This window comes from Enterobacter sp. SENG-6, from assembly GCF_001605945.1.
Classification (GTDB): domain Bacteria; phylum Pseudomonadota; class Gammaproteobacteria; order Enterobacterales; family Enterobacteriaceae; genus Enterobacter; species Enterobacter cloacae.
This window is the reverse complement of the sequence record NZ_LOMM01000025.1, coordinates 1-53,738: the sequence shown is the minus strand read 5'-3', so window position 1 is coordinate 53,738 and position 53,738 is coordinate 1. Positions and strand designations below refer to the sequence as shown.

Sequence of the window (53,738 nt, the reverse complement as noted above, 5' to 3'; positions counted from 1 at the left end):
CACTTTGAAACCGGTCTGGCGGCGTTTTTGTTGTTCTGTATGACCCTGAGATCCCGAAAAAGTTTATGCCGCCAGCAGTTCTTTCGCATTCGCGAGCGTATTGCGGGTGACTTCGCTGCCTCCCAGCAGACGAGCCAGCTCCTGCAGGCGCGAGCGTTTATCCAGCGGTTTCATGTGCGTTTCGGTCATTTCACCGTCCGTTTCTTTGCTGACGATAAAGTGATGATGACCACAGCCCGCCACCTGCGGCAGGTGGGTGACGCACATCACTTGGGTCGATTCACCGAGCTGGCGCAGCAGTTTACCCACTACCGCCGCCGTCGGGCCGCTGATCCCCACATCCACTTCATCGAAAATCAGGGCCGGGGTTTCCATTTTACGGGCGGTGATAACCTGGATCGCCAGAGCAATACGGGAGAGCTCACCGCCAGATGCCACTTTGGAAATAGGCTGTAACGGCTGGCCTGGGTTGGTGGTGACACGGAATTCGATGCGATCCGCGCCTTCCGCCGTCAGGGAGTTCTCTTCGAAGCGGACATCAATCGTGAATATGCCGTGTGGCATCGCCAGCGTATGCATGCTGTCGGTGATGTGCTGGCTGAGTTCCTGAGCATAATGCTGACGAACTTCATGCAGCTTTTTCGCCGTGGTCAGCGCCTGCTGATGGTGCTGGTTTACCGCCAGAGTCAGGGTTTCCAGTGAATCAGCCTGATCGTCAAGTTGCTGCTGTTCATCAAGGAGAGACTGATAGAACGCAGGCAACTCTTCCGGCGTGACGTGGTGCTTGCGCGCCAAAGAAATCTGACGGGAAATGCGCTGTTCCAGTTCAAACAGGCGATTGGGGTCGAGATCCAGGCGTTCACAGTAGTGGCGCAGTTCATCACCGGCTTCAGAGATTTGAATCGCCGCCTCTTCCAGCATATCCAGCACGCCGGACAGTTTGCTGTCCATGCCCGCCAGCTCGGTAACAAGCTGACGCACGTTATACAGCTGGCTTTGCAGATTAACGTCTTCGCCATCTGCCAGTAAGGTGAGGGCGTTCTGGCTGGTAGAGAGCAGATGGCCACTGTTGGCCAGACGCTTGTACTCTTCGTCAATAAGTTCGAACTCACCCGCCTGCGGGTTAAACTCGTTCAGTTCTTTGAGCTGATACTCCAGCAGCTCGGCGCGTGCGGCACGCTCCTGGCTTTGCTGCTGATGCTGAGCCAGCTCGCGGCAACTCTGGTGCCACTGGCGATAGTGTTCTGCCATCAACTGAGTAAGTGCATACTCACCTGCATAGCCATCGAGTAGCGATTTTTGCTGCTCCGGCTTAACCAGTTGCTGATGCGCGTGCTGACCATGGATTTGAATTAGCAACTGGCCCAGCTCGCGAAGCTGAGAAAGCGGTACCGCCGTGCCGTTGATAAAACCGCGTGAACGACCGTCGCTGCTGATAACGCGACGAAGTAAACACTCACGTCCATCTTCAAGCTGGTTTTCTTCGAGCCAGCGCAGGGCTGCAGGGGTGTCTTTCAGGGAGAAGCGAGCGCAGAGGTCAGCACGGTTGGCGCCCATGCGCACCATGTCACCCTCAGCACGCCCGCCAAGGCACAAGCCGAGGGCATCAATGGCAATGGATTTACCCGCACCGGTTTCCCCAGTGATCGCCGTCATGCCGCTGTGGAAATCGATCTCAAGCTCACGAACAATGGCAAAGTTGCTGATGGTCAGTTGTGCCAGCATAATTGTTTTCCTGTATGAAAAACCATAACTGTGTTTTCATACAGTATAAACTGGTTTTTTATACAGTAAAGTACTGGATGCAAAATCAGAACAATTTTTTTGACCAGCCAAGCTTCGAGCTTAATGTGTTGAAATAGCTGTAATCTTTCGGGTGAATAAGGTTCAGGTGATAATCACACCGACGAATCAGTACATCTTCACCTTCCTGAATAGGCAGTGCGATCTGGCTGTCGCAGCTGATCTCCAGGTCATTACGGCGGTGCGAGAAACGCAGGCGAATGGTGCTGCTGCCGTTAATCACCAGCGGGCGGGCAGAAAGGGTGTGCGGGAACATCGGCACCAGCGTAATGGCATCCAGCGAAGGCGTCAGGATTGGTCCTCCCGCGGAAAGCGAATAGGCGGTCGAGCCCGTCGGCGTGGAGATAATCAGCCCGTCAGAGCGCTGGGAGAACGCGAAGATTTCATCGATATACACTTCGAACTCAATCATATGCGCCACTTTGCCGGGGTGAAGTACCACCTCGTTAATGGCGGTGCTGATGCGTTTCTGGCAGTCCTGCTGACACACCTGCGCTTCCAGTAAAAAACGTTTTTCGCTGATGTAATGTCCTTCCAGCACATCGGCCAGCTGCTGCTGCGCGTTGTCCGGGTCGAGGTCGGTCAGAAAACCGAGATTGCCACGGTTGATGCCGATGACTTTTATGTCGTAGCGCGCCAGCGTGCGAGCCGCGCCGAGCATGTTGCCGTCGCCGCCGACCACCACGGCAAGATCCGCCTGCTGTCCAATCTCTGCCAGCGTGCCGGTTTTGACGCTCTTAAGCTGCAGCTCCTGAGCGATCTGCTGCTCAACCATCACTTCATAGCCTTTGCTACACAGCCAGCGATACAACATTTCATGTGTCGTCAATGCCGTAGGGTGACGCGGGTGCCCGACGATCCCAATACACCTGAAATGATTATTCATTTTCTGGAGGTCCTTGTGCCTGATGAATGATGACAATCTCTCTTGTTCCCTTGAATCCAGGAAACTGATCCCCATAATAAGCGAAGTTAGCGAGATGAATGCAGAAAAACGCGGAGAAATTCATGAGTAGTAAAGAACAGAAAACGCCTGAGGGGCAAGCCCCTGAAGAAATTATCACGGAACAGCACGATGAAGTTGAGGCTGTAGAGCCAGACGCATCTGCTGAGCAGGTGGACCCGCGCGATGAAAAAATTGCGAATCTGGAAGCCCAACTGGTAGAAGCACAGAATCGCGAACGCGACAGTGTTCTGCGCATCAAGGCGGAAATGGAAAACCTGCGTCGTCGTACCGAACAGGACGTTGAAAAGGCGCATAAGTTTGCGCTGGAGAAATTCGTCAACGAACTGCTGCCGGTAATCGACAGCCTCGATCGCGCGCTGGAAGTAGCTGATAAAGCGAATCCGGACAATGCGGCAATGATCGAAGGTATCGAACTGACGCTGAAATCCATGCTGGACGTGGTGCGTAAGTTTGGCGTGGAAGTGATTGCCGATACCGACGTCCCGCTGGATCCTAACGTGCACCAGGCAATTGCGATGGTGGAATCAGAAGACGTTGAAGCCGGTAAAGTGCTGGGCGTGATGCAGAAAGGGTATACCCTGAACGGCCGTACCATCCGTGCTGCGATGGTAACCGTGGCGAAAGCGAAAGCGTAATTTGCCGTCCCGTAGTGCCGGGCGGCGGCTTCGCCTTGCCCGGCCTACAACTTTATTCCGCGATACTTTCGCGCAGTGGTTTAACAGGCAGGACCTTCACCTGCTTAATCATATTGTCCTGCACGTCCAGAATATCAATATCATACTGTTCAATGCGCACCCGCGTGCCCGCCGCCGGGATCTCTTCCAGCGCTTCCAGAATCATCCCGTTCATGGTGCGAGCCTCATCTTCCGGCAGATGCCAGTTAAAGGCTTTATTGAGTTCGCGGATGTTCGCGCTGCCGTCAATCAGCACCGAACCGTCGTTTTGCGGCGTGACCTCTTCCGCAAGAGAAGGGGACATGGAGGTGGTAAAGTCTCCGACAATCTCTTCCAGAATATCTTCGACCGTCACCAGCCCCTGAATATCGCCATACTCATCGACCACCAGGCCGACTTTCTTCTTGTTACGCTGGAATTTTACCAGCTGCGTGCTGAGTGGCGTTCCTTCCGGCACGTAGTAAATCTCGTCGGCGGCGCGCAGCATCACCTCTTTAGTGAACTCTTTTTTCTCGGTCATCAGGCGATAGGCTTCCCGCACGCGCAGCATACTGATGGCGTCGTCCAGGGAGTCGCGATAAAGCACAATGCGTCCATGCGGGGAGTGGGTCAGCTGGCGGACGATGGCCTTCCAGTCGTCGTTAATATCAATCCCGACGATTTCGTTACGCGGCACCATAATGTCGTTAACGCTGACCTTTTCCAGATCCAGCACCGACAGGAGCATGTCCTGATTGCGGCGTGAAATCTGCGAGCGGGATTCGTTCACGATGGTGCGCAGCTCGTCTTTGCTGAGTGCGCTGCTGATGGCGACGTCGGCTTTGATACCGACCATGCGCATCAGGATACGGGTGACCATATTCAACAGCCAGACCAGCGGCATCATCAGGATCAGCAGCGGTGCCAGCAGGAAGCTGCTCGGGTAAGCCACTTTTTCCGGGTAAAGCGCAGCGATGGTTTTGGGCAGCACTTCCGCAAACACCAGCACCACAAACGTCAGTACGCCGGTAGCAATCGCGACCCCGGCGTTGCCGTACAGGCGCATCCCGACAATGGTGCCCAGCGCAGAGGCGAGGATATTGACGAGGTTGTTACCGATAAGCACCAGGCTTATCAGGCGATCCGGTTTACGGAGCAGCTTTTCAACGCGACGTGCGGCACGGTTACCCTGTTTAGCACGATGACGTAACCGGTAGCGGTTTAAGGTCATCATGCCGGTTTCCGAGCCAGAGAAATAGGCGGAGATGACCACCATGACGATCAGCGTAACGATCAGCGTGGTGGTAGAGATGTGTTCCAGGGGGAACTCCTTTGTTACTTAGCCAGCAAATTGCTGTATGAAGCGACTTCCGAAATAGGCAAGGGTGAGTATGCCCGCACCCGCGACATTGAACCAGACCACGCGACGACCGCGCCAGCCCTCATGATAATGGCCCCATAACAGCACAATATAGACAAACCACGCGATGATGGAGAGCACCGCTTTGTCAATATTCTCCACGCTGAACAGGTTTTTCATATAAAACAGGCCAGTGCAGAGCGTTAAGGTCAATAATACTACGCCGACCTGGGTGATGTGGAACATCTTACGCTCAATGACCATCAGCGGCGGCATCTCATGGTTAAACGCCAGTTTTTTGTTTTTCAACTGGTAGTCAATCCAGGCGAGCTGCATGGCATAGAGCGCGGCAATGATCAGCGTTGCGTAAGAGAACAGCGACAGGCCGATATGCACCAGCATGCCCGGCGTGGCTTCCAGATGCGTAATGAACTCATTGGGCATAAAGGTGGCTAAGGCCAGATTGATCAGCGCGAAGGCATAAACAATGGGCAGCAACAGCCAGCCGCGATTCTTAGAGGCGACAATGGTCATCACCGTACAGATCATCAGGCTGACCAGCGAACCGACGTTCAGCACGCTCAGGTTTTGCACGCTGCCGTCACCGGGAATGATGCGCGATTCCAGCGCAAAAGCGTGACTAATCAGTGCGATCACCGCCGACAGAATAGCCATGCGCCGCCAGCCGCTGTTTTTTTGCAGCAGTCCGGGAATGATCAGCGCAAGGCTGACAGAGTAGGCAACAAGGGCGATCAGTGCGAAAACAGGCATATAGGCATCGACAGTTGTCTTAATAAGAAAGAGAAGCAGTATAACGTTACGTGACGCCTGCTCCAACCGTTGCATAACAACAAAGGCGCCTTCATGTTATACTCCGGCAAAATTCTGTGTATGTGTCGCTCATGGCGGCCCAACGTTTCTACTCAGGCGAGAGACAATGTTTGATAATTTAACCGATCGTTTGTCGCGCACGCTGCGCAACATCAGCGGCCGCGGACGCCTTACCGAAGACAACATCAAGGAAACGCTGCGCGAAGTGCGCATGGCGCTGCTGGAAGCAGACGTCGCGTTGCCGGTTGTTCGTGATTTTATCAACCGCGTTAAAGAGAAGGCGGTTGGTCATGAAGTTAACAAGAGCCTGACCCCGGGTCAGGAGTTCGTCAAAATCGTTCGTAACGAACTGGTTTCGGCGATGGGCGAAGAGAACCAGGTCCTGAACCTGGCGGCTCAGCCTCCGGCCGTCGTGTTGATGGCGGGTCTGCAGGGTGCGGGTAAAACCACCAGCGTCGGTAAGCTGGGTAAATTCCTGCGCGAGAAGCACAAGAAAAAAGTGCTGGTGGTTTCTGCGGACGTTTATCGCCCGGCGGCGATCAAACAGCTGGAGACCCTGGCGCAGCAGGTTGGGGTCGATTTCTTCCCGTCTGACGTGGCCCAGAAGCCAGTCGACATCGTGAACGCAGCGCTGAAAGAGGCGAAGCTGAAGTTCTACGACGTGCTGCTGGTGGATACCGCCGGTCGTCTGCACGTCGACGAAGCGATGATGGACGAAATCAAACAGGTGCATGCTTCTATCAACCCGGTAGAGACCCTGTTTGTGGTTGACGCCATGACCGGCCAGGATGCGGCGAACACCGCGAAAGCGTTCAACGAAGCGCTGCCGTTAACCGGCGTGGTGCTGACCAAAGTGGACGGTGACGCCCGCGGTGGTGCGGCGCTTTCTATTCGTCATATCACCGGTAAGCCGATCAAATTCCTCGGTGTGGGCGAAAAAACCGAAGCGCTGGAGCCGTTCCACCCGGACCGTATAGCCTCCCGTATCCTCGGCATGGGCGACGTGCTGTCGCTGATTGAAGATATCGAGAGCAAAGTTGACCGTGCGCAGGCCGAGAAGCTGGCCAGCAAGCTGAAAAAAGGCGACGGTTTCGATCTGACCGACTTCCTTGAGCAGCTGCGTCAGATGAAAAACATGGGCGGCATGGCAAGCCTGATGGGCAAACTGCCGGGCATGGGCCAGATCCCAGACAACGTAAAAGCGCAGATGGATGACAAGGTGCTGGTGCGTATGGAGGCGATCATCAACTCAATGACCCTCAAAGAGCGTGCTAACCCGGATATCATCAAAGGTTCCCGTAAGCGCCGTATCGCAGCCGGTTGCGGCATGCAGGTGCAGGACGTTAACCGCCTTCTGAAACAGTTCGACGACATGCAGCGCATGATGAAGAAAATGAAGAAAGGCGGCATGGCGAAAATGATGCGTGGCATGAAAGGCATGATGCCACCCGGTTTTCCTGGGCGATAATCGCTTTTGAGATTGCTTTTTGCCCGAAAATGAGTAAAATTTTCGGGCTTTTAATATGACACCCGGGCTCCGTTCCTCGATGGGGCCCGGTTGTTTTATTCACACAAGAGGATGTTATGGTAACTATTCGTTTAGCACGTCACGGCGCTAAAAAGCGTCCGTTCTACCAGGTTGTTGTGACTGACAGCCGTAATGCACGCAACGGTCGCTTCATCGAGCGCGTTGGTTTCTTCAACCCACTGGCCGCTGGCGCAGAAGAAGAAACTCGTCTGGATCTGGATCGTATCGCTCACTGGGTTGGCCAGGGCGCGACTGTTTCCGATCGCGTTGCTACGCTGATCAAAGCAGCAAACAAAGCAGCTTAATCTGTCACGGTGGTCATGATGAGCAATAAAGCACCTGTTGAACCGATTGTATTGGGCAAAATGGGTTCTTGCTACGGTATCCGTGGTTGGCTCAGAGTGTTTTCCTCCACTGAAGACGCTGATAGCATTTTTAATTACCAGCCCTGGTTTATCCAGAAAGGCGGTAAGTGGGAAGAGGTCGAGCTGGAAAGCTGGCGTCACCACAATCAGGACATCATCATCAAGCTGAAAGGCGTTGACGATCGTGATGCCGCGAATGCACTGACTAATTGTGAAATTGTCGTGGATTCGTCGCAGTTGCCGGAGCTCGAAGAAGGCGACTATTACTGGAAAGACCTTATGGGTTGCCAGGTAGTCACTACTGAAGGCTACAGCCTGGGGAAAGTCATCGACATGATGGAAACCGGGTCCAATGACGTTCTCGTCATTAAGGCAAACCTGAAAGATGCATTTGGCATCAAGGAGCGGTTGGTTCCGTTCCTCGATGGACAGGTTATCAAGAAAGTCGATCTCGCTACTCAAACGATTGAAGTAGATTGGGATCCTGGTTTTTAAATTCTCCGGATAAACGGTAAAAGACGGCGCTATGTGGATTGGCATAATTAGCCTGTTTCCTGAAATGTTCCGCGCGATTACCGATTACGGGGTAACTGGCCGGGCAGTAAAGAATGGCCTGCTGAGCATCCAGAGCTGGAGTCCTCGTGACTTCACGCATGACCGGCACCGTACCGTGGACGATCGTCCTTACGGCGGCGGACCGGGGATGTTAATGATGGTGCAACCCTTACGGGACGCCATTCACACAGCAAAAGCCGCGGCAGGTGAAGGCGCAAAGGTGATTTATCTGTCACCTCAGGGACGCAAGCTTGATCAAGCGGGCGTCAGCGAACTGGCGACGAATCAAAAACTGATTCTGGTCTGTGGTCGCTACGAAGGGATAGATGAGCGCGTAATTCAAACCGAGATTGACGAAGAATGGTCTATCGGCGATTACGTTCTCAGCGGTGGTGAGTTACCCGCAATGACGCTGATTGACTCCGTCGCCCGGTTCATTCCGGGAGTACTGGGCCATGAAGCTTCGGCAACGGAAGATTCCTTTGCCGATGGGTTGCTGGACTGTCCACACTATACCCGTCCTGAAGTGTTAGAAGGAATGGAAGTCCCGGCAGTGTTACTGTCTGGAAACCATGCTGAGATACGTCGCTGGCGTTTGAAGCAGTCGCTGGGCCGAACCTGGCTTAGAAGACCTGAACTTCTGGAAAACCTGGCTCTGACTGAAGAGCAAGCAAAGTTGCTGGCCGAGTTCAAAACTGAACACGCGCAACAGCAGCATGAACATGATGGGAATGCGTAATACGCTCCCGAATATCAGTTTACCCAGGATAAGAGATTAAATTATGAGCAACATTATTAAGCAACTTGAACAAGAGCAGATGAAGCAGGACGTACCTTCCTTCCGTCCAGGTGACACCGTGGAAGTGAAAGTATGGGTTGTTGAAGGTTCCAAAAAACGTCTGCAGGCATTCGAGGGCGTGGTTATCGCTATTCGTAACCGCGGTCTGCACTCTGCATTCACTGTTCGTAAAATTTCCAACGGCGAAGGCGTTGAGCGTGTCTTCCAGACTCACTCTCCGGTAGTTGACAGCATTGCTGTTAAACGTCGTGGTGCTGTACGTAAAGCTAAACTGTACTACCTGCGTGAGCGTACTGGTAAGTCTGCTCGTATTAAAGAGCGTCTGAACTAATAACGCGCTTTCGCAACATCCGAAAGCTTGTAGAAAACAAGGGGTTAGCGTAATGCTAGCCCCTTTTTTATTGGCGATGGCGGCAAATTGGCGGCAGAGATTAACGCCTTGGCGATAGAAATAAAAAAACCTGCCGGAGCAGGTTCAAAGCCACAGACTACCCTGATTGTATTTTGAGGGGTGGGGAGGGGCTGGCACTACTTCACCTGGCTTAACTATGTACCTTGCCAGTGTTTCGTGTGTTACAAAAGTACAGCCACAGTTTATGTTTTGGCACTGGTGATAACGCTCTTTTGTTTCAGTGCTTAGGTAACGGCTTGACCTTGCATGTGAAGCGTCCTGACATAATGGACAGTGCATCATAATTATATCCCCCCCTCTCATGATCTAGTCGGGATGATAAACCTCAGATTTGCATTTGCAAGATAAAATTTGCATTGTTTAATCGTTGACTTGCTCATACTCAACATCCGAAATCTTAACCTCAAGCTCTAAATCCGTGGTGTAGCCGTTCCCGTTGAGGTTATGCACCACACGGCTGATTATCCACGCCTGATCGTCTATGACGCGCTTAAACCCTTTCACGGCAATTGGCGTTTCAGGAAATAAATCTGCCCGGCCAATAGCCAGCGAGATTGAAAACTCCGCGACACCTCGCTGCAGCTTGTCCCACTTCGCCTGAGCGGCGCGCATCGCCTGCGCCTTTGTCGCGTAAATGGTTGTAAGCTCCAGCACGTTATCAGCCTCACCGGCCATATACTCACCCTCGCGCGCTTCCTGCTCTTTTTGGGCTTTGGCCTTTGCCGGGGCTTTGGTCGCTTTCGGGTGCTGCAGCGCGCGGAGGTGTTTCTCTTTGGGTTTTCTCTTGAGCTTCACCTTTTGCTTTTGCGGCTTCGGGTCTTTGGTGTGCAGCCATTTCGCCGTAACGCCGGTATAGGCTTCCCGGTCAGCAATGGCAAACTGATGACGATCGCCGTCGCCGCGCTCAAGCGTCATCTGCGGAATGGGCTTCCCGCTGGCCGTCTTGCCGCTTCCGGCTTTCAGAAATAGCAGTTTCCCCGCTTTGACCGAAACCGCGGCACCGTTCCGGTCAGCCAGGCGGGACAGAAACACCGCGTCGGATTCCTGCGACTGGTCAATGTGAGGCACCGAGACTGCTTTCAGCATGTCGGCGACGCTGGCCGTCAGCTTATTGCGTGCCGCAATCGTCTCCACAATTTGCCCGAGCGTGGTTTCATGCCATGACTGTTCCCGGCGCGAGTTCAGAGTCCCGCGAAAATCGGCGCTGCGTCCCCGGATGGTCAGCGTATCAGGCGCGCCCCTGTGCTCGATTTCGTCGACCGTGAACATCCCTTTTTTTATCAGCGCTGCACCCTGCCAGCCTAACCACAGGGTCAAGGTTGCTCCGCGCGGCGGCATTGCTATCTGGCCGTCGGTGTCATCGAGCACGATATCGAGCTGGTCGGCCTCGAATCCGCGATTGTCGGTCATGGTCAGGCTGATAAGGCGGTCACTAAAATCCTGCGTAATATCGTCGTTATCCAGCTTAAGCATAAACGCCGGGGCTATTTTCGCCCCGGCCTGAATATTCATGCCCGTAATCATCCTGCCAGTCCTCCCAGCCAGTTACCGGCAGACGTGACCAGATTGTCGGCCTGCGTTTTCAGGTCGCCATAAATGGCCGCCAGCGATTTATCAACCCGCTTAAGCGAGAGACTAAACTCGATTTTTCTGGCCGCGCCGTCGCTGAATAGTTCAGTGTGCGTATGCGTCACTTTGTCGATGACATACATGCCGTGGATCATGCCCGTTCCGTCAATCAGCGGCCATGCTCTGCCCTCATCGGCCATCAGCTCGACAGCCGTCAGCGACAGGCGGCCGCCGGTGATTTCGGGATAGAGCACGCCCGACAGCGTGCGCGTGGTTTCTCCTTCCCCGAGATACTGGTAAGCCGGTGGCTTGCCGATACGGTCGTTTGACGCCCAGCGGTAATCCTTCGAATACTGCATGGACTGATAGGGCAGCGTGCGGCGCTCAAACACAAACAAACCTAAAACCATTAACATGCTTTATCCCCCTCAGTCATGACGCATACTTGAGCGCTGACGCGCACGGTTTTCCCGGTCGAGTTTATCGACAGCCTCGCGGAGCTGGCGGTCAAGGTCGCTGCCCGGCGCGATACCTCCATTCAGGTGAATGTTATATTCAGGCTTGCTCTGGTCGACGTAAGTCTTTCCGGTGGGCACCGTTACCGGCTGATATGCCTGATAACCACCATATGCAGAGGTTGCCGGAATATAAGACCCTTTTTGCGAGCCGGTGGCAGCATTGGCTTTTGCGGCCTTCTGGTCGAGGTCGGTTGATTCTTTATTGATAACCCCGAGCTTTTCCAGCAGCCAGTTAACGCCGGTACGTAATGCGTTAAAACTTTTCAGCGGTAACATCAGCGCATCGGCCATAGCCTTACCGAACATCACACCCGCATTTTTGCAGCTGTCGAGCGTCTCCTGCGTCGACTTCACCGGTGCGATCAGGTCTTTAAACCACTGCCAGACTCCACGCAATTTCTCCATGAAAGAATCAAACACCGGCGCGAGCGGTGCGAAAATTTCCGCCACCGGCGCAAAGGCCGCTTTAAGTCCCTCCACCACGCCGGAAAAGAATGCGCTTATTGGTTCCCAGTATTTACGAATCAGGAGCGCCCCAGCCACAAATGCCGCAACAACGGCCACAACCGGCCAGGTGATAGCACCGAGGACAGAGACAATTGCCGTACCCATTGCAGCCAGATTTGTACCGAGAAAACCGGCAGCGGCGATGATCGCGTTGATGCCCATTACCACAGGCCAAGTTATCAGCCCAATCCCGCCCAGCACGCCAATCAGCGCCAGCCCGCCCCCGGCCACCACGCCGATAGTTGTCGCGAGTGACTTATTTTGCTTAATCCAGCCATCAAGCTTTAAGACATATTGCGTGGCCGTCTGCGTCAGCTTACGCAGCGAATCATTCTGCTGGTCAAACAGGTCTGTACCCACTGCCTCATAGGCAGACTGAAATTCTTTAAAGTCGCCGCCGAGATTGTCCTGCATGATTTTGACCAGCTCCTCGGTTTTACCGTCCGAGGCTTTAAACGCTGCGGTGAGTTTGTCGAGTTTGCCGGTTGAGGCGGCGGTCATCAGCACCGCCGCCGCCGAGCTGGCTTCCTCACCAAAGATGGTTTTCATATATTCGCCGCGCTGGCTTGTTCCGAGATTGTTTTTCTCAAAACTGCGCTGCATTTCTTTCAGAATGGCGAATATCGGGCGCGTGTTGCCCTTGCTGTCAGACGTTTTAACACCGAGCTCTTTGATAGCCTCGTATGCCTTACCGGTCGGAGCCTGCAGGCGACTCAGGACGGCACGGCTGCCCGTCCCCGCCATCGAGCCGGTGATTTTGGCATCATGGAGCGCGCCGACCATTGCGGCGGTCTGCTCAATACTGACCCCGGCATTTTTTGCTACCGGCGCAGCATACGTCAGGGCGTCGCTCAACCCGTCAAAGTCAGCGGCCGTTTTGTTCATCGTCATCGACAGCACGTCGCCGATGTGTGCTATCTGGTCGTTAGACATCTGAAACGCGGATTTCATCCCCGTCAGCAGCGCGGCGTTTTCTTCCATTGAGCGCCGGTTAGACAGCGCCATATTCAGCGTGACCGGCGTCGCCGCCTGAATGGCTGCAGCGTCCCCGCCGCTTTTCGCAATGATAATCTGCGCGCTCGCCGCATCGTCTGCAGACGCGGCAGTATTGTCCCCGAGCTGGCGCGCCTGTTTACGCAGTGCCTCCATTTCTGGCGACTGTTTATCGACCCCGAGCACGGCCTGCAGCTCAGAGTTTTTCTGTGCAAACGAATAGCCAGGCATCAGTAGTTTTACCCCGGCCATTGTTCCCGCCGTGGCGATACCTACACCGGCAGCACCTGCAGCGGCCATATTGCCAGCCAGCTCCTTACCTGATTTATATCGCTCTTTTACCTGGCTTAATTTCGCCTGCTGTGCACTGACCCGCGCCAGTGCCTCGCGCTGCCGGTTGAGCTGTGCGGTCGTCTCACTGATGCTGGTTTTGAGACGGCGCTCATCCGCCGACAGGGTACGAGTATTTATCCCGGCCTGTGCGAGTTCGGTGCGCTGACGCTGTACCGACTGCCTGAGGCTGTTGTATTTGAGCTGCAGGTCAGCGGCGGATTTCTTCGCCGCTTCCATCGCTCGCGCCTGTGCTGTTGTAGGGTTCTGCGTGTTTTTAAATTGCACGGCCAGCGCAGCGGCTTCCTGTTTCGCCTTGTTAAGCGACTGGCCGGTCACGGCAAGCTGTGCGCTCGCTTTCCTGAATCCGTCAATTCTGGACGCCTGCGCATTCAGATCGCGCAGGCTGTTCTGTGAAGTGCGGATATCGCCAGCAAGGGTCTTGCTGGCTGTCTGGATAGCTTTGAGCGGTCGGCTTGCCCGGTCTACTGCGTTAAGCAGTACCTCAATCCTGACGTTATTGCTCATGGTGGTGTCCGCTTCGCTGCAGCGCCTTTTCGCGCCATGTGATGAGCTCGGTCACGCTCAGGGAATTCAGCTCTGATGGCGGCCAGTGAAAAATCACCGCGATATCCGCCATCAGGTCATCGACCGACAGGTTATCGGGGAACGTCAGCGAGCCGAAGATGGCGACAAAAAACCGACCACCTTACCGGCGAACAAAATCAGGTCTGACGCTTCCAGACGCATGACCTCATGCTCGGTAAGAGTCGGGTACGTCATACGCGGCAGCACCTTAATCAGCGCATCGACGTCAGAGTTAGCCAGCGAGGCCAGACTAACGCCGCGCAGAGTACCGGCGTTGGGTTTAGTCACGGTCACCTGTTCGATTTTCTGCTCACCGCGCATGATTGGATTATCGAGGATCACAATGTTCGGATTTTCGTTTTCGGTGGTGGCGGTTTCGTTGATGTTTTCCATGATGTTGCTCTCTTTGAATGTGAGTAAGTGACCGGCCAGCCTGGCTGACCGGTTAACGGGTTACAGGCCAATCGCCCGGCGGTGCTCAGCGAGACGGTCGACGCCGTCGACTTTCATCACCATGTTGACGACGTCAATCTCGATGACCTCCTTGCCGTCAATCGTGAGCTGGTAATACGAGCACTCGGTCGCGATTTTGGTCGTGCCGCTTTCGCCCTGTTTGTTCTCGCCGCCGTCGTACTCCTTGTGACGGCCACGCATGACCACCTCAACGGCAGAGATTGCGCCGGTGTCATCGCGCTGGTATGAACCGGTGAAGCGCAGCGGCACGCTGTCGGCACCCGGTGACGCGTACTGCGCCCACAGCTCAACGTCAGGCAGGCCGCCCAGCGTCCACTCAAGCGACAGCGCGTCGTCGTCGAGGCCGAGGTCAATCGACACCGAGCCCGGCATCCCGCCGCCACGATACTTCTCAAGCTTGCGGGTCAGCTTTGGCAGGGTGACGGATTCAACGACGCCCATGTAGCTGAGGCCGTCGTTAAACATATTCAGGTATTTAAGTTTGCGCGGTAACGCCATGTTCTGAGCTCCTTAGCTGTTGACCGACTCTGACAGGTCTGCCAGATAGGTATCGGTGATGCGCTGGCGCAGGGTCAGGTTTTCCAGCGGCGGGACGGGGGTGTAGTCGTAATCGATATACAGCTTCCCGGCTTTCAGGGTTTCCACGGTGTTTGACTCCGGGTCGTACCAGCAGGAGCCGTCAACGATATAGCCGTTGTTTTTCAGCTCGCGGAATTTGGCATTGATACCGGCGACGATGTCGCGAATGAGCGTTGCGGAAACGGGCTTATCCATCGCCCACGCGTGCGCCTCCGCCATCGTGTCGGCCAGCACCTGCGCCGTGCGGGTGTAGTTTTCAAACACGAATAAAGGATCGTCCGAGCAGGTGCGGTTGCCCCAAAACTTAAAGCCGTCGTTGCGGATGAGCGTTGTCACCCCGGCCTGATTCAGCAGGTTGGCGTCGGTGGCCTGCTCCTGCAAATCCCATGATACCGAGGCACTGACGCCGGTGACGCCATTCACGCCGACGTTGGACAGCGTTTTGTGCCAGCCGGTTTCCTGGTCGATTCTGGCGCGCAGGCCGAGCGCGCGGGCGGTCGCCCATGCAATATCGGTTTCGTTCGCCGTGGTGTCCCATGCCAAAAAATCAGGGTGAATGACCATGAGCTCGCGCTGGCTGAAATTCTCGCGGTATTTGATGGCGTCGGAAATAGTCTTGCAGCCCCACGCGCTCACGTAGCCGAACGCGCGCAGGCTCTGGCAGGTTGACGCAAGCGCGGTCGCCACTTCCTGAGAATCCAGCCCCGGCACGCCGAGAATACGAGGCTTAACGCCGGTGACGGTTTTCGCCGTTAACAGCGCTTTCAGGCCGGTATATTTGCCGTTTTCGTCGGTCGTGCCGATGATGTTGGAAATGGTTTCTTTTTGTGCCGCTTCCGGGTCTTCAGGGTCGTCGATACCTTCGGGAACACGTACAACCACAATCACCGGCTTGCACTGGTCGGCGATGGCCTGCAGGGATTTTGCCAGTGTGCCTTTTTTACCAGCTTTACCAATAGCCGTTTGCACGCTGGTAATCAGAACCGGCTCGTTTAGAGGGAATGTCTTTGCGTCAGCATCGCTGGCCGTGCAGACCATGCCGATGATGGCCGTCGAGACGGTGGAAATGGTGCGCGTGCCATCGTTAATCTCGATGACCTCGACGCCGTGATGATAGTCGCCCATCTGTTTAACTCCGTGGTTAAGGGGTGCGACTATTTTCTGTTGTGTGTTCTGCGGGTGCGATGAAATGGCGTTGGAGGAGGGATAAAACAACAAACAAAAGCCCTCCGGGTGGAGGGCTCTGGTCAATCAGGCAAAAAATGCGGCGTAATGATTTAAAAGGTTGTCGCAGGCAATGGCGGCCATACCGGTGTATTAATATCTACCCGACTCAGAAGGACACGGTACTTCTTCCACTCCAGCAAGTTCGCGGTTTCTTCGTCTGTAGCCATATTCAGATCAACCGCATCCTGCAGCGTGGCGATGACGTTATTTGCCTGAGTCATTAGCTCAAGTTTTTTGCGCTGTGCCTCTGCCTCATAATCCACCGGCGCGGCAGTAATTTCGCCATCAACAAAAAGAAACGCGCCACCCAATGCTTTCTCACCCGCAGCGGTAAATTCATCCGGTACATTCTCCGGCGAGATTTCAACGACAATCTGATTAATCGGGAAAATCGCGCTTGCATCATAAGAGAAATGGATAATTTCTTTCGTTTCCGGATTAAAAGAGACTTTCAACGTTTCTTGTGAAAGCGTCTTGAGCCACTGATACCAGTCATTGCCATTATCATCTTTCAGAAAAACAATATTCATCCCCGGTGATTTGGCAATGTAATATAATTCGAGTTCATCGGGGGGGAGCTTAGCCACTTTCGCAGCAGTATATTTACCCCACTTTTCTAACGGGTCATATTTCTTAAATACACCTGATTGCATTGTCATTAAATCACCTGCGCTGTATACCAGTTGCCGTTGATGTTGTACTGAACATAACGATACTGGACGGCTGTATAGTTTGTCTTCTGCATTACCGCAGTTACGAAAGCTCCATTCGGGGCATAGGCATAATTACCATCGTTGTTACCGTTATCGGCCGTTCCTGCTGAAGCCAGCCGGATCCCTCCTTGCAAGAAATTGGCTGCAACCCATGCCGACTGAGCATAAGGGCTTAAATCAATACTTACCGCCCCTTGCATACCATTTACACTGGTGACCGGATAAGGAGGCTCATTGTTAGGAGAGTAAGTCCGCACGCCGGGAGTGTCGTATAACCCCCGTCCTGCCTGGATTAACCCAACACTACTGATATTCCTCCCTGAGTGAATATCATCCTTGGCCTCAAGATAATTTGGGGCAACAACATTACCGTTCGACTGAATATTAACTGACGGCCCCTCACCAGCCCGCAAGTGGAGTACTTTATCGTCAGAAGCGTAAACAAGCCCCATTTCAGCGCCTGAAGCATTGAAAAACCAAAGATGTTTATTGCCAGAGCCCCGAATGATTATTGCGCTTTGACTTAATTCAATTGCACCGTTACGAGCTCTTACATCACCAGGCAAGGTAACATTCTGGTTGTCTGCATCAAATTGCACTGCACGGAAATAACGCCAGCCTATGGTTGAACCATCATCCTCCCGAATGGCAAAAATCATTGTTGAATTTGTATAACTTACAAATTGGATTAACGGCCTGTTAACTCTCCCTCCCTGAGCTGGGCTAGTGGCACACACAACATTTATATAATAAAAATCTTGCGTCAAAAAAGGGGGGGTATTCGTACAGCCACGTGAATCAACGAATAATGATTCCCCAACTACAAACGGATAAGTCGCAAAATCAATCGCCCCGTGATTACATTCGGATTTAAAATTACCTTTATACCCTACCGGAATTAATTCTCCGGCAGCATCATCAGCGACGTTTCTGTACGCGGCTTTTCCCAGGCTGTCTTTCAGCGTTTTAACATTATCGTTAACCGCCTTTACGGCCTTTGGCGTGGCTGCGAGCGTCTCAGACGCGCTGTCGGTGGCGCTACTGAGCTGGACGATACCCTTTTGCGCCGTGGTCGCGTCCTGAGCCGTGTATTTACCGTTAGCAAGGTCATACGCCGTCTTAACCGCTTTCGGCGTCGCGGCGAGCGTCTCAGACGTGCTGTCGGTTGCGCTACTGAGCTGAACAATACCCTTTTGCGCCGTGGTCGCGTCCTGAGCCGTGTATTTACCGTTGGCAAGGTCATACGCCGCCTTAACCGCTTTCGGCGTTGCTGCGAGCGTCTCAGACGTGCTGTCGGTCGCACTGCTGAGCTGAGTAAACCCTTTTTCCTTAAGTGTGGCGTCAGGATGACGGCGGGACTGCTCATGCTCAGCGAGTTTATCGTCGACATAGTCCTGCGTTGCCATCACCGTTGAGGTGTCAATCGTCAGCTCGACTGACTCGATGTCGCTTACCATGATGACCATACGCACGGTCTGCGCGCGGCCTGACCCCTCGGCCAGCTCTGGCTTGTAGCTTTCCGCCATGTTGCCGACGGCAATCAGCGTGCCGGTGTCGTCATAGAGCCCCATTTCGCGCATCCAGAAACCGCCGGTTTCAGGCGGAATGAGCAGCTCCGCGATCACATAGTTTTGATTCTTGTTGTCCTGGCTGATTTTGTTCAGCGTATGGCGCCAGACTTCATTGACGAGCTTTGTCTGGCTGGCATCAGGCACTGGCAATGTGCCGCCACCGTCACCGATGGCCATCGCCGTAAAATTCACTTTTTTCCCGTTCGGGACGGTCGCTGCAGCAAGCTTAATCGCACCGGCTTTGGTGATGACCGTTTTATATTTTACTGTCATGGTGTTCTCACTTATCCGGGTAAACCGTGATGATGTCGCCGTCATACGTCAGCGCGCCGGTGTAGATATAGCCCGGCACATCCTGAATAATGTTGAGGCCGATAAGATGGCGGCTGGCTGGCTTTGCATCCGCAATGAGCCGCTCCATCTCGTAATACATTTCCTCGGTGATGCCGGTCTCTAACACACCGATATCGAGGCGAAACGTGCCGGGAGGGTCATTCGTTTCCCACCACTCGGACACGTTAATCAGGTAGCCGAGGGGCTCCACCACGCGACGCACCGCCCCAATCGTCCCTTTGTGCGCATGGATAAACCACGCCGCGCGGATCACATCCCGCTTTGTGGCCTCCGGCCAGTTCTCATCCCAGCGGTCAACGGAAAACGCCCACGCCAGCCACGGCAGCAGATTTGCCGGACAGTCGTCAGGACTCCAGAGTCGACGCAGCGGAACGGGGGTATTTTCAATCTCAGCGCAGGCGCGCGCCGCCGCCACCTCGAGCGGTGACGAGCCCACCGGCAGCAGGCGGGTATTACTCATCGTTACCCCCTATGGTGACGCTGTAGTCGCTGCACCATGACGCCTGCGTGTCATCAAGCACGATGTCGGCCACCGGTTCGGCCAGCTCGACGCGCTGCACGCCCTCGACGTGGAGCGCGGCATAAATGGCCGATTTGCGGATGTCGCGCCCGAGGCGGTGCTGCGCGGTGATGTACGCCTGCAGCTTTGTTTTTGCCGCACTGAGCACCGGCTCACTTTCGGGGCCGGGGTAAAGGTAAAGCGATGCGGTGATTTTATAGTCGACAATGTTCGCCGACTGCACGGTCACGCGGTCAGCGACCGGCCTGACGTCTTCATCGTTCAGCGCGGTGCGCACGATGGCGAGCAGCTCGTCAGACGCCACGCCGTTATTTTCGCGTGACAGCACCGTGACCGTGACACACGCAGGCGCGGGACTGATGACCGAAATATCGGCGACCCGCCCGTCAGCGCTGCGGCCGTGAAACTGATAGGAGCCGGTAGAGCCTGCGGTACTCAGCCCCTCGAATGCCTGCTGAATGCGCAGACGGTAGTCGGTGTCCGACTCCATCACGGCAGGCGTCGGCGGTAACGTCGTGTCATCTGCAGGGGTGATGACAAGGCGCTCAACGTTGTAATTTCCGCCTATCTGGTCGAGGTCTGCACCGGTGGCGTAGGCCAGCATGACCGCGCGCGCGGCCTCGTTGACGCGCTGTCGCCAGATAACTTCCCGGTAGGCGTTTTCCTGCAGCAGCTTTACCAGCGGCTCGGACTCAAGCGACAGCGTGCGCGCGATGGCGTCCTGCTGGTCTTCCGGGTACAGCGAGACGAGCGTCGCCTTTCGCTCGCTCAGGATGGTTTCATAGTCCAGTTCCTCCACGACGTCAGGCGCGGCGAGCTGGTTAAGGTCAACAATTGCCATAGCGTTTAACTCAGTGGAATAGTGAGTGAAAAAGGCTGGCCGCCGGTGGAGCGCGTGCCGGTGATGTCGACATACAGCCCGCCGTCGGTTTCAGACCGTTCAAAGGTGATGGTCGAGAGATTTACGCGGGGCTCCCACTTCTGGATCGCGGAATAGCACGCGGCCATAATCTGCAGGCGCAGCGCCGGGGTTTGCGGCTGGTCAATCATCTGCGACAGAAGCGAGCCGTATTCACGGCGCATGACGCGCGAGCCAACCGGCGTGACCAGAATGTCGCGCACGCTTTGCCGGATATGCTCAACCTCAGAGATACTGAGGCCGGTCTGGCTGTTCATTCCCAGATAACGCACCGTCATTGCGTCCCCTTAGTCCAGCTTCCGCCGCTCTGTACGTTGCCATGCGCGTGGTTATCCACCTGCACGCCGTTTGATTTCAGTGTCCCGCCGGTGTGCTCGATGTTCCCGCGCAGGGTGCCGCCGTTCTTCACTTCGAGCGTACCGGTTGTCAGCTTGTTGGTGCACATCACCTCCGGCGTATCGAGCGTGATGTGGCTCGACGCTTTCACCAGCACCACCGGCACGGTGGCCGTAATGGACTCAGACGCGGTGACGTCTGCGGTTTTGATGCCTGACACAGTGAGCGCGCCGTTTTCGGGTTCGTACTCAATAACCGCCCCGTCAGGAAAGGAAACATGAAGCGCATCAGGGGAGGCAGACGGCGCGGGATGGTCATCAGAGAAAATGCCGGGCAGCACAAACGCCGTATCGAGCTCGCCGCCGATCGCCAGCAAAATCACCTGCTCGCCAACGGATGGAGCCCACCATACGCGCGAGCGACCGGCGCGGCAGGTTAGCCAGTTCAGCCAGGTAGTTTCCATTCCGCCGGTCTGGACACGACAAAGCCCCTCGTCGTGGTCGACGTCGGTCACGATGCCGGTGCGGATAAGGTTGCGGATCGCGCGTGCGATTTCCTGCAGAGAATTTAGATTATTCATAGGGAAAGGATGCCGCCGGGTGAGGCCAGCGGCAATGGAACGGTGTTTTGTGGTTGTTGTGACAACGCTCAGAGAGAGAGGTGTTTAATTATCAGCGTCTCGACGAGCTGTTTATCTTCACGGCTGAATCCGAGTAGCTGGCGCGCCGCGTACTGCACGTCACGGCTGTGCGGGTTAGGGCGGTCTTTTAGCCCGTACTGATGGACTTGCGCGATACGCTGCACTTTGCCGGTAAATTCAACCACCGCGCTGTTTTCGCGGCCAGTGGCTTTCATGTACCGGCTTGTGCGTAGCTTCTGGAACATCGCCCGCTTAATCCGCCCGGTCTTAGCCCTGAGCGGCTGACGCTTTCGCGCCTGATACGGCGAGCCATCCGGGGCTTTCTGCAGCTTGATGCGTTGCTGTTGCGACTTGCGCAGCTCCTTTGCTATCTCTCCGGCCAGCTTACGGCGTGCAGCCGGTGACAGGGCAGCAATCAGACCATTGAGCCGGTCGTCAAAAGGCTTAAATTCACTCATCCCATTTGCTCACCAGTTCGCCGTTAATGTAGAGCTCTTTAGGCCGGGTGACGGGCTCCGGCAGCGGCGGCTCAGGGGCATAGCTTACGTGCAGCGCGCCGTTTTCCTCTTTGATAATGGTTCGCTCGGTGAGCTGCAGGCTGATGCTGATATCGACGCTGTCCCCGTCGTTCAAATCCATCTGGAAACGGTAGCCCTTTTTGCGGCCGTCATCGAGCGTGCAGATATCCGGCTGGTTCTCCCTGAGCCATGCGGCCACCGGCACGAAAATCAGGTCAGGGTCGCCGACAAAGTCACACACGATCACATTCAGGGTGTAAATTTTCTCGTGCGACAGCGAGGCCGCGAGACGTGCATCGATATTCCCTTCATCGGCAAAGATGCGCATCATTTCGGGGTTTGTTTCAAGCTGCGGGACGGCTTTAATCAGCGCTTCGCGCAGGCTGCGTGCTTTCTTCATCGAGTTTATCCTGACAGTCTTTGACGGTTTCAACCTGCAGCGCGCAGGCGGCGAGCGCGTGCTCAAGCCTGCGAATATCGGCGCTCAGATCGCCATTAGTGGCCGGGTCGCTTTCCGGCATCGGGCAATAGCTCACCTTCGGGCAGGCGCTGTAAACAATGACCGGCGGAGGCGCAGGCGGCGCGGGTGTGCAGCCGACGCACAACATCAGGCAGCTCAGCGCTATACCAGCGGCGTAACGTTTCATTCTCATTTATCAGCCTCGTAATGGTTTGTTCACGCCGCACGGCCATCGCACCGGCGGCCAGCAGTTCGCCGCGTAGACTGACCTGCGCGGTTTCATTTCGCCTGGCAATTCCCTGCGAAACGGAAAGCTGATTTTTCAGCATTCCGATCGCGGTTTTTTGTTCGGTGGCGACCCTGTTCGCCCGTTCAAACGAGCGCGTCAGGTTGCCGTTTTCATGACGCAGCCAGAGCACTACCGCCATCAGCGCGGCCAGTAAAAACAACATCACTTTCATTGAATCCCCCTGAGGCAGTAAGCACGCTCGCGCGCGCGGCGGTTCTCCAGCCCTTTGTTAATTTCGCCATTCACGTAAACCCAGCGGGGGAGCTGGTCGCACACCTGCCACCATTGATGACGCTTGATATAGGCGACCATCGTCGACCGGCAGGCCGCGCCGGTTCCCACATTGAATGAGAAGCTGACCAGCGCGTCGTAAATGTGCTGCGGCATTTCCACCGGCACGCAGACTGCGAGACGCTTCTCGACGTTCATCACATCCGCGACAAGGTTCGCCGCCGCCTGACGTTCGGTGATTTCCCCTTTCGGCACGACGCCTGCAGTGTGGCCGATGCCTGACGTCCACACTCCCGCGCTGCACTGGTAAGGCGTCAGGCGACAACCTTCGAGGTCGGCAATCAGCGCCAGCCCCTCGGGCGAGGTGTTAAGCAGACGAAAGTCAGGCATCAGCGCTGCCAGCGCCAGCACGGCGGCCACACTGCACTTTTTAACGATTGATTTCACGAATAGCCCCTTTATCGAGTCCGAGAGACGTCAGATAGCGATAGGTTTTGCGCTTAAACCAGTAGTTCGTCAGCGCGGTAAAAATGGCGCATCCGCCGCCCACGTAAAGCGCCATCTTTTCGGGGGACATTGCCCCGACATACGCCAGCCCCACGGCCAGCCAGTAGGCGATAAACGTGGTGATTTTTTCCATACTCAGTCCCATAGATTCACCGTTTCGGTTCTGGCCGCGCTCTCGGTCTCGGGCAGCTCTACTGCCGTGCCGTGCGGCAGGATCACGCCGAGCTCAGACAGACCTGGATTTGCCTCTAAGACGGTTTCGACCACGCCCTCAGTGCGCCCGTAATACCGGGCGCAAATCGCGTCGAGGGTGTCGCCCTGCAGCGCATACGCTTTCATCAGATTTGCCCCACAATGCAGCGTGCTTTGTCCTGGATGCGCGCCACAGACCAGCGCATATCCCGCCACATTTCATCGATAGTGCTGTCGATGCTGTCGGCTTTTTTGTCCCCTTTGGCGGTCGCATCCACGCCGCGAAAACGTTCATAAAGCGTGGCCGTCGTCATCGAGCACACGGCGTTGAAGTAGTGGAAAACGCGCACGCTTTCGCCGTCGAGTTTGTCCGTCGGGACATCCGCCAGCGTGGCGTAACCTGCATCGAGCTGACTTTCGCGCCAGTCGCTCAGCTCCGCGTTAGTCTCCGCGATCGCGGTCTTAATCGCCCGGCGCAGGCGAACGGGGGAAACGGTCTGCTCTAAACGCATTTCTTCCCGCACGCGCTTCGGATCAACGTCAGGAAAAAACGGGGTGTTTTTGATTACCGGCTCGCTCACGCCCGGTGGCGGTATCACCACGCCCGGCACATCCTGCGGCTCTTTTTTTGGCTCAATAATCAGCGTCGTCATGACAACCTCGGGTAATGGGTGGGCGGTGGACGCCGGTCGCAGTCAGGGCAATTGATACCCGCATTGACCGGCGTGCCGCCCGGCTCGGGGAGCGCTCGGTTAACCTGCGGCTTTTGCCGCCTTTGGTGGACGCCCGCGCCGTGCCGCCGGTTTAGCGGCAGGTTTGCGCGTGCGCGGTTGAGTCTTTTGGGTTTTCGGTGCCGGTTCGGGTTTTGGCCTGAGCTGACGCTCTAACTGCTCAATGTCTTTTCGTACGCCGATAGTGCTTTCTAACTGGATCGCACGCTGCAGGTGCGCCAGCGCTTCGGGCAGTTGCTTTGCATCACGCAGCACGTAGCCGGTGATTTTGTGCAGCTTCGCGCGCACGATGTCGGGCATATCCGCGCGCTCGGTCAGCGCGAGGGTGTCGAGCAGGTTCGACAGTTCGACCGGCTGTTTAGCAGTAAGCAGGCGCTGCGCGGCCAGTGCCACCTCTTCGGCCAGAAGGTAAGGCGTCGGACGTCGACCGGTCGGCATGGTCAGGCCGTAGGTCATGGCATAACGGGCAATTTCCAGCGCCCCGGCGATATCGTCAGCATCGAGACGCCAGAGCATCACCGTCATGACGATGTCATCCTGCGCGCCTTTGCCGTTTTCGAGGACGCCAGCGACCCACGGCAGATAGAACGGCAGCAGCTCGCGCTTTTTGTCTGCCTTGCGCTCATTGGATCGGATTTGTTTCAGAGTGCGGTTGTCTGCGGCCAGCTTAACGAGCATCTGCTCATAGGCAGTTGCATTGCGCAGCGGGACGGCAGCCCGCTGCGCTGTTTCAGAGGCCGAGACCCGCATCATGTGACGCTCTGCGGGACTCGTCATGGCTTACTCTCCGCTTTCCGGTGCTGCAGGCGCGGAGGCGCTTTCCGGCGCTGCCGGTGGGGTAAAGTCACCGAGCTTGATGTTTTCAATCAGGCAACCGGCGGCGTAAGCCTCGACCACATAGTCAATATTCATTGACTCGTAGTTTTCTACGCGGTCTTTTTTCGGTTCTTCAATGATGGCGCGACGGTGCGCGTCATCCATGAAGTAAATCGACAGGTTGTCGAGACGCGTCACCATCAGCCCATCAGCCGGGAAGTAAGGCACGCGCACGGCTGGCAGGTTGCCGATTCGCTTCTGGCTGATGATGATGTCAGCGGCCAGCGATTCGGTGTTTGCCTGCTCCTGATTGACGATAGGGAAATACTTATCCGCCATCAGCTTACGCCCGGTGATGACGACGAGCTCAGGGTCATCCTGATAAATCTCGTCAATCAGGTTACTGGTGGCATCCATGACCAGCGCGTCGAGGTTCGCATAGTCGCCGTTTTTACCCACGCGGATCACGTCGGAAATGACTGTGCCGTCCTCGTCGGTGACTTTCGACATCACGCGCGCGGGCGCTTCATTGCGGTACTTCTGCAGCCAGCCGACGGCCACATCCTGCAGCAGCGGATTGTTTTTGCGGTTCGAGGTGTCCGCTCGGGTAGTACCGTTGAAACCGGCCATGATGAAATCCAGCGACTGGCGTTTGATGATGGCGTCACGGATACGGGTCTGGAAGTCCTGGAATCGCGCCCACAGGTCGAGCTGTTTGTAGCGGATATGAAAGTCAAAGTTAATCTGGGCGCACTCGTACTTATTCGACTCCAGCGCGGTAAAGTCAGCGGTCTTACGCTCATCATCACCGGTGGTGTCGGTAGTGCTCGCAATCGTACCGTTAACGCCGACGCCAACTTTTTCGCCTTTCAGCTCGTCGACCGGCACGATGTTGATTTTGGTCAGAAACGCGGATGACATCTGCAGGGTGGTCATCAGGGTTTGCGTGACCGACGGCTCGACGGTGAATTTCTTCGCCACGTCATCGGTGGAAACGCCGTTCAGCTCCGCGACGCGGGACAGGTAGGCATTAAATTTAAAGCGGGTATCTTTACGCATGGTTTTTCCTGTTCGGGTAATAGGTATCTGGCCGGGCAACGCGCCCGGCGGTTTCTCAGCAGTTGGTTAGCAGCTCGTCGCCCGTACCGCCTTTTGAAAGCTCGCGGCGCGGCTGGCGCTGGCTTTCGGTGTTATCGAGGGAGCTTTTCAGGGAGGTAAACGCCTGCGCGTTCTCATCGACTTTGCTGTTCACGTCCTGCTTAAGCTGCGCAAAAGCGGTCTCCAGCTCGGTGACGCGCTGGTCGGTAGCGTTGAAATTGGTTTGCACCTGCTCAGTGATGGTGGTCACAGCCTCATGCACATCCGCGAAACGCGCGTCATCGCTGACCTGCTTGCGGCTGAAAATGGCCTTAACCATATCGGTAAGGCTGTTAAACATGGTGTCGGGCAAGTCCTCGAATTCCAGCTCAGCCAGTGAGGCGACAGAAAAAACGTCGTCCGGGTGGTCTTTTTTACCGGCGAGCGGGTTCTGCGCGGCGCGGCTGCAGAATTCGAGGTATTCCGTGCCGAGGCTTGCCGGGTCATCGGTGACGGCTAGGCCAACGAGGTAGCACTTGCCGCTGTTGGCAAAGTTCGGGCGGATCTCCATGGAGGTGTAAACCTTCTGTCCGGCCTTCACCATGCTGACCAGCTCGTCGAGCGGGGCGATTTTGCCGTACAGCGCTTTTTTGCCATCGAGCGCAGAGCCATCGCTGATAATCTCCGCCTTAAGCTCGGTCACATCGCCATAGCGTTTAAACGGACTGTCAGGCATCAGCCCCCGGATATGTTCGAGGTTAATGCGGCAGCCGTAGACGCGCGGGTCGAACGTGTCGGCCATATCCTGAATATCATCGCCGCTGATGACACGGCCATCGCAGGTGTCACCCTCGACGCCGATGCGAAACCATTTAGAGACTTTCTTTGCCATTGTTCAGGTGTCCTGATGTTGGGTTTTCGGGTCGGGTTTAGTTTCCTGACTCTGACCCGTGTCAGCCACTGCTTACGATCTGATTAGATCTGACACAACAGGCACTTAGCGCGAATAATCCCCCATTTCCTTAGCCTTGCCACGTAACACCAGAAACGAGGCAAGCATGACCATTTCAACTGACCTTTCACTGCTCAATGACCCGCGACGACAGGCGCGCCTGTTGTACTGGCAGGGGTTCGCCGTGCCGCAAATCTGCGACATGCTGCAGCTCAAGCGCCCGACCGTGCAGAGCTGGAAACAGCGCGATGGATGGGAGGAAACCGCCCCGATTAACCGCGTGGAATCGACGTTAGAGGCGCGGCTTATTCAGCTCTATGCAAAGCCAGACCTGACCGCGCATGACTTCAAAGTCGCTGATTTTCTGTCGCGCCAGATGGAGCGGCTCGCGCGCATTAACCGCTACGGCCAGACCGGAAACGAGGTGGATTTAAACCCCAATATCGCCAGCCGCAACAAAGGGGATCGCAAAAAGCCGAAACGAAATTATTTCAGCGAGGAGGCTATAGAGAAGCTGGAAGAGATTTTCTTCGAACAGTCGTTTGAGTATCAGCTCCGCTGGCATAAAGCGGGCTTAGAGCACCGCATCCGCCACATCCTGAAATCCCGCCAGATTGGCGCGACGTTCTACTTTGCCCGCGAGTCACTCCTGCGCGCGCTCAAAACCGGGCAAAACCAGATATTTTTATCTGCCAGTAAAACGCAGGCTTACGTGTTCCGTAAGTACATTATCGCCTTTGCCCGTCTGGTTGACGTCGACCTGTCAGGCGACCCGATCGTCATCGGCAACAATGGCGCTGAGCTGATTTTTCTCGGGACAAATTCCAACACCGCGCAGAGCCACAACGGCGACCTGTATGTCGATGAAATTTTCTGGATCCCCAATTTTCAGAAGCTGCGCAAAGTCGCCTCCGGTATGGCGTCACAATCTCACCTGCGCACAACCTATTTTTCGACCCCGTCGACGCTGGCGCACGGCGCTTACCCGTTCTGGTCAGGCGAGCTGTTTAACCGTGGCCGCAGCAACCGCGACGAACGTGTCGACATCGACATCAGTCATCAGGCGCTTGCCGGTGGCATGTTATGCGGTGATGGACAGTGGCGGCAGATTGTCACCATTGAGGACGCGCTCGCCGGAGGCTGCACCCTGTTTAACCTCGACCAGCTTAAGCAGGAAAACAGCGCAGATGACTTTCGTAACCTGTTTATGTGCGAGTTCGTTGACGATAAGGCGTCGGTATTCCCGTTCGAGGAGCTGCAGCGCTGCATGGTCGATGCGATGGAAGAATGGGAGGACTTCGAGCCGTTCGCCGACCGTCCGTTTAACTGGCGACCGGTCTGGATTGGCTACGACCCGTCACACACCGGCGACAGCGCAGGCTGTGCGGTACTGGCTCCGCCGCTGGTTGCAGGTGGCAAGTTCCGCATCCTTGAGCGTCACCAGTGGAAAGGCATGGACTTTGCCGCGCAGGCCGAGGCCATCCGGGCGCTGACCGAGAAATACACCGTTGACTATATCGGCATCGATGCGACCGGCATCGGTCAGGGTGTTTACCAGCTCGTGCGCTCATTCTTCCCGGCGGCGCGCGCCATCCGCTACACGCCGGAAATGAAAACCGCAATGGTGCTGAAAGCGAAAGACACCATCAGGCGCGGGTGTCTGGAATATGACGCCGGTGCAACCGACATCACGCAGTCATTTATGGCTATCCGCAAAACAATGACCAGCAGCGGCCGCAGCGCCACCTATGAAGCCAGCCGCAGCGAGGAAGCCAGCCACGCGGATATCGCGTGGGCGACCATGCACGCCCTGTTAAACGAGCCGCTTTCCGCCGGTAGCGGTATGCAATCAAGCTCCATTCTGGATATTAACTAAGATGAAAAAACGCCAAAAGAAACAGCCAAAACAGACCAGCATGACCGCCAGCGCGCCGCAGAAAATGGAGGCGTTCACCTTTGGTGAGCCGTCGCCCGTGCTGGATCGCCGCGACATCCTCGACTATGTCGAGTGTATCAATAACGGGAAGTGGTACGAGCCGCCGGTCAACTTCTCCGGGCTGGCGAAAAGCCTGCGCGCCGCCGTACACCACAGCTCCCCGATTTACGTCAAGCGCAACATACTGACCAGCACTTTTATCCCGCACCCGTTGCTGTCGCGTCAGGACTTCAGCCGCCTTGTGCTTGATTATCTGGTGTTTGCAAACGGCTATCTCGAAAAGCGCATGAGCGTGACCGGCCAGCTCTTTAAACTTGAAACTTCCCCGGCCAAATACACCCGCCGTGGTGTCGAGGATGGCGTTTACTGGTACGTGTCGAGCTTTACCAATCCGCACCAGTTCGCCCCCGGTTCGGTGTTTCACCTGCTTGAGCCTGATATCAATCAGGAGCTCTACGGGATGCCGGAATACCTGAGCGCGCTCAATTCCGCCTGGCTGAATGAGTCCGCCACGCTGTTTCGCCGCAAGTATTACCAGAACGGCGCGCATGCGGGTTACATCATGTACGTGACCGACGCGGCGCAGAGTAGTACCGACGTCGAGGCGCTGCGCTCAGCCATGCGTGACTCAAAAGGGCTCGGTAATTTCAAAAACCTGTTTTTCTATGCTCCGAACGGGAAACCGGACGGCATTAAGATCGTGCCGCTGAGTGAAGTCGCCACGAAAGATGATTTTTTTAACATTAAGAAGGTGAGCGCCGCTGACCTGCTTGACGCGCATCGCGTGCCGTTTCAACTGATGGGCGGCAAGCCTGAAAATATCGGCTCGATGGGGGATATCGAGAAGGTGGCGCGGGTTTTTGTGCGTAACGAGCTGACGCCGCTGCAGGAGCGTTTTAAAGAGATAAACGATTGGTTAGGGATGGAGGTGATCCGCTTTAAAGATTACAACATCGATACCGAGTAACCCCGCCCAAAATGCCGCCTCCGGGCGGCACATCCTCAGAGCTCACCAGACGAGGCACACGCCACGCAACCCCGCCACCGCCTCACGATTCAACCTCACAGCTCAGCACGCCACCACGACGCGCACAGACGCGCAAAATAAATCCTGTCACCACGTCTGGCGCGCAGTGCTATCCCCGCCTCGCCTGCGCGCTTAACGGGTCGCTTTTAATGCAGGTGCATCAGGAGCCCCGAGCCGCGCCAGCGCTGGCGCTTGCTGGCAAACACTGGAATCGAAAACGAATGCAAACTCATGCACCTGATGCATGCGCCGCTAAAAAAGCGAATAATTCGGGTCAAATTCCTCGCTTTTTGCCTCTATTTTTTTCATTGAGACGAGAAAATCCATACCATCATTTAGCGACACCGGTCGCTCGTACTCAATCATAAAAACACCATCATAAGTGCGCCCCAGCCAGTACCCGCCGCCACACTCTTTAGGCCGCTGAAAGAAAACCCACCCTCCGGGACGGTAATACTCTAGGGTCTCACCCCGATAGACCACCTGAAAATCTAAGTCATGACCTGCCATAATCCCCTCCATAAAATAACTGCATGCACAAGCAGTATTTTCGGTAGGTTCCCGTGCAAAATGCTAACGACTCGCCGGGCTCGTTGTTCAACCCCGCCAGCACTGAAAGCGAGTTTCAGCACCGGCGGCGTTTGTTAATGCAGCCAGCTATCGTCCTCCCAGACCTGCTGCATGATTTCCATTACTCGTTTTTTATCTTCGTCCAGTTTCAAACCGCTTAACTCAACACCATTTGCTGAGCCCTTGCGAATGCGGATAGCAGTCTTAGGGTAAATAGGTTGAAGATTGCGGTACAGCTCAGCCTCAAGCGCGTCCAACGTCGCTTGGCTAATTTTCTGCTCTTTATCCAGCGTGATATTTATTCTCATAATCTATTCAGCCTTATAAAAAATATCATCTTCGGTTTCGTTATTTTCGCTGTTTGCAAGGTCTGCAATGAGAGTGAGCGCGAGCTTTAAATCTGTTGGTTTGCAGTTTGCAATCAGAGATATCTCGGCAATAAATTGCACACAAGCCCACTTTTGCTGCGTTCGGCTGAAATGTTCGCCAACCATGAAATCCCTCCCATAGGGTTACTGTATATTTATACAGTAGCACGTAATGGCAAAAGATTGGAAGAAAAAAAACGAAACGTAATAGCGCTGTATGTGCATGATAAGGATGGATATTAACTATCATTTCTCGCAGCCGCCCCGGCTAAAGCCGCAACGCGGCTTAGAATTCGCCTAGCTTGAGCCTGATGCGATGGCGCTGCGGAAAATACCTCTCCTTTGGCCGTTCCGCGCAACCATTTACCGTTAAAGCAACTCTTACCGCCTGCCATCAGATGCAGGGCTTCACCCCGGCTGATATTGATGCCGGTTGTCTGGTGTATCTCGTCGATAGTTTTCGCTACAGCTGCATTTTGCTCATCCGTTCCGTGAATGAATTTTCGTCGTGTTACTGACTTTTTCATCCTTAGTCGGTTGGTCAGCTCTCGCCTTTCACGTCTACTCAGGGGTTTTGTTAAATCCAGTATCGGTGGATCGCTTTCGCTTCCCGTACAGTTATTGACAGAACTCCGAGAGGGCGCAGGAGCGCCCTTAAAGTCAACGGCCAAATCAACGGCACGCTTCGGAACAATTTTCCACTGCGTGAGTCGGGTCAAAATCGGGGTGCCGGCACCGATAGCGGAATCGTACACGCCACGGATGCAGACTGTTTCCTCACCATACTGGTTAAACTCGGTGCGCGGCTCGTAAAGCGTTCTTACCTGCAAATCATCGCGACGAACAAACGGACCACCCTGCGCATTAACGTAGCCAGCCCAATCACCGGCGTCGGCGGCATCATGGACGGCTGCAAACTCAACGCTTAGACCGTGCGCGGTCTCTGTGTCAGCGAGACGACGTAACTCACGGTAGACCGTCACCGGCGCACCGCCGATAAACTGAAACTGACGGATGTGCCAGCGCGCCGCCCATGCTGAAACGGCTGGAGCTGTCTCTTTCAGCAGCTCACCGCTTTCGTCATCGGTTTCACCATCGAGAGCATAGCCGTCGATGTTTTTTGAAATGTATTTAGCAACATAGCCGGTAGCGCTACCCTTTTCCGGGTCGATGGCTTCGGCATGAAAGCGCGCCTTTTTGGCTTTGTCGCTTCTCAATTCGTGGTGGTCTTCATCCCACGCATAATCACGAATGATAAGGCGCACGCGCTCAACGTCTTCCGGCAGCATGAACATAAGCATGTGCCAGTGAGGCGTCCCGTCGTGATGAGGTTCAGCAACACGGATGCCGAAAATGCGGATTTCTTCTCGGTGCAGTTTGGCGCGAATGCGCGCCCAAAGCCCGGTGAGATAACTTTGTGTGTCCGACGGGCTGGCTCCGTTCCATTTGCTGTTACGGTAGCCTGCTTTAGTGGTGGCGTGATATTTAGACGGCGCGGTTAGGGTGTAAAACTCCCCGACATAACCGAGCTCATTGCAGATATTTTCAAACCCACGGATGCGGCTCATCAACTCGCAGCGGCGTATCGCAGGGTTAGCGACAGAACCGTCGTATTTTTCAATCAAGCTGATGCGGTTGCCGTCTTCGTCTTCGAGATCCAGCCCCTTGAGAAATTCACGCGTGCGGCGCTTTTGCTCGCGCCAGTCTGTCACGCAGTTTTTACTCGCGTAGGCGTGGCGTTTCTTGCTGACGTTGCCGACTGCAATTTGCAGATGTTCGCGCCATGACGCCGCAATACGTCGCAGACGGCCACGCCACCAAACCTCATTAAACATGCGCATTACTGCCGGTGCTATCTCATCCTGACCGACATACTTTTTTGTCACTCGCTCCCAATGCGGCGGGGTAACGTTAAATTGCAGTGAAATAAAACCGGCGCGCATATACCAGGTGTACAGCGTTTTGAGCTCGCTAACCCCGGCGTCATCAATGTCAGCCAGTTCAGAGCGAATGAAATTAGCGATATCAGCGGCTAGCAGGTCAATATCGGCACGCGACATATCAGGTAGGCGGTTATATCTGGCAACCATATTGACCATACGTGACGCCAGATATTGCATGATTTCAGTATCGAAATGACCACCGAAAACAGCGGCTGACACTTTACTGTCAATGCCCGCGCACAAGTATTTTTTTGCGACCAGTTCCAGACGCGGCAATGCTTTTTTGCAGAAGCTGATTAAAAAAGCATTGGCTCGTTGACTGCCCTGATTTTGCTCCAGCACCGCAGCGGTGCGATAAACATCAAAACGCACGCATTCTGGCTGCAGTGAAAGCACCTTTCTTGCATGCAGCAAAGCCGCGAACATACGATCGCGGCGATGCTGTTGGTCATAGGTAAGGTATGGGCTGGCTATTGCTGGCCGTGGAGCATTCCACGGGTAAGCGTAAGAAATCCCCACTATCACCCCTTCACGGAAACTGACTGGTCATATTCCCATACCCCATCAGGAGCTATTAAAGCTCCCTGAGATATGCCCGTTTTAGGGTCACGAAAAACAGCCAGTCCGACAGGGTGTAGAATCTCTTTGTTAATGCGAATGAGAAGACCGCGAGCACTTAATTCATTCCATGACACCCACTCGCAACCACCAATTTTCTCGACAGGCTTTAAAATTCCAATTGCTTCATTGCATAGTTCACCGATGCGTTCAATTTCATCAGCCATGGCTTTGACGGATTTAATTTCTGAGTTATGTAGTTGGTGATGAATCATCCCGGAAATAAGCTGATTAAATTTCGGGTAATAGCCGATAGTGTCGAGCCATTCCTCGCCAGCTTTTTTACCAGACTTAACTACTTTTTTTTCATTCAGGATGAATTGATACTGGTCGCTGGTAATAACCCATTTGTCGCCTACTTCAATACGAATCGCCATTTAAACGCCCCTGTAATGTTTGTGTTTGAGCTCAGCGATTTGCTGACAGGTCACGCAAAATGCCACGCCCGGAATCGCGATGCGGCGAGCTTCCGGGATTGGTGCGTCACATTCTTGGCAGAGGAAACAAGAGGGCGCAGCGATACGGCTGCGCGCGTTGCTTATAAGGCGCTCGCGTTCTGCTTGCTCGCGCTGTTGTACCAAATCCATTGCGTCGGCCATTAGTGCAGCTCCTGAGATTCATTTTCATAGCGGGTGGCTTCACGGCGCAGAAGTTCTGCCGCTTCAATCCCGTTCAAACCTTTGTTTGCGATATGTGTTGCCAGAGCCTCAAGACGGATAGAAACTGCGAGCGCGCGGTCTTTACGTTCTTCTTTTTTTGCATCTGTCAGCAGTACGGCCAGTGCATCGCTATCGGTGTGAAAGTTGCGGGTTTCGGTATTACGCATAATTGACTCTCCTGATTTCGGGCAATAAGAAGCCCGGCGGGTTTACGCCATTAAATTTCTGTTTTGATCAATTCGGCATGGTTAGCCGTTTTGGAAATAAGCTCACCACTGCACGAAAATGATTCATCGCTGTAATCAATGCCTTTTTCTCGTCAGTAGTCAGCTCACTTAATTCGAGCTCATGACGAGCCGCCGGTATTTTTGCCAGAAAGAAAATAGCGGCCAGCGCCCGAGTATTTTCTTCAAATTGTGGATCGCGTTTATCGCGCATATCATCGACAAAACGCTCAACCTCTTTCCAGCTATCACCCCAATATCTCGCACGTAATTCAGCTACGTGGTTGAGACCAGCCAGACGCGCACCAGCCTTTAGCGGAACATTCGCAGAAATAGCTTCGATAGCCATGATTCCCCCTGTTTTTGGGTGGACAGGTCAGCCAGTAAATCAGCCTGTGAGCGGCTCGGGTGCCAGCGCTTGCCGTCCTTACCTGCGATCCAGCCGTGGCCGAAGTGCATGCCGGGGCTTTGCTTAACGAGCAGAGACGCGAATGACGGTTCATTTTTCAGCATAAGCACCTCAAATCAGACCGAATGACGCGCCAATACCGCTCATGGTATCGACAACACTCGTCATTGCTGGATTGGTCTGCAAACGCGCATGCAGCGCCAGTGCCGACAAAGACAACATGCGAATACCAGAGTTAACGCTTTCAATCATGGTGTGCTTACGGGCAGAGGTCAGTCGCTCATCAGAGACCGCGCCGCTCGCCAGTTCTCCCAGCTCACGCATAGCACGCATGACGTAGGACTGCAGTTTGTCTTTCGCCAGTTCGTTGACCGGTACACATGGCAGGCAATGAATCTGAGCCAAAAAACCATCAACTAAGGCTGAGTCTTCGGTCAGGTCTGTCAGCAGCCATAACTCAGGTGGGGTGAGCTGGTGAGGCTGTTCCGGGTTGAGCTTGTTACGTAACGTCTGAACATTCATTCCCGCACGTTCGGCAAGCTTCGCCATGTTGTGACGTTGAGCGAAAGCACGACACGCATCGTCATAATGGGGATGTTTGGAAATCTGAAAATCAAACATGGTTAAGTTCCCTCTAACTTGCATAATCAAATTCAGTTAAGAGCGGTGCGCTGGTCGATGTAGCGACAATCGATCGCTTGTTGAGTCAGTTTGTCGCGCCATGCTTTTACGTTTACGAGGGTGCGGCTTCGTTTACCGGCTTCCTCTTTGTTGGAAAAGTCTTTGGTCGGAGCTTTAAGAAGAATGCCCTCATCAAGCCATTGCCAGACCAGACGCTCGCTAACGCCGCGAGTGGCGGCAAAGTCTTTCACTGTCATGGTGTCGGACATTGCAGAGCGAATCATTGTCTGCAGGGCTGGCAGCATTGCTGTAACGATGGCGTCAAACTGAGTCGGGTCTAACAGCACAGTTTGATTTTGTGAGTTTTGCGAGTCGTGCGTCGAGATTGATTTTGCATCTGACATATCGCATTATCTCCTGTTGATTGTAGTGAACTGCATTGATGTGCATCGTGGTTGATAAACGTCACTTTAGTTCGCGAAATTTAATTTTGCAATGGCAAAAATTAATTTTGGTGGCGAGACATGGCTAAATTTGGAGACGGGGCAGCACCAGCTATCGAAAGAATCCTTTCGGCTTATGGACTTAGCTCGCAGAAAGAGCTTGGCGAAAAACTTGGGATTTATGCCAACAACATAAGCAGTTGGCTTGCCAGAGATAGCGTGCCGGGCAATGTGTTTGTTGAATGTGCTATCGAAACGGGCGCAGATATTGGATGGTTAGTAACGGGTGAACTTGCAAAAGCAAACTCTCCACATACGACCCTCAAGGGTAAAGAGCTGTATGAAGAGGTCATGGCTTCAGGGGGTAAAGCTGTTCTAAGACGAATCCTTGATGCTTACGGTTTTTCTATGCAAAAAGAGCTTGGTGATTTACTCGGTATATCATCAGGAACGATTAGCACATGGGTACGCCGTGATTTTTTCCCCGGTGATGTAGTTGTTACTTGTGCTCTTGATACCGGTGTTTCGCTGGAATGGTTAGCAACCGGCAAAGGGCAAATGCGCGCTAACAAGGAAGCGGCCATATCAAATTACTCAATTAAAAAATCCCGCCTTGAATCTGGCGAACTTAAGGACGCTGGCGCATGGTATCCAGACCCCTCAATGATACCGTCTGACTCTGAGGAATTGATTTTTGTTGAAGGAGTAGGTTCCTCTTGGCTTGTCGACCGTTCGGCTTCGAACATAAGTAATGGGCGTTGGTTAATTGATATCGACGGCGCTCTTGATGTTTTTGATGTAATTCGTCTGCCCGGCGGGAAAGTCAGGTTGACTAATAAGTCTGCTGAATTTGAATGCAATATTTCAGATATTACTCCTGCCGGAGCTGTAGTGCTTACTTTGGAAAAACACGTTTAAGGGAACTCATGAAACGTAAACTATTTTTAGCTTTATTTCTGACCATTTCTTTTGGGGCTTCATCCGCCGAAAAATCAAAGGATTTAGATGGGACTAAGTTTGGTGAAGACTGGCCGCTAACTTTTGAAAAAGCTTCGGTTTCTTGTGTTAACGGTCGATATGCCTTTGTGTACGACAAAGCAACAGATGACCGCTACCCATTGAACGGCCTAGCGATTAGCGGCGTTAAGTCTGGAAAGCTTGAGGGGAGCGATATTGATGCTGTTTGGAAGGATAGCCCGTATTACAAAGGAGTGAAAATACCTTTGGATCCGGTAATGGATGCTGCAACAGCGCTTTGTGAATAATTAGCATTGCCTCGGTGAAATCATGACTGTAAGTAAGCAAAAAAATGGCAAATGGTTATGCGAACTCTACCCAAATGGACGAGAAGGGCGGCGTATACGTCGGCATTTCAATACAAAAGGTGAGGCCGAGGCATTCGAAACATTTACGAAGAATGAAAGTGAGGACAAGCCTTGGCTCGGCAAGAAAGAAGATCGCCGACGCTTAAGCGAGTTGATTCAACTCTGGCATAACCTGCACGGACAGGCTTTAGTCGCCAGTAAGTCGCGGTTAGCAAAGCTGCAAATTGTGTGTAACGGTTTGGACGACCCAATTGCATCCCGCTTTACCGCTAAAGATTGGGCTCATTACCGCGACCGTCGACTCCGTGGTGAAATAGACAACGGATATCATAAAGACCCGGCGAAATGGGTCGCCAAACCCATAACCGTGAATCGTGAGCAGCAATATCTTATAGCTGTGTTTAATGAGCTGCGGCGGTTAGGGGAGTGGAGTTTACCCAACCCACTGGAAGGGGTGCGCGTATTCAAAGAAGCCGAGAAAGAAATGTCCTGGCTAACTCTTTCTCAAATCCCTGAGCTGTTTCGAGCCTGCGAGCAATACGGCAAAGAGGATCTCACGATGATTGTCAAAGTCTGTCTTGCAACCGGCGCAAGATGGGGGGAGGCTGAGAGATTGACGCGGCCTCAACTCTCTCCCTGCAAACTGACTTTCACAAAAACCAAAGGTAAGAAAAATCGCACCGTTCCCATTCCTAAATGGTTGTATGACGAGCTAGCCGAACGTCAGGGCAGAATGTTCAAGCCCTGCTATCAGGAGTTTAAAAAGATGCTCAAGCTCACGAATATCGAGCTAACTGAAGGGCAAAAGACGCATGTCCTTAGGCATACATTTGGTGCGCATTTTATGATGAACGGCGGAAACATACTGGTACTGCAGAAAATCCTCGGACATTCCAACATTCGCGAAACAATGAGATACGCGCACTTTGCTCCTGACCATTTAGAGCAAGCCGTCTCTCTCAATCCTCTTTCTCTCTATGTTGGCGACAATATGGCGGCAGAGGTTGCATAACACTACAATTCGCTGCATTAAAAATTAACTTAACTAGTTGTTTTTTAAGGTAAGTGTATGTTTTTGAAGGGGTGTTATTAGGAGCGTCTGAACTAAGATTCGCTTAAGCGACATCCTGTTAGAAAGGGCTGGCCGAAAGGCTGGCCCTTTTTTTATCCCATCGCATCTCTCGTGTTAACCCTTTCGTCATAAATCATTTACAATGCTGGCCTCTTCCGTGGAGGGTAAGTGATTAACGTACTGCATCAGCATAACTGGAAACGCGCAGCGGCATTGACCGCGCTGTTTGCGATCCTGCTGATCGTGATCGCACCGCTGATCTCCGTCTCGCTGCAAAAAGATCCCATGAGTGCCATGCCGGGGATGCATCATGACATGAGCATGATGTCGATGGATGAGCACCACGGCGATATGCAGCACAGCATGCCGGTTGACCATGCGGAAGCCTGTGGCTACTGCGTGCTATTAGCCCACGTGCCGGGCATGATACTCGCGCTGATTGTGCTGCTCAGTATCGTGCTGCAAAGGCTGCGTGTCAGGACGCCGCGTCAGGCAGTCAGCCACTGGCACTTTTTCCCCTGGCTTTATCCTGATACCCGCGCGCCGCCGCGGCAGTCTGCTTTTAACCTTTAAAAAATATCGATAACTTTTTGCCTTAAAAAGGAAAAGTATGACTACCTGCACTCCGCGCGCGGCATGGGGAAACCTGCTGCGTCGACTCCATTTCTATGTCGGGCTGTTTGTCGGCCCGTTTATCTTCTTCGCCGCGCTGACCGGTACGCTGTACGTGGCGACACCGCAGCTGGAAAATATCCTGTACCGGCACGCGCTCCATACGGATTCCGTGGGGGAGCTCCAACCGCTGGCGGAACAGATCGCCGTGGCGGAAAAAAACATCGGCACCGATCTGCGTTTACATGCCGTTCGTCCTGGCCTGGCTGCGGGTGAAACCACCCGGGTGATGTTTGCCGACCCGTCGCTTGGCCCATCGGAGACCCGCGCTATTTTTATCGATCCCGTTACTCTTGCGGTGCGTGGCGATATGACCGTGTATGGCACCAGCGGGATTTTACCGCTACGCCAGACTATTGATTATCTGCATACGTCCCTGATGCTGGGTAACGTTGGTCGGCTCTACAGCGAGCTGGCCGCCTCGTGGATGTGGGTCGCTGCGCTGGGCGGGATTGCGCTGTGGTTTTATACCCGGCCAAAACGTCGGCTCAACAATCGTTTTCAGAACCGGCGTCGCCTGCATGTCACGCTGGGCTGGGTGCTGCTGGGGGGAATGTTGCTGTTTTCTGCGACCGGCCTGACGTGGTCCCAGTGGGCGGGCGGCAACGTGGATAAATTGCGCGCGCAGATGAACTGGCTCACGCCGCAGGTGAGCACCACGCTTTCGGGTGCGCCCGCCACGATGGATGAGCACGCTGAACACCATGGGCATCATGCCGGCATGATGATGCCCGACATGACGATGGATCTGACCCAGTTCGATGGCGTATTGCACGCTGCCCGCCAGGCCGGGATTGATGCGAATAAACTCGAAATCCGCCCGGCGAAAAGCGCTGACCAGGCGTGGACCGTGACGGAAATTGACCGCCGATGGCCGACCCAGGTGGATGCCGTTGCGGTGGATCCAAATTCTATGCAAATTCTGGACAGAACCCGCTTTGAGGATTTCCCGTTAATGGCAAAGCTGACTCGCTGGGGTGTGGATTTCCATATGGGGATCTTATTCGGGCTGGTTAACCAGTTACTGCTCGTCGCATTTGGCCTGGCGCTGTGTGTGCTGATTGTCTGGGGATACCGGATGTGGTGGATGCGTCGTCCGGCGCAATCGACGGCCGATCCGCTTCAGACGCTTTGTCAGTGCTGGCTGGCGCTCCCGGGATGGGGAAAAGCCGTCACGGTGGTGGTCAGCGTATTGCTGGGGCTGGCATTGCCGGTGATGGGCGTGAGCCTGGCGCTGTTTATGCTGATTGACTGGCTACGCTGGCGAGCGGCAACTGGCGTGTCGCTCGCACAATCATCCGTTAAATAAGGCTATGGCGTGCTGATGACCACCGCGACCCGACGGTTTTCAGCACGCCCTTGCGCCGTACTGTTGCTGGAAACCGGATATTTTTTTCCTAATCCCTGCGTGGTGAGGTTGCTGCGCGGGATATTGGCGCCTTTGGCCCAGACGTCAGCCACCGCATTGGCACGTTTTAACGACAGCGCTTCATTGTAGCTCTCTTCACCGTAATTATCGGTGTGGCCATCCATACGGGCGTGTTTCAGGCCGGTAGCCGCCAGGCGAGAGGCCATGGTGCGGATCTGCGCTTCACTTTCCGGGCGCAGTCTGGCGTCATTTTTATCAAACAGGATCGTATCTGACAGGCCCAAAGACCAGTCGCCATTCAGTTCGTTAAAACCGTATGACTTCATCGCCGCAATTTGCTCAGGGGTGAATTTACCTTCAGGCGGTGACTGACAACCCGTCAGTACCATCGAAGCGAGAAATAACGGCGCGAAGTATCGCTTTAACATATCGTATCCTTTCTAAGTTATTGCTTTTGTACGCTGGTTTTTATCCTGGTACATGTTGCGGTCGGCTTGCTCCAGTAATGCTTCCACAGAGGCACTTTCCCACGCCAGAGCAAAGCCAATGCTAAGTGACATCGTTGCTGTCTGCCCGTTATGCAGATCGAACGGGCGCATAAACTGCTGCGACAGCGCAGCACAAATCTGTTGAACCTCTGCGGCAGACTGTACGCCGTACAGCACCATCGCAAACTCGTCACCGCCAAGGCGGTATGACTGATGACGTTTATCGCCAAACTCAACCATCCGGCGCGCGACTTCAATCAGGACGCAATCGCCCGCAGCATGTCCCCAGGTATCGTTAATAAACTTGAAATTATCACCGTCGAGGAAGAGCAGGGCAGTGTTGGTTTTTGCGGAGGCGTCGTGCATTAATGCCGCGATGCTGCTACGAAACGCCGCCCGATTGGCGAGGCCGGTGAGAGGATCGTGCATGGCGGTACGCAGTAACTGAGCGTTTTTCGCCTGCAGCTTAAGCTGCCACTCTTCCATTTCATCCAGCAGACTGTTGAAATCTTCGCCAAACTGGTGGAATTCTTCGATGCGGCCATCCTTCACCCGCCGGGAAAAGTTGCGGTTGGTGCGTACGTCATGCACGACATCGGTGATGTTTTGCAGCGCCGTGACCATGCCATGATGCAGAGATTGTGTAATCGTAAGCGCGACGGCGGTGGCAAAAAGAATACAGCCGGTAAGAACGGCAAACGACAACCAGATGAAATGGCTGATGAGATTATCGCGTGCGGTCAGGCGAATTTCGCCGATCGCATTACCGTTATGCATGATGGGCTGTGCGACCGGGTCGGGGAACAGCCAGCGGCTAACCAATGCACCCAGCGTGTCGTTATTCTCTTCCGGGTTCCAGGACCAGTAAGCAAACCGCTTTTTATGCGCGTTAAGAACCTCAGCCACGGCAAACTGGCCCTGTTTACCCAGGGTGGCGAGCGTTTCGTTAGCCGCCAGCGAATCATTAAACACCAGTGAGGCTTCAAGGCTGTGGCTCATTGTTGCGCCGGTTAATTCGAGATTTTTTTGGGCGTATTGCTTTAATGTCACCACGGAAGCAAAACAGAGCAGGAGCCAAATTAACGTCATGGTGATGATGACGCTTATCATGCTGATTCGTCTCAACGTGCTTTTAAACGTTGGACGTGGCGTTGAAGTGATTTCTTTATCCATGCTGCTTATTCCGTGCCAGCATTAATACATCCGGATTGACGCGTACGCCACTGCGCGTCAATGCATCCAGATTAACGGAAAATCTGACCTGGTTATGATCGATTATCAGGCAGAATGCACTGCCAATAACACATTCCGGATTCTGCTCTGAGATTAATAGCAATGCTCTGCCCTGATATTGACTTATTAATTCAAGTTGTTTTGCAGGCGATTCAGCCCCGAAATAAATAGCATCACACGTCGCGGACAGGGCTTCCTGATCGTTACGTACAATGACGGGAGTATAAGGTAACTCGCTTTGCCCTTCTTCGCTGCTCAGTGCTTGCGTGTAGTGAGACGAGGCATAAACGCAGAGTTTAGGTTGCCCGGAAAGTGACGGCCATCGGGTATAGCTCACAATACCCGATACAATCGAACGTACCGATTTATCGGTTTCTGTGAACGTGGCTGCCGGTGCTGGGCCCACCATAAAGAACAGCATTAGCACCAGAGTGAGTCGGAACAAAGAGATCAAGAATGAATTTCTCACCAGAATCCGCCATACCGCTCTGGAAATAGATGTCCTTACGAGTTGTCGGCAGAATACCATTGTTTATCAAAGCCGTCATTATGTCAGAAATGTACTGAGTACGACCTAAGCTAAATCCTACAGTTGTATATATTCCGGCGTATAAAAAACGGCTTAATTAAGTCTGCTGGAACGCATACTTTCATCCATTCCTTGTTGCCATGATTCATGCAGTTTTGCTGCGTTTTCAACAGTATCACAACTGGCCGGGAAAGATTTACCTGCTATTCCCCAGGCGTGAATAAAACCTTCCTCACACACTTTTTTCTGTCCGTCGGCGTAGCCACGAAGATATTCACTACGATCAACCTGCGGGTCGTTAAAACTATCGGCCAGCGTCTGATTATCTTTAACCGGCAGACCATTCATGGCGTCTTCTTTACCCGCATCAAACCAGCTGGGACTAGTCCAGTCGGGCTGGAAGGTATAAGGGTTGATCTCACAGCCCGATAAAAACAGCGACAACAGCATCAGAGCGATTGAACGCATAGCCATTCTCCTTTTTTCTTCAGCATAGCCTGGCAAAAGAAAATGGTGGTGTAATTTTATGTTTACGATTTTGTCGGTTGATTTTTGCAGTAAAATGGACTTTGTAAAGTAAAGTGTACGTATTTTGGATTGAAATCTTTACTTGTTGTGGTATCGTTGTTTCACCTCTTCGAGGAAAACACCTATCGCAAACGAGCTTTACAGGATCGCCATCATGCAAAAAGACGCGCTGAACAACGTACATATTACTGACGAACAGGTTTTGATTACACCGGATCAACTGAAAGCGGAGTTCCCGCTGAGCGCCGCGCAGGAGGCTCAAATTGAGCACTCGCGCCAGACCATTTCTGACATTATCGCTGGCCGCGATCCGCGTCTGCTGGTGGTATGTGGTCCTTGTTCCATTCACGATCCTGAAACCGCCATTGAGTACGCTCGTCGATTTAAAGCATTAGCGGAGGAGGTCAGCGATAGCCTCTACCTGGTGATGCGCGTCTATTTTGAGAAGCCACGTACCACCGTTGGCTGGAAAGGGTTGATTAACGATCCGCACATGGATGGCTCGTTTGATGTGGAAGCCGGTCTGAAGATTGCGCGTCGCCTGCTGGTTGAGCTGGTCAGCATGGGGCTGCCACTGGCAACCGAAGCGCTGGATCCGAACAGCCCGCAGTACCTGGGCGATCTGTTTAGCTGGTCTGCGATTGGTGCGCGTACTACGGAATCACAAACCCACCGTGAAATGGCGTCTGGTCTGTCGATGCCGGTTGGTTTTAAAAACGGGACCGACGGTAGCCTTGCCACGGCGATCAACGCCATGCGCGCCGCGGCCATGCCGCATCGCTTTGTAGGTATTAACCAGGCGGGCCAGGTTTGTCTCCTGCAGACGCAGGGTAATCCGGACGGTCATGTGATCCTGCGTGGCGGTAAAGCGCCAAACTACAGCCCGGCAGATGTGGCACAGTGTGAAAAAGAGATGGAGCAGGCGGGACTGCGCCCGGCACTGATGGTAGATTGCAGTCATGGTAATTCGAACAAAGATTACCGTCGTCAGCCTGCGGTGGCGGAATCGGTGGTCGCACAAATCAAAGACGGCAACCGTTCTATTATCGGTCTGATGATTGAGAGCAATATTCATGAAGGCAATCAATCATCTGAACAACCGCGCAGCGCAATGAAGTACGGTGTGTCCGTGACGGATGCCTGCATCAGCTGGGAAACCACCGATGCGCTGCTGCGTGAGATCCACAAAGATATAAACGGCCAGCTGGCGACGCGTCTGGCTTAAGAGGTTAGGTATGGTTGCTGAATTGACCGCATTACGCGATCAAATTGATGAAGTGGATAAGGCGCTGCTGGATCTGTTAGCGCGCCGTATGGCGCTGGTTGCCGAGGTGGGTGAGGTCAAAAGCAAATATGGCCTGCCGATTTACGTTCCGGAGCGCGAGGCCTCCATGCTGGCTTCCCGTCGTAAAGAGGCCCAGGCGCTGGGCGTCTCGCCGGATTTGATTGAAGATGTCTTGCGTCGTGTGATGCGGGAGTCCTACTCCAGCGAAAACGATAAAGGCTTCAAAACCCTTTGCCCGTCCCTGCGCCCGGTCGTTATTGTGGGCGGGGCGGGCCAGATGGGGCGGCTGTTTGAAAAAATGCTGACCCTGTCTGGCTATCAGGTGCGTATCCTGGAAAAAGAGGACTGGGCAAAAGCACCGGAGCTGATGAAAGATGCCGGAATGGTCATCGTCAGCGTGCCGATTCACGTGACGGAGCAGATCATTGCGAAGCTTCCTCCGCTACCTGCAGATTGCATCCTGGTGGATTTAGCGTCCGTGAAAAATGGTCCGCTGCAGGCAATGCTGGCTGCGCACACGGGGCCGGTCCTGGGGCTACATCCTATGTTTGGCCCGGACAGCGGCAGCCTGGCGAAACAGGTGGTGGTCTACTGCGATGGTCGTCAGCCGGAAGCCTACCAGTGGTTCCTGGAACAGATTCAGGTTTGGGGCGCGCGGCTGCACCGCATCAGCGCGGTTGAACACGATCAGAACATGGCGTTCATCCAGGCGCTGCGCCACTTTGCGACCTTTGCCTATGGGCTGCATCTGGCGGAAGAGAATGTGCAGCTTGAGCAGTTATTGGCACTCTCTTCGCCTATCTATCGTCTGGAGCTGGCGATGGTGGGGCGTCTGTTTGCTCAGGATCCCCAGCTTTACGCCGACATTATTATGTCGTCTGAGAACAACCTGGCACTGATTAAGCGTTACTACCAGCGTTTTGGCGAAGCCATTACGCTGCTGGAGCACGGCGACAAGCAGGCGTTTATCGACAGCTTCCGTAAGGTCGAACACTGGTTTGGCGATTACGCGCAACGTTTCCAGAGCGAGAGCCGCACGCTGTTGCGTCAGGCAAATGACAGTCGCCAGTAATGCGATGATGTATATACTGAAAGCCAGCATTGCTGGCTTTTTTCATTTTGGGGAACTGTCATGGCCGAACCGCAGCTGCTGTTGAACTACACCGGGCATCTGCCCGAATGCCCGACGTGGAGTGCAGAGGAAAATGCGCTTTACTGGGCGGATATTCTTGAAGGTGAGATCCACCGTTATCATTTATCCACGGCGGAACATACCGTGCTCTCTTTCCACGAAGAGGTGGGGTGTTTCGCCCTGCGCGAACGCGGCGGCTTTATCGTCGCGATGCGAAGCGGCATCTGGCTTTCCGATAAACACGGTCTGCTGCAGCGCAAAGTCTGTGATAATCCGTCGAATCCGCAGCTTGCGCGTTTCAATGATGGGGGAACCGATCACCGGGGCCAGTTCTACGCCGGGACCTTCTGGGCACCGGGTGATTACAACGGGGCGCTGCTGATGCGCATTGATAACGATCTGACGCCAAAAGTTATCCAGTGCGACATTCATGGCCATAATGGTCTGGCATTCAGCCCCGACCAGCGGTGGATGTTTACTTCTGATACGCCAAACGGCGTTATCTACCGTACCCCACTGGATGAGCAGGGGGAACCCGGTAAAAGGGAGGTATTCCGCCGGTTCAACGACGGCGAAGGGATACCTGACGGTGCCGCGATGGACGTGGAAGGCTGTTACTGGAGTGCGCTGTTTGATGGCTGGCGCATCGCGCGCTTTTCACCTCAGGGAGAGCAACTGGAAGAGTACCGAATGCCGGTCCGTTGCCCAACGATGGTCTGCTTTGGCGGTGACGATATGAAAACGCTGTTTATCACGACCACACGGGAAAATATGGATGCGCAGGAGGTGGCGCAATATCCCCTCTCCGGCGCTATCTTCACCCTGCCGGTCAGTGTGGCAGGGATGAAGAAAAGCCGGTTTATCGAACGTTAGCTTGGGTCAACCGGTACCACGTTTTCGCTCGGATAACAGCCCAGCACCTTCATTGAACGGGTGATTTCGCTCAGTTCACGCAGGGCTTTCTGCATGGACGGTGATTCCAGGTTGGCCTGAATGTCGAGATAGAACATCTCTTCCCACGGATTGCCGTGAATCGGGCGCGATTCGAGTCGGGTCATGATCAGATTGTGGTTACGCAGTACCAGCAGCGCTTCAACCAGTGCGCCTGCCTGCTGCCCGGTTGCCATCAACAGGGTGGTTTTGGCGGGCACCTGACCAGAGACATTAATGGCTTTGCGTGCCAGCACGATGAAGCGGGTAATGTTTTGCGTCTGGTTTGCCAGGTTACGTTCCAGAACCTGGAGACCATACAGCGCACCGCCCGCCTCGCTGCCCAGCGCCGCGACGGTGGGGGAGTTTGCCTGGGCGACTTTTTCCATCGCTGCGGAGGTGCTTTCGGTGTACTCAATTTTCCAGTTCGGATAACGGTTGAGGAACTGACTGCACTGCTGGAACGGCTGCGGATGGCTGTAGACCGTCTCGATGGTGCTCAAATCGGTTGAGCCAGAGACCAGCACGCAGTGATCGATAGGGATTGTCAGCTCCCCAACCAGCGACAGGCTGGTGTGTTGCAGCAAATCGTACACGTCGTTGATGGCACCGGAACTGGTGTTCTCAATCGGCACGACGGCGTAATCCGCCTGGCCGGTTTCCACCTGATTGAAAATATCGGCGAACTTTGCGCAGCCGCTCTCAATGAACTCTTCAAAATGACGTGCAGCGTACTGGCGGGCAGCCAGATGGGAGTAGGAGCCCTTAGGGCCAAGAAACGCGATGCGGGCAGAGTGCGGGTTGGTTTTATTCAGATGCTGCTGCAACAGCGCTTGCTGGGTCAGAACAGAGTCTTCGATGATGAGCTGGAACAAACGGGTGATGTAATGTGCGTCAAGGTGATGGGCTTTGCCGAGTTGAATCAGACGTTCCAGCAGGTCGCGTTCGCGGTCGATATCACGTACCGGACGGTGGGAGTCCAGTTTGGCTTTACCCACTTCGATGGCGAGCGCGCGGCGTTCAGCCAGAAGTGCCAGTAATTTTTCATCCAGCGCGCTAATTTTTACTCGCAGATCCAGTAACGGGTTTTCCGGTGTCATAGTGTTGTCTGTCTCGTTTTATCGTTATCAATAAAAAAGGCCTCCCGGTGTGGGAGGCCTTGTTGTTCGTCTTCGCATTCTTTATCACACGACGAAACGCCTCCCGTTCAGGGGAAGGTAAAAAAGAATGCGAAGAAAAACGGCGTCAGTTTCATGAAATCATCCTGTTGTTGATAACGTTAAAGTACCCGTACTGTTTTCACCCTGTCAATAAAAAACGCGCCCGAAGGCGCGTTGGCGGTAAACTCAATTTAAAGGATTACTCTTCTTCAACTTCTTCCGCGAAGCTGGCGTCTTTCACCGAGGTCGTGGCGCGACGGGCTTCACCTTTGTGCTGCACTTTATTGAGCTGCCGTTCCAGCTTGTTGATCAAATCGTTAATAGCGGTGTACATATCCTCGTGTTTTGCGCTGGCGACCAGATGGCCGTTTGGAGTATTGATAGTTGCGTCAGCGATGAAACCCTGCGGCTCCTTAGACAGGATGATATGTGGATTAATCAAGTGTGTTTGCCATTTATCCAGTTTGGCGAGACGGTCTGCGACGTGCTGGCGAATTGCCGGGGTAATTTCCATTTGTTTGCTGGTAATGTTCATTGTCATAAATTTTACCTCTTGTCTTTCCGTCTTGGTGATTCCAGCATACCTGTCCTAATGTCAAAATGTGTGATTTATATCACGTTATTTTGTCGGTTTTTGTCAGGGAATCTTTTTTGTGAGGCAGGGCAGGAAGAGGTGAGATTTACCTTGTCGAAGGCAAAAATTGCGGTCATAGTTGATAGGATGTGTTGAAGCTAAACCGCTTCAGCTTTGTCTGAATTGAATAAAAAAACGGCAGCCCGCGGGCTGCCGTTTTGCTTTGACGTCACTATCAGGTGTTGCTGCTGTTCGCGGCGATGATTTTTGCTACCTTGTCTGCCTGTGCGGTCATCTGCATCTGGCGGTAAGCATTTTCCATCAGCTTCAGGCCGTCGCGGGTCGCCTGCGTATCCGGATAATCACGTAGCATTCCTTCTACACGGTTAACCACGGCAACCCATGCGCCACGACGGGTGTAGTATTCAGCAACCGAGTATTCGTATTTCGCCAGACGGTCTTTCAGGAACACCAGACGTTTGGTGGCGTCGGTCACGTACTGGCTGTTCGGATAGCCGCGCACCAGTTTGGAAAAGTCGTTGAACGCATCACGCGCATGCTGCGGGTCACGGTCGGAGCGATCCACACCGAAGAAGCCCTGCAGGGCACTGTCATCCAGCGCCATGTTGGTCAGACCACGCATGTACATTACATAGTCGATGTTAGGATGAGTCGGGTTCAGACGCATGAAACGATCGATGGTTGCCTGAGCCAGCGGCAGATCGGCATTTTTATAGTATGCGTAGATGAGATCTAATTGTACCTGCTGCGAATACGGACCAAATGGATAGCGATTATCCAACGCTTCCAGTTGCGTTATCGCCTGTTTCCAGTTACCGTCCTGCAACTTTTGTTGTGCAGTCGCATAGATTTCATTCGGCGGATTGTCAGGGACCTGTTCATTTGAACCGGAGCAGCCCACCAAAGCCAGGCTCAACGTGGCCGCTGCCACCAGATATTTCATGCGCGTCATGACGTTTTGACTTTCCTCAAATGTTTGTCCGGGAGAAACTCTGTTCCTGCTCCCGATTAAGACCAGCTACAATAGCACACTATATTAAACGGCAAAGCCGTAAAACCCAACGTTAAACGAAGAAGCAGTTTATGGCACAACGAGTAGAACTCACCGCAACAGTCTCCGAAAATCAGCTCGGTCAACGCTTAGATCAAGCTTTGGCCGAATTGTTCCCTGATTATTCGCGTTCACGCATAAAAGAATGGATTCTTGACCAGCGCGTGCTGGTAAACGGTAAAGTCTGGGACAAACCGAAAGAGAAAGTGTTAGGTGGGGAAGCTGTCGCCATCAATGCTGAAATCGAAGAGGAAATCCGCTTCGAGCCACAGGATATCCCACTGGACATCGTCTATGAAGATGATGACATTCTGGTGATTAACAAGCCGCGCGACCTGGTTGTTCATCCGGGAGCGGGGAATCCTGACGGTACGGTACTTAACGCACTTCTCCATTATTATCCGCCGATTGCTGATGTACCGCGTGCCGGTATCGTGCATCGTCTGGATAAAGACACCACCGGTCTGATGGTGGTGGCAAAGACCGTACCTGCCCAGACTCGCCTGGTGGAATCACTGCAGCTGCGTGAGATCACCCGCGAATATGAAGCCGTGGCTATTGGCCATATGACCGCTGGCGGTACGGTTGATGAGCCGATCAGCCGTCACCCTACCAAACGTACTCATATGTCGGTGCATCCGATGGGTAAACCGGCGGTGACGCACTATCGCATTATGGAACATTTCCGCATTCATACGCGTCTGCGTCTGCGTCTGGAGACCGGTCGTACCCACCAGATCCGCGTGCATATGGCGCACATCACCCATCCGCTGGTGGGGGATCAGGTTTACGGTGGTCGTCCGCGTCCGCCAAAAGGAGCATCGGACGAGTTCATTAGCGTACTGCGCAAGTTTGATCGTCAGGCGCTGCACGCCACCATGCTGCGCCTTTATCACCCTATTTCAGGGATTCAAATGGAATGGCATGCGCCGATCCCGCAGGATATGGTGGAGCTTATTGACGCCATGCGCGCGGATTTTGAAGAACACAAAGATCAAGTGGACTGGTTATGACCAAACTGATTGTTCCGGAGTGGCCACTGCCTGAAGGTGTGGCTGCCTGCAGTTCAACCCGCGTTGGCGGGGTAAGTCAGGGGGCGTGGGCGTCTTTGAACCTTGGCGCACACTGCGGCGACAACCTGGAACACGTTGAAGAAAACCGCTCGCGGCTGTTTGCTGCGGGTAATTTACCGTCTAAACCGGTGTGGCTTGAGCAGGTTCACGGTAAAGCCGTGCTGAAGTTGACGGGAGAACCCTACGCGTCTAAACGTGCCGATGCCTCCTACAGCGATACGCCGGGAACAGTATGCGCGGTGATGACAGCCGATTGCCTGCCGGTGCTGTTTTGTAACCGTGCGGGTACCGAGGTTGCGGCTGCTCATGCGGGCTGGCGTGGTCTGTGTGAAGGCGTGCTGGAAGAGACCGTCGCCTGCTTCAAAGACGATCCAGCAAATATCATTGCCTGGCTTGGCCCGGCAATTGGTCCTCAGGCATTCGAGGTGGGCCCAGAGGTTCGTGAAGCGTTTATGGCAAAAGATCCGCAAGCCGTTAACGCTTTCGAACCCGTGGGGGAAAAATATCTGGCCGATATTTATCAGCTTGCACGTCAGCGTCTGAATAATATCAAGGTGACGCAGATCTTCGGCGGTGACCGCTGTACGTTCACCGAAAAAGGTGATTTCTTCTCTTATCGCCGCGACAAGACGACGGGGCGTATGGCAAGTTTTATTTGGCTGATATAACCTAAAGAATCAAGACGATCCGGCACGTGCCGTTTTCTTTTCACATAATTCAGGTCATTAACCTTGAATAATTGAGGGATGACCTCATTTAATCTCCAGTAGCAAATTTGACCTGTTATGGGAGGAGTTATGCGTCTGGATCGTCTTACTAATAAATTCCAGCTTGCTCTCGCCGATGCCCAGTCCCTTGCACTGGGGCACGACAACCAATTCATCGAACCTCTTCATTTAATGAGCGCCTTGCTAAATCAGGAAGGGGGATCGGTACGTCCATTATTAACGTCTGCTGGCATTAATGCTGGCCAGTTACGCACTGCCATCGATCAGGCGCTGAGCCGTTTACCGCAGGTAGAAGGTACCGGCGGCGACGTTCAGCCGTCCCAGGATCTGGTGCGGGTGCTGAACCTTTGCGACAAGCTGGCGCAAAAACGTGGGGACAACTTTATTTCGTCGGAACTGTTTGTTCTGGCGGCGCTTGAATCACGCGGTACCCTGACCGACCTGCTGAAAACTGCCGGCGCAACCACGGCCAATGTGACTCAGGCGATTGAGAAAATGCGTGGGGGTGAAAGCGTGAACGATCAGGGAGCCGAAGACCAACGTCAGGCTTTGAAAAAATTTACGGTCGATCTGACCGAGCGTGCTGAGCAGGGTAAACTTGACCCGGTGATCGGCCGTGATGAAGAAATTCGCCGTACTATTCAGGTTCTGCAGCGCCGTACCAAAAACAACCCGGTGCTGATTGGTGAACCGGGTGTTGGTAAAACCGCCATCGTTGAAGGACTGGCGCAGCGTATTGTAAACGGTGAAGTACCGGAAGGGCTGAAAGGCCGCCGTGTACTGGCGCTGGATATGGGGGCGCTGGTGGCCGGGGCGAAGTATCGCGGTGAATTCGAAGAGCGTCTGAAAGGGGTGCTTAACGATCTGGCAAAACAGGAAGGCAATGTCATTCTGTTTATCGATGAGTTGCACACCATGGTCGGTGCCGGTAAAGCAGACGGCGCGATGGATGCCGGGAACATGCTGAAACCTGCACTGGCACGCGGTGAACTTCACTGTGTGGGTGCCACGACGCTGGACGAGTACCGTCAGTACATTGAAAAAGATGCTGCACTTGAACGTCGTTTCCAGAAGGTGTTTGTCGCGGAACCAAGCGTGGAAGATACCATCGCGATCCTGCGTGGTCTGAAAGAACGTTATGAGCTGCACCACCATGTGCAGATCACTGACCCGGCGATTGTTGCGGCAGCGACGCTTTCGCATCGTTATATCGCCGACCGTCAGTTACCGGATAAAGCGATCGACCTTATCGATGAGGCCGCATCCAGCATTCGTATGCAGATAGACTCGAAACCGGAAGAGTTGGACAGACTCGACCGTCGTATCATTCAGCTCAAACTGGAACAGCAGGCACTCAAGAAAGAGTCTGATGAAGCCAGTAAAAAACGCCTCGATATGCTCAATGAGGAACTGGACGATAAAGAGCGCCAATATTCTGAGTTAGAAGAAGAGTGGAAGGCAGAGAAAGCGTCACTCTCTGGCACTCAGACCATTAAGGCTGAACTTGAACAGGCAAAAATTGCCATTGAGCAGGCGCGTCGTGTGGGTGACCTGGCGCGAATGTCAGAGTTGCAGTACGGCAAAATCCCTGAGCTGGAGAAACAGCTTGAGATTGCGACGCAGTCTGAAGGCAAAACGATGCGTCTGTTACGTAACAAAGTAACGGATGCGGAAATTGCTGAGGTGCTGGCGCGCTGGACCGGTATTCCGGTAGCACGCATGATGGAAAGCGAACGCGATAAACTGCTGCGCATGGAGCAGGATCTGCATCAGCGCGTGATTGGCCAGGACGAGGCGGTTGAAGCGGTTTCCAACGCCATCCGTCGTAGCCGCGCCGGATTGTCTGATCCTAATCGTCCGATTGGTTCGTTCCTGTTCCTGGGGCCAACCGGTGTCGGTAAAACCGAGCTGTGTAAGGCGCTGGCTAACTTTATGTTCGACAGTGACGACGCGATGGTGCGTATCGACATGTCCGAGTTTATGGAGAAACACTCCGTTTCACGTCTGGTGGGTGCGCCTCCGGGATATGTCGGTTATGAAGAGGGCGGTTACCTGACAGAAGCGGTACGCCGTCGCCCTTATTCCGTCATCCTGCTGGACGAAGTGGAAAAAGCGCACCCGGATGTGTTCAATATTCTGCTGCAGGTCCTGGATGATGGTCGTCTGACCGACGGGCAGGGGAGAACGGTGGATTTCCGTAATACGGTCGTGATCATGACATCGAACCTGGGTTCCGATTTGATTCAGGAACGTTTCGGTGAACTGGATTACAGCCATATGAAGGATCTGGTTCTGGGTGTGGTTAGCCATAACTTCCGTCCGGAGTTCATCAACCGTATCGATGAAGTGGTGGTATTCCATCCTCTGGGTGAGAAACACATTGCGTCGATTGCACAGATCCAGCTGCAGCGTCTGTACAAACGTCTGGAAGAGCGTGGATATGAAATTCACATCTCTGACGATGCGCTGAAACTGCTGAGCGAAAATGGTTACGATCCGGTTTACGGGGCGCGTCCGTTGAAACGTGCTATCCAGCAGCAGATCGAAAACCCGCTGGCGCAGCAGATACTGTCAGGCGAACTGGTTCCGGGCAAAGTTATCCGTCTGGAAGCCAACGACGACCGAATTGTGGCAGTGCAGTAAGTCACAAAACGCAAAAACGAGCCGCTTGCGGCTCGTTTTTGTTTAAAAACCAGGCCAGAATTGAGGTCTGGGATGTGATTTGCCTGGAAAGTGAGCAGTCAGTAAATAATTTTCACTTTATCCTTGCAGCTTCAGAATTACTCCCTATAATGCGCCTCCACTGACACGGAACAACGGCACACACGCCGCCGGGTCAGCAGAGAAAAGCAAATTAAACGCTTGA

The 53,738-nt window shown here is 54.0% G+C and carries 67 protein-coding genes, 1 pseudogene and 1 other annotated feature; of the genes and pseudogenes, 19 read left to right on the top strand and 49 right to left on the bottom strand.

Going from position 1 to position 53,738, the window contains the following annotated elements; translation table 11 throughout:
- Window positions 1–63 precede the first annotated feature (63 nt).
- Both recN and nadK read right to left on the bottom strand, forming a co-directional pair.
- Window positions 64–1,725 carry a DNA repair protein RecN gene (recN, locus tag AX755_RS14045; protein WP_023622551.1) on the bottom strand — a complete coding sequence of 554 codons (1,662 nt, stop codon included), beginning with the start codon at window positions 1,723–1,725 and terminating at the stop codon, window positions 64–66.
- A gap of 85 nt (window positions 1,726–1,810) precedes the next feature.
- The gene (gene nadK / locus AX755_RS14040) at window positions 1,811–2,689 is read right to left on the bottom strand and encodes an NAD(+) kinase (protein ID WP_013098356.1); all 879 of its coding nucleotides are present in this window, start codon (window positions 2,687–2,689) and stop codon (window positions 1,811–1,813) included.
- Window positions 2,690–2,811: 122 nt separating this feature from the next.
- On the opposite strand from nadK, the gene grpE reads away from it, so the two are divergent.
- Window positions 2,812–3,405: a nucleotide exchange factor GrpE gene (grpE, locus tag AX755_RS14030; protein WP_013098354.1), complete on the top strand. Its 594-nt coding sequence runs from the start codon at window positions 2,812–2,814 to the stop codon at window positions 3,403–3,405.
- Between the two features lie 52 nt (window positions 3,406–3,457).
- On the opposite strand, the gene AX755_RS14025 is transcribed toward grpE, so the two are convergent.
- Complete coding sequence (locus AX755_RS14025; protein ID WP_028028086.1) at window positions 3,458–4,744, bottom strand: HlyC/CorC family transporter; 1,287 nt, start codon at window positions 4,742–4,744, stop codon at window positions 3,458–3,460.
- Window positions 4,745–4,762: 18 nt separating this feature from the next.
- The gene (locus tag AX755_RS14020) at window positions 4,763–5,554 is read right to left on the bottom strand and encodes a cytochrome C assembly family protein (protein ID WP_014832951.1); all 792 of its coding nucleotides are present in this window, start codon (window positions 5,552–5,554) and stop codon (window positions 4,763–4,765) included.
- Between the two features lie 166 nt (window positions 5,555–5,720).
- Here AX755_RS14020 and ffh point away from each other — a divergent pair, with 166 nt between their 5' ends.
- The 5 genes from ffh (at window position 5,721) to rplS (ending at window position 9,192) form a co-directional block, all read left to right on the top strand.
- Window positions 5,721–7,082 carry a signal recognition particle protein gene (ffh, locus tag AX755_RS14015; protein WP_013098351.1) on the top strand — a complete coding sequence of 454 codons (1,362 nt, stop codon included), beginning with the start codon at window positions 5,721–5,723 and terminating at the stop codon, window positions 7,080–7,082.
- Between the two features lie 116 nt (window positions 7,083–7,198).
- A complete protein-coding gene (rpsP, locus tag AX755_RS14010) occupies window positions 7,199–7,447 on the top strand; it encodes a 30S ribosomal protein S16 (RefSeq protein ID WP_003863133.1) in 249 nt (82 codons plus the stop codon).
- Window positions 7,448–7,462: 15 nt separating this feature from the next.
- On the top strand, window positions 7,463–8,002 hold the full coding sequence (gene rimM / locus AX755_RS14005; protein ID WP_013098350.1) for a ribosome maturation factor RimM: 540 nt from the start codon (window positions 7,463–7,465) through the stop codon (window positions 8,000–8,002).
- 31 nt (window positions 8,003–8,033) lie between these two features.
- On the top strand, window positions 8,034–8,801 hold the full coding sequence (trmD, locus tag AX755_RS14000; RefSeq protein WP_008502493.1) for a tRNA (guanosine(37)-N1)-methyltransferase TrmD: 768 nt from the start codon (window positions 8,034–8,036) through the stop codon (window positions 8,799–8,801).
- Window positions 8,802–8,844: 43 nt separating this feature from the next.
- Window positions 8,845–9,192 (top strand): 50S ribosomal protein L19, encoded by a 348-nt coding sequence (rplS, locus tag AX755_RS13995; protein WP_002914145.1) that lies wholly within the window; start codon window positions 8,845–8,847, stop codon window positions 9,190–9,192.
- Between the two features lie 144 nt (window positions 9,193–9,336).
- Here rplS and AX755_RS24625 read toward each other — a convergent pair whose 3' ends face one another.
- The 25 genes from AX755_RS24625 to AX755_RS13875 form a co-directional block, all read right to left on the bottom strand.
- Window positions 9,337–9,555, bottom strand: a complete 219-nt coding sequence (locus AX755_RS24625) for a DNA-binding transcriptional regulator (RefSeq protein ID WP_071847085.1) — start codon at window positions 9,553–9,555, stop codon at window positions 9,337–9,339.
- 78 nt (window positions 9,556–9,633) lie between these two features.
- Window positions 9,634–10,797 (bottom strand): phage late control D family protein, encoded by a 1,164-nt coding sequence (locus AX755_RS13990; protein ID WP_062856942.1) that lies wholly within the window; start codon window positions 10,795–10,797, stop codon window positions 9,634–9,636.
- The gene (locus tag AX755_RS13985; protein ID WP_062856941.1) at window positions 10,794–11,258 is read right to left on the bottom strand and encodes a phage tail protein; all 465 of its coding nucleotides are present in this window, start codon (window positions 11,256–11,258) and stop codon (window positions 10,794–10,796) included. The genes AX755_RS13990 and AX755_RS13985 overlap by 4 nt, the downstream gene beginning before the upstream one ends.
- A gap of 12 nt (window positions 11,259–11,270) precedes the next feature.
- Window positions 11,271–13,718 (bottom strand): phage tail tape measure protein, encoded by a 2,448-nt coding sequence (locus AX755_RS13980; RefSeq protein ID WP_062856940.1) that lies wholly within the window; start codon window positions 13,716–13,718, stop codon window positions 11,271–11,273.
- Entirely contained in the window at window positions 13,708–13,866 is a 159-nt protein-coding gene (locus AX755_RS13975; protein WP_240326290.1) for a GpE family phage tail protein, read from the bottom strand. Before AX755_RS13975 ends, AX755_RS13980 begins: the two co-directional genes overlap by 11 nt.
- Window positions 13,863–14,171, bottom strand: a complete 309-nt coding sequence (locus AX755_RS13970) for a phage tail assembly protein (RefSeq protein WP_062856939.1) — start codon at window positions 14,169–14,171, stop codon at window positions 13,863–13,865. The genes AX755_RS13975 and AX755_RS13970 overlap by 4 nt, the downstream gene beginning before the upstream one ends.
- 60 nt (window positions 14,172–14,231) lie before the next feature.
- The gene (locus AX755_RS13965) at window positions 14,232–14,750 is read right to left on the bottom strand and encodes a phage major tail tube protein (RefSeq protein WP_062856938.1); all 519 of its coding nucleotides are present in this window, start codon (window positions 14,748–14,750) and stop codon (window positions 14,232–14,234) included.
- Window positions 14,751–14,762: 12 nt separating this feature from the next.
- Window positions 14,763–15,956 (bottom strand): phage tail sheath protein, encoded by a 1,194-nt coding sequence (locus tag AX755_RS13960; RefSeq protein WP_062856937.1) that lies wholly within the window; start codon window positions 15,954–15,956, stop codon window positions 14,763–14,765.
- A gap of 152 nt (window positions 15,957–16,108) precedes the next feature.
- The gene (locus AX755_RS13955) at window positions 16,109–16,717 is read right to left on the bottom strand and encodes a tail fiber assembly protein (protein ID WP_062856936.1); all 609 of its coding nucleotides are present in this window, start codon (window positions 16,715–16,717) and stop codon (window positions 16,109–16,111) included.
- A complete protein-coding gene (locus AX755_RS25825; RefSeq protein WP_231883362.1) occupies window positions 16,717–18,615 on the bottom strand; it encodes a tail fiber protein in 1,899 nt (632 codons plus the stop codon). The genes AX755_RS13955 and AX755_RS25825 overlap by 1 nt, the downstream gene beginning before the upstream one ends.
- Before the next feature lie 7 nt (window positions 18,616–18,622).
- Window positions 18,623–19,156, bottom strand: a complete 534-nt coding sequence (locus tag AX755_RS13945; protein WP_048998830.1) for a phage tail protein I — start codon at window positions 19,154–19,156, stop codon at window positions 18,623–18,625.
- On the bottom strand, window positions 19,149–20,057 hold the full coding sequence (locus AX755_RS13940) for a baseplate assembly protein (RefSeq protein WP_062856935.1): 909 nt from the start codon (window positions 20,055–20,057) through the stop codon (window positions 19,149–19,151). The genes AX755_RS13945 and AX755_RS13940 overlap by 8 nt, the downstream gene beginning before the upstream one ends.
- Before the next feature lie 5 nt (window positions 20,058–20,062).
- Window positions 20,063–20,413: a GPW/gp25 family protein gene (locus AX755_RS13935; RefSeq protein ID WP_023338715.1), complete on the bottom strand. Its 351-nt coding sequence runs from the start codon at window positions 20,411–20,413 to the stop codon at window positions 20,063–20,065.
- On the bottom strand, window positions 20,410–21,051 hold the full coding sequence (locus AX755_RS13930) for a phage baseplate assembly protein V (protein WP_062856934.1): 642 nt from the start codon (window positions 21,049–21,051) through the stop codon (window positions 20,410–20,412). The genes AX755_RS13935 and AX755_RS13930 overlap by 4 nt, the downstream gene beginning before the upstream one ends.
- Window positions 21,052–21,119: 68 nt before the next feature.
- Window positions 21,120–21,569, bottom strand: coding sequence for a phage virion morphogenesis protein (locus AX755_RS13925; protein WP_047720106.1), 450 nt, complete (start codon window positions 21,567–21,569; stop codon window positions 21,120–21,122).
- Window positions 21,562–22,029, bottom strand: coding sequence for a phage tail protein (locus AX755_RS13920; protein WP_023333106.1), 468 nt, complete (start codon window positions 22,027–22,029; stop codon window positions 21,562–21,564). The genes AX755_RS13925 and AX755_RS13920 overlap by 8 nt, the downstream gene beginning before the upstream one ends.
- Window positions 21,992–22,237: an Rz1-like lysis system protein LysC gene (gene lysC / locus AX755_RS25820; RefSeq protein WP_073971452.1), complete on the bottom strand. Its 246-nt coding sequence runs from the start codon at window positions 22,235–22,237 to the stop codon at window positions 21,992–21,994. The genes AX755_RS13920 and lysC overlap by 38 nt, the downstream gene beginning before the upstream one ends.
- On the bottom strand, window positions 22,125–22,550 hold the full coding sequence (lysB, locus tag AX755_RS13910) for an Rz-like lysis system protein LysB (protein WP_062856933.1): 426 nt from the start codon (window positions 22,548–22,550) through the stop codon (window positions 22,125–22,127). The genes lysC and lysB overlap by 113 nt, the downstream gene beginning before the upstream one ends.
- Window positions 22,547–23,056 (bottom strand): lysozyme, encoded by a 510-nt coding sequence (locus tag AX755_RS13905; RefSeq protein ID WP_062856932.1) that lies wholly within the window; start codon window positions 23,054–23,056, stop codon window positions 22,547–22,549. Before AX755_RS13905 ends, lysB begins: the two co-directional genes overlap by 4 nt.
- Window positions 23,040–23,261, bottom strand: coding sequence for a hypothetical protein (locus AX755_RS13900; protein WP_062856931.1), 222 nt, complete (start codon window positions 23,259–23,261; stop codon window positions 23,040–23,042). The genes AX755_RS13905 and AX755_RS13900 overlap by 17 nt, the downstream gene beginning before the upstream one ends.
- Window positions 23,252–23,455, bottom strand: a complete 204-nt coding sequence (locus AX755_RS13895) for a tail protein X (RefSeq protein WP_023333101.1) — start codon at window positions 23,453–23,455, stop codon at window positions 23,252–23,254. The genes AX755_RS13900 and AX755_RS13895 overlap by 10 nt, the downstream gene beginning before the upstream one ends.
- Window positions 23,455–23,961, bottom strand: coding sequence for a head completion/stabilization protein (locus tag AX755_RS13890; protein ID WP_048979843.1), 507 nt, complete (start codon window positions 23,959–23,961; stop codon window positions 23,455–23,457). The genes AX755_RS13895 and AX755_RS13890 overlap by 1 nt, the downstream gene beginning before the upstream one ends.
- Window positions 23,962–24,060: 99 nt before the next feature.
- Window positions 24,061–24,816: a phage terminase small subunit gene (locus AX755_RS13885; protein ID WP_062856930.1), complete on the bottom strand. Its 756-nt coding sequence runs from the start codon at window positions 24,814–24,816 to the stop codon at window positions 24,061–24,063.
- Between the two features lie 3 nt (window positions 24,817–24,819).
- A complete protein-coding gene (locus AX755_RS13880; protein ID WP_062856929.1) occupies window positions 24,820–25,914 on the bottom strand; it encodes a phage major capsid protein, P2 family in 1,095 nt (364 codons plus the stop codon).
- A gap of 55 nt (window positions 25,915–25,969) precedes the next feature.
- Complete coding sequence (locus AX755_RS13875) at window positions 25,970–26,824, bottom strand: GPO family capsid scaffolding protein (RefSeq protein ID WP_062856928.1); 855 nt, start codon at window positions 26,822–26,824, stop codon at window positions 25,970–25,972.
- A gap of 166 nt (window positions 26,825–26,990) precedes the next feature.
- Between AX755_RS13875 and AX755_RS13870 the strand changes: the two genes are divergently transcribed.
- On the top strand, window positions 26,991–28,760 hold the full coding sequence (locus AX755_RS13870) for a terminase ATPase subunit family protein (RefSeq protein WP_062856927.1): 1,770 nt from the start codon (window positions 26,991–26,993) through the stop codon (window positions 28,758–28,760).
- 1 nt (window position 28,761) lies between these two features.
- Window positions 28,762–29,787 (top strand): phage portal protein, encoded by a 1,026-nt coding sequence (locus AX755_RS13865; protein ID WP_062856926.1) that lies wholly within the window; start codon window positions 28,762–28,764, stop codon window positions 29,785–29,787.
- Window positions 29,788–30,099: 312 nt separating this feature from the next.
- Here the strand turns inward: AX755_RS13865 and AX755_RS13860 are convergent, their stop codons facing one another.
- The 12 genes and pseudogenes from AX755_RS13860 to AX755_RS13815 form a co-directional block, all read right to left on the bottom strand.
- Entirely contained in the window at window positions 30,100–30,357 is a 258-nt protein-coding gene (locus AX755_RS13860; RefSeq protein WP_062856925.1) for a hypothetical protein, read from the bottom strand.
- Window positions 30,358–30,491: 134 nt separating this feature from the next.
- Window positions 30,492–30,725: a DinI family protein gene (locus tag AX755_RS13855; RefSeq protein WP_001222154.1), complete on the bottom strand. Its 234-nt coding sequence runs from the start codon at window positions 30,723–30,725 to the stop codon at window positions 30,492–30,494.
- A 3-nt stretch (window positions 30,726–30,728) separates the two neighbouring features.
- The gene (locus tag AX755_RS13850) at window positions 30,729–30,911 is read right to left on the bottom strand and encodes a hypothetical protein (protein WP_047749168.1); all 183 of its coding nucleotides are present in this window, start codon (window positions 30,909–30,911) and stop codon (window positions 30,729–30,731) included.
- A gap of 113 nt (window positions 30,912–31,024) precedes the next feature.
- Window positions 31,025–33,247: a replication endonuclease gene (locus AX755_RS13845; RefSeq protein WP_442856029.1), complete on the bottom strand. Its 2,223-nt coding sequence runs from the start codon at window positions 33,245–33,247 to the stop codon at window positions 31,025–31,027.
- 2 nt (window positions 33,248–33,249) lie between these two features.
- A complete protein-coding gene (locus tag AX755_RS26080; RefSeq protein ID WP_420026060.1) occupies window positions 33,250–33,423 on the bottom strand; it encodes a DUF7415 domain-containing protein in 174 nt (57 codons plus the stop codon).
- Between the two features lie 42 nt (window positions 33,424–33,465).
- A pseudogene (locus tag AX755_RS25815) lies at window positions 33,466–33,723 on the bottom strand (DUF5405 family protein); the annotation flags it as partial.
- A complete protein-coding gene (locus AX755_RS13835) occupies window positions 33,724–33,945 on the bottom strand; it encodes a TraR/DksA family transcriptional regulator (protein WP_023333091.1) in 222 nt (73 codons plus the stop codon).
- On the bottom strand, window positions 33,945–34,172 hold the full coding sequence (locus AX755_RS13830; RefSeq protein ID WP_062856923.1) for a DUF2732 domain-containing protein: 228 nt from the start codon (window positions 34,170–34,172) through the stop codon (window positions 33,945–33,947). Before AX755_RS13830 ends, AX755_RS13835 begins: the two co-directional genes overlap by 1 nt.
- Window positions 34,173–34,239: 67 nt before the next feature.
- Window positions 34,240–34,578, bottom strand: a complete 339-nt coding sequence (locus AX755_RS13825) for a DUF5347 domain-containing protein (protein WP_023209089.1) — start codon at window positions 34,576–34,578, stop codon at window positions 34,240–34,242.
- Window positions 34,542–34,742, bottom strand: a complete 201-nt coding sequence (locus AX755_RS24615) for a phage filamentation protein Fil family protein (protein WP_073971451.1) — start codon at window positions 34,740–34,742, stop codon at window positions 34,542–34,544. Before AX755_RS24615 ends, AX755_RS13825 begins: the two co-directional genes overlap by 37 nt.
- Window positions 34,743–34,749: 7 nt before the next feature.
- The gene (locus AX755_RS13820) at window positions 34,750–35,259 is read right to left on the bottom strand and encodes a phage regulatory CII family protein (protein WP_023333087.1); all 510 of its coding nucleotides are present in this window, start codon (window positions 35,257–35,259) and stop codon (window positions 34,750–34,752) included.
- Between the two features lie 32 nt (window positions 35,260–35,291).
- Window positions 35,292–35,663 (bottom strand): hypothetical protein, encoded by a 372-nt coding sequence (locus AX755_RS13815; RefSeq protein ID WP_023333086.1) that lies wholly within the window; start codon window positions 35,661–35,663, stop codon window positions 35,292–35,294.
- A 120-nt stretch (window positions 35,664–35,783) separates the two neighbouring features.
- Between AX755_RS13815 and AX755_RS13810 the strand changes: the two genes are divergently transcribed.
- The 5 genes from AX755_RS13810 to AX755_RS13790 all read left to right on the top strand — a co-directional run bounded on the left by AX755_RS13810 (window position 35,784) and on the right by AX755_RS13790 (window position 40,080).
- Window positions 35,784–36,620 (top strand): phage repressor protein CI, encoded by an 837-nt coding sequence (locus AX755_RS13810; RefSeq protein ID WP_062856922.1) that lies wholly within the window; start codon window positions 35,784–35,786, stop codon window positions 36,618–36,620.
- A gap of 8 nt (window positions 36,621–36,628) precedes the next feature.
- On the top strand, window positions 36,629–36,967 hold the full coding sequence (locus AX755_RS13805) for a DUF2511 domain-containing protein (protein WP_062856921.1): 339 nt from the start codon (window positions 36,629–36,631) through the stop codon (window positions 36,965–36,967).
- 22 nt (window positions 36,968–36,989) lie between these two features.
- Complete coding sequence (locus tag AX755_RS13800) at window positions 36,990–38,039, top strand: site-specific integrase (RefSeq protein WP_062856920.1); 1,050 nt, start codon at window positions 36,990–36,992, stop codon at window positions 38,037–38,039.
- A 228-nt stretch (window positions 38,040–38,267) separates the two neighbouring features.
- A complete protein-coding gene (locus AX755_RS13795) occupies window positions 38,268–38,672 on the top strand; it encodes a DUF2946 domain-containing protein (RefSeq protein WP_062729627.1) in 405 nt (134 codons plus the stop codon).
- 37 nt (window positions 38,673–38,709) lie between these two features.
- Window positions 38,710–40,080: a PepSY-associated TM helix domain-containing protein gene (locus tag AX755_RS13790; RefSeq protein ID WP_062856919.1), complete on the top strand. Its 1,371-nt coding sequence runs from the start codon at window positions 38,710–38,712 to the stop codon at window positions 40,078–40,080.
- A 2-nt stretch (window positions 40,081–40,082) separates the two neighbouring features.
- On the opposite strand, the gene AX755_RS13785 is transcribed toward AX755_RS13790, so the two are convergent.
- The 4 genes from AX755_RS13785 to AX755_RS13770 all read right to left on the bottom strand — a co-directional run bounded on the left by AX755_RS13785 (window position 40,083) and on the right by AX755_RS13770 (window position 42,858).
- Window positions 40,083–40,568: an OmpA family protein gene (locus AX755_RS13785; protein ID WP_062856918.1), complete on the bottom strand. Its 486-nt coding sequence runs from the start codon at window positions 40,566–40,568 to the stop codon at window positions 40,083–40,085.
- Between the two features lie 12 nt (window positions 40,569–40,580).
- Complete coding sequence (gene dgcN / locus AX755_RS13780) at window positions 40,581–41,801, bottom strand: diguanylate cyclase DgcN (protein ID WP_029882087.1); 1,221 nt, start codon at window positions 41,799–41,801, stop codon at window positions 40,581–40,583.
- Entirely contained in the window at window positions 41,794–42,330 is a 537-nt protein-coding gene (locus AX755_RS13775) for a YfiR family protein (protein WP_028028085.1), read from the bottom strand. The genes dgcN and AX755_RS13775 overlap by 8 nt, the downstream gene beginning before the upstream one ends.
- Window positions 42,331–42,483: 153 nt before the next feature.
- Window positions 42,484–42,858 (bottom strand): DUF2799 domain-containing protein, encoded by a 375-nt coding sequence (locus tag AX755_RS13770; protein ID WP_045294704.1) that lies wholly within the window; start codon window positions 42,856–42,858, stop codon window positions 42,484–42,486.
- Window positions 42,859–43,072: 214 nt separating this feature from the next.
- On the opposite strand from AX755_RS13770, the gene aroF reads away from it, so the two are divergent.
- From aroF to AX755_RS13755, 3 genes are read left to right on the top strand one after another with little or no spacing between them, the layout of a single operon-like run.
- Window positions 43,073–44,143, top strand: coding sequence for a 3-deoxy-7-phosphoheptulonate synthase AroF (aroF, locus tag AX755_RS13765; RefSeq protein WP_013098343.1), 1,071 nt, complete (start codon window positions 43,073–43,075; stop codon window positions 44,141–44,143).
- Window positions 44,144–44,153: 10 nt separating this feature from the next.
- On the top strand, window positions 44,154–45,275 hold the full coding sequence (gene tyrA / locus AX755_RS13760) for a bifunctional chorismate mutase/prephenate dehydrogenase (protein ID WP_013098342.1): 1,122 nt from the start codon (window positions 44,154–44,156) through the stop codon (window positions 45,273–45,275).
- A 60-nt stretch (window positions 45,276–45,335) separates the two neighbouring features.
- Entirely contained in the window at window positions 45,336–46,208 is an 873-nt protein-coding gene (locus AX755_RS13755) for an SMP-30/gluconolactonase/LRE family protein (RefSeq protein ID WP_062856917.1), read from the top strand.
- On the opposite strand, the gene pheA is transcribed toward AX755_RS13755, so the two are convergent.
- The 4 genes from pheA to bamD form a co-directional block, all read right to left on the bottom strand.
- Complete coding sequence (gene pheA, locus AX755_RS13750; RefSeq protein ID WP_062856916.1) at window positions 46,205–47,365, bottom strand: bifunctional chorismate mutase/prephenate dehydratase; 1,161 nt, start codon at window positions 47,363–47,365, stop codon at window positions 46,205–46,207. The two genes, AX755_RS13755 and pheA, sit on opposite strands and share 4 nt — an antisense overlap.
- Window positions 47,366–47,395: 30 nt before the next feature.
- Window positions 47,396–47,521 (bottom strand) — a sequence feature (Phe leader region).
- A complete protein-coding gene (gene pheL, locus AX755_RS25365; RefSeq protein WP_100249759.1) occupies window positions 47,473–47,520 on the bottom strand; it encodes a pheA operon leader peptide PheL in 48 nt (15 codons plus the stop codon). Its footprint overlaps the feature before it by 48 nt.
- Window positions 47,522–47,624: 103 nt before the next feature.
- Window positions 47,625–47,966, bottom strand: coding sequence for a ribosome-associated translation inhibitor RaiA (raiA, locus tag AX755_RS13745; protein WP_008502470.1), 342 nt, complete (start codon window positions 47,964–47,966; stop codon window positions 47,625–47,627).
- Between the two features lie 268 nt (window positions 47,967–48,234).
- Window positions 48,235–48,972 (bottom strand): outer membrane protein assembly factor BamD, encoded by a 738-nt coding sequence (gene bamD, locus AX755_RS13740; RefSeq protein ID WP_013098339.1) that lies wholly within the window; start codon window positions 48,970–48,972, stop codon window positions 48,235–48,237.
- A gap of 131 nt (window positions 48,973–49,103) precedes the next feature.
- Here bamD and rluD point away from each other — a divergent pair, with 131 nt between their 5' ends.
- The 3 genes from rluD (at window position 49,104) to clpB (ending at window position 53,515) form a co-directional block, all read left to right on the top strand.
- Window positions 49,104–50,084 carry a 23S rRNA pseudouridine(1911/1915/1917) synthase RluD gene (gene rluD, locus AX755_RS13735; RefSeq protein WP_029882082.1) on the top strand — a complete coding sequence of 327 codons (981 nt, stop codon included), beginning with the start codon at window positions 49,104–49,106 and terminating at the stop codon, window positions 50,082–50,084.
- A complete protein-coding gene (yfiH, locus tag AX755_RS13730) occupies window positions 50,081–50,812 on the top strand; it encodes a purine nucleoside phosphorylase YfiH (RefSeq protein ID WP_062856915.1) in 732 nt (243 codons plus the stop codon). Before rluD ends, yfiH begins: the two co-directional genes overlap by 4 nt.
- Window positions 50,813–50,941: 129 nt before the next feature.
- Entirely contained in the window at window positions 50,942–53,515 is a 2,574-nt protein-coding gene (gene clpB, locus AX755_RS13725; RefSeq protein ID WP_013098336.1) for an ATP-dependent chaperone ClpB, read from the top strand.
- Window positions 53,516–53,738 lie beyond the last annotated feature (223 nt).

What these genes read in the sequence shown, in the direction of transcription:
- recN (WP_023622551.1), bottom strand. Translation starts at nt 1,725, where the DNA reads ATGCTGGCACAACTGACCATCAGCAACTTTGCCATTGTTCGTGAGCTT.
- nadK (WP_013098356.1), bottom strand. Translation starts at nt 2,689, where the DNA reads ATGAATAATCATTTCAGGTGTATTGGGATCGTCGGGCACCCGCGTCAC.
- grpE (WP_013098354.1), top strand. Translation starts at nt 2,812, where the DNA reads ATGAGTAGTAAAGAACAGAAAACGCCTGAGGGGCAAGCCCCTGAAGAA.
- AX755_RS14020 (WP_014832951.1), bottom strand. Translation starts at nt 5,554, where the DNA reads ATGCCTGTTTTCGCACTGATCGCCCTTGTTGCCTACTCTGTCAGCCTT.
- ffh (WP_013098351.1), top strand. Translation starts at nt 5,721, where the DNA reads ATGTTTGATAATTTAACCGATCGTTTGTCGCGCACGCTGCGCAACATC.
- rpsP (WP_003863133.1), top strand. Translation starts at nt 7,199, where the DNA reads ATGGTAACTATTCGTTTAGCACGTCACGGCGCTAAAAAGCGTCCGTTC.
- rimM (WP_013098350.1), top strand. Translation starts at nt 7,463, where the DNA reads ATGATGAGCAATAAAGCACCTGTTGAACCGATTGTATTGGGCAAAATG.
- trmD (WP_008502493.1), top strand. Translation starts at nt 8,034, where the DNA reads ATGTGGATTGGCATAATTAGCCTGTTTCCTGAAATGTTCCGCGCGATT.
- rplS (WP_002914145.1), top strand. Translation starts at nt 8,845, where the DNA reads ATGAGCAACATTATTAAGCAACTTGAACAAGAGCAGATGAAGCAGGAC.
- AX755_RS24625 (WP_071847085.1), bottom strand. Translation starts at nt 9,555, where the DNA reads ATGATGCACTGTCCATTATGTCAGGACGCTTCACATGCAAGGTCAAGC.
- AX755_RS13990 (WP_062856942.1), bottom strand. Translation starts at nt 10,797, where the DNA reads ATGATTACGGGCATGAATATTCAGGCCGGGGCGAAAATAGCCCCGGCG.
- AX755_RS13985 (WP_062856941.1), bottom strand. Translation starts at nt 11,258, where the DNA reads ATGTTAATGGTTTTAGGTTTGTTTGTGTTTGAGCGCCGCACGCTGCCC.
- AX755_RS13980 (WP_062856940.1), bottom strand. Translation starts at nt 13,718, where the DNA reads ATGAGCAATAACGTCAGGATTGAGGTACTGCTTAACGCAGTAGACCGG.
- AX755_RS13970 (WP_062856939.1), bottom strand. Translation starts at nt 14,171, where the DNA reads ATGGAAAACATCAACGAAACCGCCACCACCGAAAACGAAAATCCGAAC.
- AX755_RS13965 (WP_062856938.1), bottom strand. Translation starts at nt 14,750, where the DNA reads ATGGCGTTACCGCGCAAACTTAAATACCTGAATATGTTTAACGACGGC.
- AX755_RS13960 (WP_062856937.1), bottom strand. Translation starts at nt 15,956, where the DNA reads ATGGGCGACTATCATCACGGCGTCGAGGTCATCGAGATTAACGATGGC.
- AX755_RS13955 (WP_062856936.1), bottom strand. Translation starts at nt 16,717, where the DNA reads ATGACAATGCAATCAGGTGTATTTAAGAAATATGACCCGTTAGAAAAG.
- AX755_RS25825 (WP_231883362.1), bottom strand. Translation starts at nt 18,615, where the DNA reads ATGACAGTAAAATATAAAACGGTCATCACCAAAGCCGGTGCGATTAAG.
- AX755_RS13945 (WP_048998830.1), bottom strand. Translation starts at nt 19,156, where the DNA reads ATGAGTAATACCCGCCTGCTGCCGGTGGGCTCGTCACCGCTCGAGGTG.
- AX755_RS13940 (WP_062856935.1), bottom strand. Translation starts at nt 20,057, where the DNA reads ATGGCAATTGTTGACCTTAACCAGCTCGCCGCGCCTGACGTCGTGGAG.
- AX755_RS13935 (WP_023338715.1), bottom strand. Translation starts at nt 20,413, where the DNA reads ATGACGGTGCGTTATCTGGGAATGAACAGCCAGACCGGCCTCAGTATC.
- AX755_RS13930 (WP_062856934.1), bottom strand. Translation starts at nt 21,051, where the DNA reads ATGAATAATCTAAATTCTCTGCAGGAAATCGCACGCGCGATCCGCAAC.
- AX755_RS13925 (WP_047720106.1), bottom strand. Translation starts at nt 21,569, where the DNA reads ATGAGTGAATTTAAGCCTTTTGACGACCGGCTCAATGGTCTGATTGCT.
- AX755_RS13920 (WP_023333106.1), bottom strand. Translation starts at nt 22,029, where the DNA reads ATGAAGAAAGCACGCAGCCTGCGCGAAGCGCTGATTAAAGCCGTCCCG.
- lysC (WP_073971452.1), bottom strand. Translation starts at nt 22,237, where the DNA reads ATGTTGTGCGTCGGCTGCACACCCGCGCCGCCTGCGCCTCCGCCGGTC.
- lysB (WP_062856933.1), bottom strand. Translation starts at nt 22,550, where the DNA reads ATGAAAGTGATGTTGTTTTTACTGGCCGCGCTGATGGCGGTAGTGCTC.
- AX755_RS13900 (WP_062856931.1), bottom strand. Translation starts at nt 23,261, where the DNA reads ATGGGACTGAGTATGGAAAAAATCACCACGTTTATCGCCTACTGGCTG.
- AX755_RS13895 (WP_023333101.1), bottom strand. Translation starts at nt 23,455, where the DNA reads ATGAAAGCGTATGCGCTGCAGGGCGACACCCTCGACGCGATTTGCGCC.
- AX755_RS13890 (WP_048979843.1), bottom strand. Translation starts at nt 23,961, where the DNA reads ATGACGACGCTGATTATTGAGCCAAAAAAAGAGCCGCAGGATGTGCCG.
- AX755_RS13885 (WP_062856930.1), bottom strand. Translation starts at nt 24,816, where the DNA reads ATGACGAGTCCCGCAGAGCGTCACATGATGCGGGTCTCGGCCTCTGAA.
- AX755_RS13880 (WP_062856929.1), bottom strand. Translation starts at nt 25,914, where the DNA reads ATGCGTAAAGATACCCGCTTTAAATTTAATGCCTACCTGTCCCGCGTC.
- AX755_RS13875 (WP_062856928.1), bottom strand. Translation starts at nt 26,824, where the DNA reads ATGGCAAAGAAAGTCTCTAAATGGTTTCGCATCGGCGTCGAGGGTGAC.
- AX755_RS13870 (WP_062856927.1), top strand. Translation starts at nt 26,991, where the DNA reads ATGACCATTTCAACTGACCTTTCACTGCTCAATGACCCGCGACGACAG.
- AX755_RS13865 (WP_062856926.1), top strand. Translation starts at nt 28,762, where the DNA reads ATGAAAAAACGCCAAAAGAAACAGCCAAAACAGACCAGCATGACCGCC.
- AX755_RS13860 (WP_062856925.1), bottom strand. Translation starts at nt 30,357, where the DNA reads ATGGCAGGTCATGACTTAGATTTTCAGGTGGTCTATCGGGGTGAGACC.
- AX755_RS13855 (WP_001222154.1), bottom strand. Translation starts at nt 30,725, where the DNA reads ATGAGAATAAATATCACGCTGGATAAAGAGCAGAAAATTAGCCAAGCG.
- AX755_RS13850 (WP_047749168.1), bottom strand. Translation starts at nt 30,911, where the DNA reads ATGGTTGGCGAACATTTCAGCCGAACGCAGCAAAAGTGGGCTTGTGTG.
- AX755_RS13835 (WP_023333091.1), bottom strand. Translation starts at nt 33,945, where the DNA reads ATGGCCGACGCAATGGATTTGGTACAACAGCGCGAGCAAGCAGAACGC.
- AX755_RS13830 (WP_062856923.1), bottom strand. Translation starts at nt 34,172, where the DNA reads ATGCGTAATACCGAAACCCGCAACTTTCACACCGATAGCGATGCACTG.
- AX755_RS13825 (WP_023209089.1), bottom strand. Translation starts at nt 34,578, where the DNA reads ATGGCTATCGAAGCTATTTCTGCGAATGTTCCGCTAAAGGCTGGTGCG.
- AX755_RS24615 (WP_073971451.1), bottom strand. Translation starts at nt 34,742, where the DNA reads ATGCTGAAAAATGAACCGTCATTCGCGTCTCTGCTCGTTAAGCAAAGC.
- AX755_RS13820 (WP_023333087.1), bottom strand. Translation starts at nt 35,259, where the DNA reads ATGTTTGATTTTCAGATTTCCAAACATCCCCATTATGACGATGCGTGT.
- AX755_RS13815 (WP_023333086.1), bottom strand. Translation starts at nt 35,663, where the DNA reads ATGTCAGATGCAAAATCAATCTCGACGCACGACTCGCAAAACTCACAA.
- AX755_RS13810 (WP_062856922.1), top strand. Translation starts at nt 35,784, where the DNA reads ATGGCTAAATTTGGAGACGGGGCAGCACCAGCTATCGAAAGAATCCTT.
- AX755_RS13805 (WP_062856921.1), top strand. Translation starts at nt 36,629, where the DNA reads ATGAAACGTAAACTATTTTTAGCTTTATTTCTGACCATTTCTTTTGGG.
- AX755_RS13800 (WP_062856920.1), top strand. Translation starts at nt 36,990, where the DNA reads ATGACTGTAAGTAAGCAAAAAAATGGCAAATGGTTATGCGAACTCTAC.
- AX755_RS13790 (WP_062856919.1), top strand. Translation starts at nt 38,710, where the DNA reads ATGACTACCTGCACTCCGCGCGCGGCATGGGGAAACCTGCTGCGTCGA.
- AX755_RS13785 (WP_062856918.1), bottom strand. Translation starts at nt 40,568, where the DNA reads ATGTTAAAGCGATACTTCGCGCCGTTATTTCTCGCTTCGATGGTACTG.
- dgcN (WP_029882087.1), bottom strand. Translation starts at nt 41,801, where the DNA reads ATGGATAAAGAAATCACTTCAACGCCACGTCCAACGTTTAAAAGCACG.
- AX755_RS13770 (WP_045294704.1), bottom strand. Translation starts at nt 42,858, where the DNA reads ATGCGTTCAATCGCTCTGATGCTGTTGTCGCTGTTTTTATCGGGCTGT.
- aroF (WP_013098343.1), top strand. Translation starts at nt 43,073, where the DNA reads ATGCAAAAAGACGCGCTGAACAACGTACATATTACTGACGAACAGGTT.
- tyrA (WP_013098342.1), top strand. Translation starts at nt 44,154, where the DNA reads ATGGTTGCTGAATTGACCGCATTACGCGATCAAATTGATGAAGTGGAT.
- AX755_RS13755 (WP_062856917.1), top strand. Translation starts at nt 45,336, where the DNA reads ATGGCCGAACCGCAGCTGCTGTTGAACTACACCGGGCATCTGCCCGAA.
- pheA (WP_062856916.1), bottom strand. Translation starts at nt 47,365, where the DNA reads ATGACACCGGAAAACCCGTTACTGGATCTGCGAGTAAAAATTAGCGCG.
- raiA (WP_008502470.1), bottom strand. Translation starts at nt 47,966, where the DNA reads ATGACAATGAACATTACCAGCAAACAAATGGAAATTACCCCGGCAATT.
- bamD (WP_013098339.1), bottom strand. Translation starts at nt 48,972, where the DNA reads ATGACGCGCATGAAATATCTGGTGGCAGCGGCCACGTTGAGCCTGGCT.
- rluD (WP_029882082.1), top strand. Translation starts at nt 49,104, where the DNA reads ATGGCACAACGAGTAGAACTCACCGCAACAGTCTCCGAAAATCAGCTC.
- yfiH (WP_062856915.1), top strand. Translation starts at nt 50,081, where the DNA reads ATGACCAAACTGATTGTTCCGGAGTGGCCACTGCCTGAAGGTGTGGCT.
- clpB (WP_013098336.1), top strand. Translation starts at nt 50,942, where the DNA reads ATGCGTCTGGATCGTCTTACTAATAAATTCCAGCTTGCTCTCGCCGAT.